Here is a 57380-nt window from a genome sequence, read left to right as displayed (position 1 = left end):
CACGCCCTCGGGCCAGGCGGCGGGGACGATGGTGTCGACCAGGCCGTGCTCGGGGGCCAGCACCATGTAGGTGGCGCCGAACAGGGTGTCGGGGCGGGTGGTGAAGACGGTGATCTTCTCGTCGCCGGGGGCCGCGAAGTCGACCCGGGCGCCCTCGGAGCGCCCGATCCAGTTGCGCTGCTGCAGCTTGATGGCCTCGGGCCAGTCCAGCAGGTCCAGGTCCTCGATCAGCCGGTCCGAGTACGCGGTGATGCGCATCATCCACTGGCGCAGGTTGGACTTGAACACCGGGAAGTTGCCGCGCTCGGAGCGGCCGTCCGCGGTGACCTCCTCGTTGGCCAGCACGGTTCCCAGGCCGGGGCACCAGTTGACGGGCACCTCCTTGGCGTAGGCCAGCCGGTACTCGCCCAGGACCTCGTCGCGCTCGGCGGCGGTCAGCCCGGCCCAGTCGCGCCCGCCGGGCAGCTCGCGCGCACCGGACTCGAACTCGGCGACCAGCTCGGCGATCGGACGGGCCTTGCGGGCGTCCGCGTCGTACCAGGAGTCGAAGATCTGCAGGAAGATCCACTGGGTCCAGCGGTAGTACTCCGGGTCGATCGTGGAGATCGAGCGGCGCGGGTCGTGGCCCAGGCCCAGCCGGCGCAGCTGCTGGCGCATGTTGGCGATGTTGGCCTCGGTGGAGACCCGCGGGTGGGTGCCGGTCTGCACCGCGTACTGCTCGGCGGGCAGGCCGAAGGCGTCGTAGCCCAGCGTGTGCAGCACGTTGTGGCCGGTCATCCGCTGGTAGCGGGCGAAGACGTCGGTGGCGATGTAGCCCAGCGGGTGGCCGACGTGCAGGCCCGCGCCCGAGGGGTAGGGGAACATGTCCATGATGAAGCTGTGCGGCTTCGCGGCGACGTCGCCGGCCGCCGGGTCGGCCAGCGCGCCGGTGGGGTTGGGGGCCTGGAAGGTGCCCTCCTTCTCCCAGATGTCCTGCCAGCGGGACTCGATCTCGGCCGCCAGCGCAGCGCTGTACCGGAACGGCTCGGTCGCGGTCTCGGCCGCGCCGGACGCAGGGGTCGTCTCGCTCATGGTCCTTCAAGCTCCATCGATGTCGGTTGGCGAACCGCACAGGCGGCCGGACCGTGGACCCGGCCCGGGACGGGGGCGGGGGGCGGAAAACAAAAAATCCCCTCGCAGGAGGGGACGCCACGCCGACTCCGGCACCGCCCGAGGGCTCAGCCGGTCCTGGTCAGCGCGGCCGGCTAAGGAGCAGGCGCACGGTTCGCATGGGCTCAGGGTACCGCAAGCGGCTCGACGGGCCACGGGGTACACCGCGGGGCGGGGGCCGGGGCCGCCCGACACCCGCCCGGGGCGCCCCCACCCGCCCGGCACCAGTCCCGCAGCCCCGGGCCGCGGCCCGCCCGGCACCAGCCCCGGGCCCGGCCCGCACCGCAGCCCCGCCCGCCCTACCGCGCCGCCCCCGCCCGCCCCGCCGCGTCGAACTCCCGCAGCGCCTTCGCCAGCCGCTCCGACTGCATCCCGGCCGCGAGCGAGCGCGCCAGCGAGGCGGTGCGGGCCGCCTCCCGCTGGTCGCCGAGCCTGCGGTGGGCCTCGGCGAGGCGCACCATCAGCAGCGCCTTGGTCCGCGCCCGTCCCGGCCCGAGCCCGGCCACGGCCTCGGCGAGCAGCACCTTGGCCAACCGGTGCTGGCCGAGCGCCAGCCGCCCCTCCCCCACCATCCCGGAGAGCGAGGCCCGGGCCTCCTCGGCGCCCGGCAGGCCGTCCAGCTCGGCGAAGGCGCGGGCGGCGGCGGCCTCGGCCCGTTCGGCCTCGCCCCGGCGGCCGTACGCGCGGGCGAGCCTGCCGTACTGGCGGGCCCGGGCGGTGGGGCCGAGCGCGGCGGCGTGGGTGTCCAGGGCGGTCGCGAGCGCGGAGACGGCGTCCAGCCCGCGTCCACCGGCGCCCTGGGTGGCGAGCACGGCCAGCGCGCCGAGCACCGCGACCCCGAGCCGGGGGTCGCCGCTGACGTGGGCGGCGCGCAGGGCGGCGACGAAGGCGCGCTGGGCGGCCGCGTCGTGGCCGAGGTCGTACGCGGCCCAGCCGGCCAGCCGGGCGAGCCTGCTGGCGGTGCCGTAGAGCTCGCGGCCGAGCCGTTCGTCGTACGCGCCCAGCTCCAGCAGCTTGGCCAGCATGGCGAGTTCGGCACGGACGGGGCCGAGGACGAGGCCGCCGCCGCAGGCCCGTTCGAGCTTCTGCTTGCTGCGGTACGACAGGCCGAGCTCGCCGGCCAGCCCGGGCTCGACGCGCAGTGCGCCCTCCCCGCCGCCGACCGGCGGAGGCGGGGAGTCGAGGCGGGCGGCGGCCTGGTCGAGGTCGGCGCTGCGGAACAGGTCGGTCAGGCGCACCGGGCCGGCGTCGGTGGCGGCCTCGCGCAGCGCGGTCTGGGCGGTGTCGGCCGTCCACGGATCGGTGAGCAGCCGGGGCGAGAGGATCTTGGCGCCGCGGTGGCCGCCCATCCGGCCCCAGAGCTGCTCGTAGGTGACGGCGATGCCGAGGGTGCGGCTGAGCACCTCGCAGACCGCCTGGTCGTGCGGGCTACGCGGCACCATGCCGCGGTCGCGCCACTTGTACGGGGCGGTGGAGCTGATGGCGAGGCCCGGCGGCAGGGCGAGGCTCACCTCGCGGGCGAGCCGTTCCGGACTCCAGCCGAGCTGGTGGAGTATCCGGGCCAGTTCCTCGTTCCGCCTTCGCTCCAGATCGGCCATGGCACGACGGTAGCGGGATTCCGGGCGGTGCGACCCGGCGGCGCGGGCAGAACGGCCAAGAGCCGCCTCCCGTTTCCGGAAGGCGGCTCTCGACTGCTGTGGAGCTATGGGGAATTGAACCCCAGACCTCTTGCATGCCATGCAAGCGCTCTACCAACTGAGCTATAGCCCCTTGACCTGCGATGTCACCGTGGTTCCCGGCTTGTTTCCGGCCGTTTCCCTCGGCGACATCGACTACTTTACACGGTCCGGGGCGTGCTCCTGAAATCCGTTCCCCGGGGCCCGCGCCGCACGCCCGGGCGCGCACCTTCCCCCGGGGCGCGCGGCGGTCGGCACACACCGGCCCCACGCCCCTCGACCACCGCCCCGCCACCGACCCACGGCCACCCGCCTCCACCCCGCCGCCCACCGACCCGCCGCGCACCGACCCGCCCCCACCGCCGCCACCGGCCGACCCCCGCAGGCCCCGCAGGCCCCGCAGCCCCCGCAGCCCGGCCGAATCGCCGAAGGACTGCCGCCGAAACGCCGGAAGGCCGCCACCCCTTGGGTGACGGCCTTCCGAACTGCTGTGGAGCTATGGGGAATTGAACCCCAGACCTCTTGCATGCCATGCAAGCGCTCTACCAACTGAGCTATAGCCCCGCGACACTGACGACCCTGGCTTGCCCACGACCGCCGATGCGGAGTGGAGCTATGGGGAATTGAACCCCAGACCTCTTGCATGCCATGCAAGCGCTCTACCAACTGAGCTATAGCCCCGCACTCACCGGATCTCCCGCTTCCCTTCCGGGCCGCGTTCCTTCCCTGCGAACGAGGAAGACTCTAGCTGGTCAGGGCCGGAACTGCGAAATCCGCCCCGGCCGGCCCCCGGCGACGGCCCGCGGGCCACCTCCCCGGGCCGGCTCGCCGAGCCGCCTCCGAGCCGCTCGCCGGCCCCGGCCGAGGGCCCTGAGGGCCCCCGGCGCCGCCGCCCGAGCCGTGCGGCGGCGGACCAGGCGGATCAAGCGGTTCAGGTGGATCGAGCGGTTCAGTCGGTCAGGCGGTCAGCCTGTCAGCCGGATCAGGTGTCGTCGCCGATGACCGGCTGCGGGAGCGTGCCCGCGTTGTGCTCCAGCAGGCGCCAGCCGCGCGCGCCCAGACCGAGCACCGACCAGCAGCAGTTGGACAGCCCGCCGAAGCGCTCCCACTGGGCCGGCTCCAGGTCGAGCAGCCGCCCGAGCATGGTGCGGATCGTCCCGCCGTGGCTGACCACCACCAGCGTGCCGTTCTCCGGCAGCTTGCCGACGGCCTCCAGGACCACCGGCACCGAGCGGTCGGCGACCTCGGTGGCCAGCTCGCCGTCGCCGCCGCGCCGCACCGGCTCGCCGGCCGCCCAGGCCTCGTACTCCGCCGGGAAGCGCTCGCGGATCTCGGCGTTGGTCAGCCCCTGCCAGGAGCCCGCGAAGGTCTCCCGCAGGCCCTCGTGGTGCTGCACGTCGAGCCCGGTGACCTCGGCCAGCTCCGCGGCGGTGCGCCGGGCGCGCCGGAGGTCCGAGGAGATCAGCAGGTCGGGACGGAGCCCGGAGAGCAGCCGGGCCGCCCGCTGGGCCTGGAGGACGCCCTGGCCGGTCAGCTCGATGTCCGTACTGCCCTGGAAGCGCGATTCGAGGTTCCAGGAGGTCTGGCCGTGCCGCCAGAAGACGATGCGCGGGCCGCGCGCACCCCGGCTCAGTGCAGCTCCTCGGGCTTGCCGAAGTCGTCGGCGGGGGCGACGGCGTTGCCGGCCTCGTCGGTGTGCGCGTCCGGGCGGTTGCGCGACTCGAGGGCGTCGGCGGGCAGCGGCAGCTCGGGGCAGTCCTTCCAGAGGCGGTCCAGCGAGTAGAAGGAGCGCTCCTCGGAGTGCTGGACGTGCACGACGATGTCCAGGTAGTCGAGCAGGATCCAGCGGCCCTCGCGCTCGCCCTCGCGGCGGACCGGCTTGATGTCGAGCTGCTCGCGCAGCCGGTCCTCGATCTCCTCGGCGATCGAGCGGACCTGGCGGTCGTTGTTCGCGGAGGCGATCAGGAAGGCGTCGGTGATCGACAGCACCTCGCTGACGTCGAACGCGATGATGTTGTGCGCGAGCTTGTCGGCCGCCGCCTGCGCGGCGACGGTGATGAGCTGCTGGCTGTGGTCGGTGACGGTCACGGTGTTCTTCCGGCTCGGCGGCTTGGGGCGCCCCGGCGCGCGGCCGGGGTCGCCTTCCAGGATCTCACGCCGCCCGGGCGGGCCCGGAACCGGTTTTTCCGGGCGCGCGCCGGGCCGCACGGGGTCGCCGCACCACCGTTCCCGCACCGCCCCCGGGCCCGCCGCACCGCCGCCCCCGGGCCCGCCGCACCGCCGTTCCCGGCCAGCGCGGGCCGGGAACGGCGTGCCTACGGGTTCTTCGGCAGCTGGTAGTCCTTGCCGAGCACGACCAGCAGGTCCGCGTTCTGGGTGTCGCCGGTCACCTTCTTCACCGCCGTGTCCGGGAGGCCGAGGCTGGTCGCCAGCGACTTCGCCGCGCCCTGCCGGGCGTCGTCGGTGTAGCGGATCTCACTGGTGGCCTGCGGGGCGCCCTTGGCTCCGCCCGGGATGAAGGTCAGGCCGGCGTTGACGATCTGGACCTGCGCGGCGGCGGCCGACGCGTCGTTGCCGCTGGCGTCCTGGAGCGCGACCCTGGCCGGGGCGTCGCCGGCGGCCGCGGCCTTCACGGTGCCGCCCAGCACGTCCTTGACCTGCTTGCCCGCCGTCGCCTCGTCCAGGCCGCCGTCCGGCTTGACGGTCAGCGCGGTGGTGCCGAAGTGGCCGTCCTTCGCCTGCTGGGCGAGCTGGGCGAGCACCCCGGCGAGGGCGTCCTCGGGCAGCGAGGGGTCGAGCACCGCGTTCATCCGGTGCACGTCGTCCTTGGCCTCCTTGAAGTCGGTCGGCATGGTGCGCACCACCGCGTCCATGACCTGGCCGAACCGGGCCAGCTGGGCGTCCCGGTTCTCACCCGGCGCCTGCCAGGTGGCGTACGCGACCGCCGCCTTCCCGCTGAGCAGGGTGTTCTTCCCGGCCGCGGACAGCAGCTTGCCGTCCGGCTTGTTGCCCTCGTGGGTCTCGGCGTTGGTGTCCACCCGGACGCCGCCGAGCTGGGAGACGAGCAGTTCCAGGTACGGGGTGTCCAGCCGCCAGGTGCCGGCCACCGGGGCGCCGAGCACGGTGGACAGGCCATCGCGGGTCGCCGAGGCGCCGATGCCGTCCATGGACTGGCCGACCGTGGTGACCGGCGGGTCGCCCGGGCCGGGCAGCCGCAGGTTGTCGGGCAGCAGCAGGACCGTGCCCTTCTTCCCGGAGGCGTCGTTGACCAGCAGCGCGCTGGTCACCTTGCCCTGGAGGTCGCGCAGGTGGACGACGTTGACCTGGCGCCCGCCGGCGGCGGCGGCCGCGCTGGGCTTGTCCCCGCTGAGGAAGAGGTACCCGCCGGCGCCGGCGGCCGCGAGCGCCACCACCGCGCCGAGGCCGATCAGCCGGTTGCGCAGCTTGCGGCGGCGCTCGGCGCGCACCTCGCTGCGCGACTCGGCGAACTTCAGCCAGTCGATGACGTCCTCGGTCTCCTCCGCCGCCTCGTCGACGAAGGTGAACTCGCCCGTGGGGTAGGAGTCCTTGGGGGCCTTGCCGCCGGCCTTCCCGGCCTTCCCGGTGCGCGCCCCGGCGACCTGCTCCGACGGCGGCCCGGCCTTGGCCGGTGCGGGCTCCGCGGCGGGCCGGGGCACCCGCGGACGGGCCGGCGCGGCGGCCTCGGCGGCGGCCGGTGCCTGCGCCGCCGCCTGCGGCTCGGCGACGACCGGCTCCGCGACGCCCGGCTCGGCGACGGCCGGGGCGGCGGCCTGGTACGGCTGCTGCTGGTACCCCTGGTAGCCCTGCTGCTGGTAGCCGTACGGGTCCTGCCCGTACACCGGCTGCCCGTACTGGTCGTACTGCTGGTCGTACGGCTGGTCGTACGGCTGCTGCCCGTACGACTGCTGCTGCGGGAACTGCCCGCCCTGCTGGTACCCGTCGTACCCCGGCCGGCCCTGCGGCTGGTGGCCGTACGAGCCCTGCCCGTACACCGACGGCCCGGGCTGGTCGTACGGACCGGGCTGCTCGTACTGCTCGTACTGCTCGTACTGACGGTCGTACTGCTGCTGCCCGTACGGCTGCTGCTGCGGCTCGGGCTGCTGCGCCTGCGGCTGCTGGTAGTCCTGGTACGGCTGCTGGTACTGCCCGGTGGACCAGTCCTCCGGCCGCCGGCCGTCACTGCGATCAGTCATGCACCGCTCCCGGATCAGTCCCCGCGGGGCGCGTACAGCGCCCGCTTGTCGATGTAGCGGACCACGCCGTCCGGGACGAGGTACCAGACCGGCTCGCCCTGGGCGACCCGGTTGCGGCAGTCCGTGGAGGAGATGGCCAGCGCCGGGACCTCCACCAGGGAGACCCCGCCCACCGGGAGCCCGGCGTCCGACAGGGTGTGCCCCGGGCGGGTGCACCCGATGAAGTGGGCCAGCGAGAAGAGCTCGTCGGAGTCGCGCCAGGACAGGATCTGGGCGAGCGCGTCGGCGCCGGTGATGAAGAAGAGGTCGGCGTCCGGGTGCAGGGCGTGCAGGTCGCGCAGGGTGTCGACGGTGTACGTCGGGCCCTCGCGGTCGATGTCGATCCGGCTGACCGAGAACTGCGGGTTCTCGGCGGTGGCGATGACCGTCATCAGGTAGCGGTCCTCGGCCGGGGTGACGTGCCGGTCGCTCTTCTGCCACGGCTGCCCGGTCGGCACGAAGATCACTTCGTCCAGGTGGAACGCGCTCGCGACCTCACTGGCGGCGACGAGGTGGCCGTGGTGGATCGGGTCGAAGGTGCCGCCCATCACGCCGAGGCGCTTCTTCACCGGTTCCGGTCCGCCGGGAATCCCGGCCTGCTCTCCCATGCCGCCACACCTTACGCGACGCCCGTTACGGTGCGGGAACGGCCGGGTGGGGGTTCCCCGCAGATGCGTGAGGGAGCGGCCGGCCGGCGGCCGGACGCTCCCCGAGCGGCCCCAGGACCGGGCTCAGCGGTCCCGGTTGAAGCGGGTGGTGATGAAGAGCAGGACCAGCAGGATGACCAGCGCGGCGCCACCGGTCAGGGCCGGGTTCAGACTGTCGTGGTTGCCCCCCTCGCCCTCGGCGAGGAGGTTCAGAACGGGGAGTGCGGCAGCAGTGCTCATGGTCGGCGGGACCTTCTCGGCTCGGTGAACGGACCTGGGGGGTTGTTCGGGCCGGTGAGGGCCCACCCGTCATCGTACGGGGGGTTACAGCGCAACCGCTCGGCGGCCCACCGCCGCTGACCGGGCGTGAGCACGGGCCGGGGAGCGGGCCCGGGAACCGGCCGTGACCGGCCGCCGCCCGTCGGCGGGTCCTAGTTGTTCTTGAAGGCGCGGGCCATGATCCAGACCAGCAGGCCGATGCCCACGAAGGACGCGACCACGATGATCCGCAGGAACAGGCCCGGGCCGGACTCGTCGGAGATGGGCGCGGCCAGGCTGACAAGCGTGTCGGTGGACATCTGCGGGTGCTCCTCGTACTGCTCGGTACCGCGGCCGGGTCCGGTCTCGGTCGTCCTCGCCTCAGGGTAGACCGGCTTCACACCGGCGCCGCCCACCGGCCCCGCCGACGCTCCGCCCCGTCCGGCCCGGGCCCGCGGCACGCACCGGCCGACGGCCCGGCCGACGCCCCCGCCCGCCGGGGCTGACCGCGCGTACGCTGGCCCCGGGGACGAGTACGCAACCACGCGCGTTGCACAGACAGTCGTTGCAGGCGAAGACCAGCGGGGGGCGGGCCAGCGGGCCGCAGCCGCCGTCGACCAGGAGGTACTCAGACCATGACCGTCACCACCGAGAAGGCCCCGAGCCGTCGCCGCGAGCGCTTCCCCGGGATCTCCACCCGGGCCTGGGAGCACCCGGCGGACCGCTCGGCCCTGGTCGCCCTGCGCAGGCTGACCGGCTTCGACGACATCCTGAAGAAGCTCGCCGGCCTGGTCTCCGAGCGGGCGGTCCGGCTGATGTTCCTGGCCACCGCCGTGAAGACCTCCGAGCGGCAGTTCCCGGAGCTGCACGGCATGGTGCGCGACGCCGCCTACGTGCTCGACCTGGAGCAGGTCCCCGACCTGTACGTCTCCCAGGACCCGGCGGTCAACGCCTTCTGCATCGGCATCGACACCCCGATCATCGTGGTCACCAGCGGCCTGGTCGAGCTGCTGGACGAGGAGGAGCTGCGCTCGGTCATCGGCCACGAGGTCGGCCACGCGATGTCCGGCCACGCCGTCTACCGGACGATGCTGATGATCCTCACCAACATCGCCACCCGGATCGCCTGGGTGCCGCTCGGCAACCTGGCGATCACCGCGATCATCACCGCGCTCAAGGAGTGGTTCCGCAAGGCGGAGCTGTCCAGCGACCGGGCCGGCCTGCTCGCCGGGCAGGACCTCCAGGCGTCCATGCGGGCCCTGATGAAGCTGGCCGGCGGCCACAACCTGGCCGAGATGAACGTCGACGCCTTCCTGGAGCAGGCCGAGGAGTACGAGAAGGCCGGCGACCTGCGCGACGGCGTGCTCAAGGTGCTCCAGCTGCTGCCCCAGACCCACCCCTTCGCGGTGGTCCGGGTCGCCCAGCTGAAGAAGTGGGCGGAGAGCGACGACTACCGCTCGATCATGGCCGGTGCCTACCCGCGCCGCTCGGACGACCCGGACACCTCGGTCACCGAGCAGTGGAAGGCCGCCGCCGAGCACTACACGACCTCGGTCAAGGAGAGCAAGGACCCGCTGATGGGCCTGCTCCGGGACGTCGCCGGCGGCGCCGCGACCGTCGGCGGCAAGCTCCGCGACACCTTCACCGGTGGCGGCGGCAACCGCAACGGCTCCTCCCCGGGCGGCGGCACCGCGGACCGCGGCGACAGCTGACCCGGCTCGTCCGCCGCGGCGGCCGGTGCCCCGCCCGGGGCGCCGGCCGCCGCGCCGCTCCCCGGCCCGGCGCGACGGACGAACGCGACGGACGAACGCGACGGGCGAAGCGGCCCCGGGCGAAGCGGCCCCGGACGGAGCGGCCACGGACGGAGCAGCCCCGGGCGAAGCGGCCACGGGCGAAGCGGCCCCGGAGGCCACGGCGAGGATCGCGGGCACGCGCCTCAGCCGCCCGCCATCACCTCGCACACCTGCCAGCCCGGCCGGGCGTGGTTGCCCGGGTCGACCGGCGCCGGCGGCGCGACGGCCGTGCCCTGCGCGGTGGCCAGCACCGGCTGGAGGAAGCCCGCCATCGGGGCGCCGCACGGCTCCGGCCCCGCCTGCACCACCGAGTCCACCAGCCGCAGCTGCCCCGCGGCCAGGTCGACCCGGTCGAACTCGAAGGTCAGCTGGCGCCGCACGGTCTCCAGGGTGACCGGCGCTCCGGCCGGGGCCCCGGCCGGCTTGAGCGCGTAGACGAAGGTGTGGTCGGTGGTGATCTGCAGCGTCCCGTCGTCCGCCTCGTCGATCCGCATCGCCCCGACCACCTTCACGGTGTCCGAGGCCAGCGCGACGTGCGCCGGGTCGAACCGGACCATCCAGCCGGTCACCGCGTGGTGCCGGTCGTCCACCGGCTGCGCCACGCTCGCGTCGAACCCGGCCTGCTCACCGGGAGTGACGAAAGCCCGTACGTCGGCGGTGCCGCCCCGGACCAGCGTGACCGGGGACAGCGAGGAGGCGACCAGGTACCGCTGGACGGTGTCGAGCGCCTTGGCCACCTCGGCCCGGTTGAAGTTTCCGGTGGCGGCCCCGGTCGGGGTGTTCAGCCCGAGCGTGCCGTCCCCGTACCCCGGCGCCAGCGCGGCGAACGGGTCGGCCGGGTCGGCGACCGGGCGGACGACCGAAGCCGGGCTCAACGCGACCAGGCTGACGGTCAGTTGGCTGCCCTCGGGCCGTACCGCCGTCCCCTTCGGCGAGCTCACCCCGAAGTACACCGCCGTCCCGAAGGCGAGCAGGACGAGCAGCAGCAGGAGCAGCGCCTGGCGCGGGACGGTGCCCAGCGGGCCGAGCCGCACCCGCGGCCGGGTGGCCCTGCCGGCGGAGCCCGCCAGCCGCTCCCGGGCGGACAGCTCCTGGATCCGGGCAGCCCGCACGAACGATTCGTCGAACACGACGGACCGGAATTCGTCCTCGTTGCCGGCACCGCCCTCGGGCGCACCCTCAGGAGGCTCTCGCGGGTCACCCACACCACCAGGGTAGGCGGACACCGGCGCCGCCACGAGGGTCCGGACGCACATTCCCGGGAACGCTCCGTGACCACCGCCCCGGGGCGCGCGCCCGCGCCCGGGCAGCGCCTCAGCCCGCCGGTGCCGTGGCCACCAGCGGGGGCTCCGCCGGTGCCTGCCCCGGCCCGACCCCGGCGCTGCTGCTGCCCGACTCGGGGCGCCGCGGCGTGCCCGAAGGGCCGCCCACGCCCTGGGAGAGCGCCGCGACCGCGACCGCCACCAGGCTCACCCCCATGATCACGGCGAGCACCCAGGCGACCGGCCGGTGCCAGCGCTGCTGGGCCACGTACCGCCCGCGGGCGCGCACCGGGTCGTCCTCGCGCCGCCACCGCCGCCGGACCCGGCGGTCGGCCGCCCGGCCCGGCCCCGACCAGGGGTCGGGGTAGAGGTGGTCCTCGTCGAGTCCGCTCGGGTACGGGCGCAGCTCCAGCGGCAGCCCGTCCCCGGCCGGGACGTCACGCCCCCAGCCCGGCCCCACGGCCTCCGGCTCGAACCGGGCCTCGGCGGCGGCGAGTTGCCGCTCCTTGGCGCTCGGCTCGTGCACGGCGGCGGACCGGACGAAGGCCTCATCGAAGACCACGGTGGCGAACTCGTCGTCCGCACCACCGTGGTCGGCGCCGTCGGGGTACGGGAAGCCCCCCACATCCTCAGCCACGGATTCAGCGTATTACCGGCCGGACGATTTGTCTGTGGCTCCCGGCAGTTGGTCCGTCACCCGTGTGACGGACGCCGTGCGCCCCGCGCTCAGCGGTCGGCCGCGCCCCCGCCCACGGTCTGCGCCGCCTCGCCCCGCACGTGCCCGTCACCAGTGACGATGTACTTGGTGCTGGTCAGCTCGGGCAGGCCCATCGGGCCGCGGGCGTGCAGCTTCTGGGTGGAGATGCCGATCTCCGCGCCGAAGCCGAACTCACCGCCGTCGGTGAAGCGGGTCGACGCGTTGACGGCCACCGTGGTGGAGTCCACCAACCGGGTGAAACGGCGGGCCGCGGCCTGCGAGGTGGTGACGATCGCCTCGGTGTGGCCCGAGGACCAGCGGCGGATGTGCGCGACGGCGGCGTCCAGCGAGGGCACCACGGCGGCGGCCAGGTCCAGCGAGAGGTACTCGGCGCCCCAGTCCTCCTCGGTGGCCGGCACCACGGTGGCCGGGCCGCCCTCGGCGGCCTTCAGCACCGCCTCGTCGCCGTGCACCGTCACCCCGGCCTCGGCGAGCGCCGCCAGCGCGAGCGGCAGGAAGGCGTCCGCGACGTCCCGGTGGACCAGCAGCGTCTCGGCGGCGTTGCAGACGCTGACCCGCTGCGCCTTGGAGTTCAGCAGGATCCCGACGGCCATCGCCAGGTCGGTCTCGGCGTCCACGTAGACGTGGCAGTTGCCGGTGCCGGTCTCGATCACCGGGACGGTCGAGCCCTCGACCACCGTGCGGATCAGCGAGGCGCCGCCGCGCGGGATCAGCACGTCCACGTAGCCGCGGGCGCGCATCAGCTCCTGCACCGAGTCCCGGCTCTCCCCCGGTACCAGCTGGACGGCGTCGGCGGGCAGCCCGGCCGCGGCGACGGCGTCGCGCACCACCGCGACCAGCGCGGTGTTGGAGCGGTAGGCCGAGGCGGAGCCGCGCAGCAGCACCGCGTTGCCGGACTTGAGGCAGAGCGCGGCGGCGTCCGCGGTGACGTTCGGGCGGGCCTCGTAAATGATGCCGACGACACCGAGCGGCACCCGGACCTGCCGCACGTCCAGGCCGTTGGGCAGGGTGTAGCCGCGCACCACCTCGCCGACCGGGTCGGGCAGGCCGGCCACGTCGCGCACGTCGGAGGCGATCGCGGCGATCCGCTCGTCGGTCAGGGTCAGCCGGTCGATCACCGACTCGGCCGTACCGGCCTCCCGGGCCCGCGCCACGTCCTCGGCGTTGGCCGCGACGATCTCCGCGCTGCGGGCCACCAGCGCGTCGGCGACCGCCAGCAGCGCGGCGTCCTTCGCGCCGCGCGGCAGCGGGGCGAGCACGGCGGCGGCCTCCCGGGCTCGGCGCGCTACGGCGAGGACGGGGCTGTCGGCGGGGGCGAGATCGCTGGTCATGCCGCCAAGGGTAGCGACTGCCCCTGCCCCGGCCGGCGGCGTTTCGCCCGGTGAGACGCCGCCGCGACGGGCGCTCGGCCGCACGGGGCGTACGGGGCGTACGCGCCCGCGCGGGCCGCGAAGGGGCTCCGCGACCGCCCGGCGCCGGGGCTCAGTACGGGTGCACGCCGCCCAGGTGCGGTGGCGGATCGCCGAAGCCCTCCGCCACCCGCTTGTGGTACGTCGCCCGGTCGACGACCTCCAGCCCGACGATCTCCCACGGCGGCAGGTTCGCGGTGACCTTGTGCTCGCCCCACAGCCGCAGCGCGATCGCCGCCGCGTCGTGCAGGTCCCGGGCCTGCTCCCAGTAGCGGATCTCGGCGTGGTCGGCCGCGTAGCGGGCGGTCAGGAAGAACGAGTGGTCGTGCGCCAGCTGCTCCAGGGAGGCGCGCAGCGAGGACAGCGGGGTGACCTGCCCGGCCACGCTCAGCACCACGTGCCACAGCCGCGCCTGCTCGGGCACGGTGGGCGGCTGCCCCGCCCGGTCGCGTTCGGGCCGCAGCCTGCGCACCCCGCCGGGCCCCTGCGGCGGCGGACCGGACGGCTCGGCGGGGCCGTCCCCGCGTCCGCCGTCGATGCTGGTCAGCCGCCGGCCCGCCGTCCCTGCGGTCAGCGCTGCCTCGCGCCTGCGTTCCACCGGCGGCCTCCTGTTCGGCGATGTCCTGTCGTCCCCACCGGCCCCGCCGGCCCTCGGCCGACCGGTACGGCTGCGTCCCTCCCCGCCCGTGGCCGGGCCGCTCCCGGTAGGGAGCGGCCCGCCGTCCGCGCTGCGCCGATCGGCTGGGCGGCCGGTGCCGGCCCGCCGAGCCGGCACCGGGCCGGGCGGGCGGGCCGGTCAGCCGTGCAGAACGACCAGGTCGTCGCGGTGGACGACCTCGCGCTCGTACGCGGCGCCGAACTCCTGGGCCAGGTCGCGGGTGGACCGGCCGAGCAGGCGGGGCAACTCCCTCGCATCAAAGTTGACCAGTCCGCGAGCCACGATGTGGCCGTTTTCGGCAAGAAGGTCCACCGGATCACCCGCGGCGAAGTCGCCGTCGACCCTGGTGACCCCGGCCGGCAGCAGCGAGGCGCCGCCGGAGACGACCGCCCGGACGGCGCCCTCGTCCAGGTGCAGCGTGCCGCGCGGGCTGCTCGCGTGGGCCAGCCAGAGCAAGCGGTCGGAGGTCCGGCTGCCGGTGCGCAGGAAGAGCGTGCCGGTGGGCCGGCCGGCGAGCGCGTCGGCGGCCTGGCTGGCGGCGGTGAGCACCACGGGGATGCCCGCGCCGGTGGCGATCCGGGCCGCCTCGACCTTGGTGACCATGCCGCCGGTGCCGACCCCGGCCTTGCCGGCGCTGCCGATCTCGATGCCGTCGAGGTCCTGCGGGCCGCGCACTTCGGCGATCCGGCTGGTGCCGGGGCGGGACGGGTCGCCGTCGTACAGGCCGTCCACGTCGGAGAGCAGCACCAGCAGGTCGGCCCGGACCAGGTGGGCCACCAGGGCGGCGAGCCGGTCGTTGTCGCCGAACTTGATTTCGGCGGTGGCGACGGTGTCGTTCTCGTTGACGATCGGCATCGCGCCCATCGCCAGCAGCTGGTCCAGGGTGCGGTAGGCGTTGCGGTAGTGGGCGCGCCGGCTGGCGTCCTCGGCGGTGAGCAGCACCTGGCCGACCCGGATGCCGTACCGGGCGAAGGAGGCGGTGTAGCGGGCGACCAGCAGGCCCTGGCCGACGCTGGCGGCGGCCTGCTGGCGGGCCAGGTCCTTGGGCCGCCGGTCCAGGCCGAGCGGGGCGAGCCCGGCGGCGATGGCGCCGGAGGAGACGAGCACGACCTCCGGTGCCTCGGGGCGGGCGCGCAGCTTGGCGAGCGCGTCCACCAGGGCGTCGACGCGGTCGGCGTCCAGGCCGCCGGCCGCCGTGGTCAGGGAGGAGGAGCCGACCTTGACGACGATCCGCCGCGCGGTCAGCACCTCCTCCCGCAGGGAGTCCTCGCTCATCTCGCTGTACGCCCTTCCGGTGTGGTGCGGGTGCGACGGGCCCTGCCCGGCCGCCGTCACCCCCGAAATCTACGCGATCCGCGCAGGTCACCCGCCGGGTGTTCCACCCGCTGGACCGCGGTCCGCCGCGCGCACCGCCACGGCGGGCCGCGGTGGCGCCCCGCCGGCTCCGGACACGCGGACGGCCCCGCCACCTCGGCGGGTGGCGGGGCCGTCGGGGCGGGGGCGGTCAGTGGTCCTCGTCGTCGCCCTCGATGGCGGCCGGGCGGCCGCTGGAGAGCGCCTCGAAGGCGAGGAACTCGGCCTCGGCCGCGTCCCGGCCCTTCTGCTTCTCGCGGCGGCGGTCGACGGCCGGACGCGGGGTCTCGAGGCGGTGGTCCTCACCACGGCGGCCGAGCATCTCGGCACCGGCGGCCATGGTCGGCTCCCAGTCGAAGACGACGGCGTTCTCGTCCGGGCCGATGATGACGGTGTCGCCCTCGTGCGCCCCGACCTTCCAGAGCTCCTGCTCGACGCCCAGCCGGGCCAGCCGGTCGGCGAGGTAGCCGACGGCCTCGTCGTTCGCGAAGTCGGTCTGGCGGACCCAGCGCTCCGGCTTGACGCCGCGGATGCGGTAGGCGCCGTCCTCCTCGGTGAGGGTGAAGCCCGCGTCGTCGACGGCCTTGGGCCGCAGCACGATCCGGGTGGACTCCTCGGCCGGCTTGGCGGCGCGCGCCTCGGCGACGATCCCGGCCATCGCGAAGCTCAGCTCGCGCAGGCCCTTGCGGGAGGCGGCGGAGACCTCGAACACCCGGTAGCCGCGCTCCTCCAGGGAGGCGCGGGTCAGGTCGGCGATGTCCTGGCCGTCCGGGACGTCCACCTTGTTGAGCGCGACCAGGCGCGGGCGGTCGTCCAGGCCGCCGTACTCGGCGAGTTCGGCCTCGATGGTCTCCAGGTCGGTCAGCGGGTCGCGGCCGGGCTCCAGGGTGGCGCAGTCCAGCACGTGCACCAGCACCGAACAGCGCTCCACGTGGCGCAGGAACTCCAGGCCCAGGCCGCGGCCCTGGCTGGCGCCCGGGATCAGGCCGGGCACGTCGGCGATGGTGTAGACGGTGTCGCCCGCGGTGACCACGCCGAGGTTGGGGATCAGGGTGGTGAACGGGTAGTCCGCGATCTTGGGCTTGGCGGCGGAGAGCACCGAGATCAGCGAGGACTTGCCGGCGCTCGGGTAGCCGACCAGGGCCACGTCGGCGACGGACTTGAGCTCCATGACGATGTCACGGGCCTCGCCGGGCTCGCCGAGCAGCGCGAAGCCGGGCGCCTTGCGGCGGGCCGAGGCCAGCGCGGCGTTGCCGAGGCCGCCGCGGCCGCCCTGGGCGGCGACGAAGCTGGTGCCGTGCCCGACGAGGTCGGCCAGCACGTTGCCCTTGCGGTCCAGCACCACGGTGCCGTCCGGCACCAGCAGGACGAGGTCCTCGCCGTCCGCGCCGGTGCGGTGGCCGCCCGCGCCCGGCTTGCCGTTGGTGGCCTTGCGCTTGGGCGAGTGGTGGTACTCGAGCAGGGTGGTGACCTGCGAGTCCACGGTGAGGATGACGCTGCCGCCCTCACCGCCGTTGCCGCCGTCCGGGCCGCCGAGCGGCTTGAACTTCTCGCGGTGCACGGAGGCGCAGCCGTGGCCCCCGTTACCCGCGGCGACATGAAGTTCGACGCGGTCCACGAAGGTGGTCATGGGTGTGCCTCCAGTGCGAGAGTCTGCTTGCTACCTGCGTAAAGCGCGAAGGGTGGACCGGAGAATTCCGGCCCACCCTTCACTGTGAGTCCTCTGACGACCCGGCGGGTCGGCTCAGACTCGGGAGTCCTCGCGGACTCAGGCCTCGACGGCCACGATGTTGACGACCTTGCGGCCGCGACGGTTGCCGAACTGCACCGCACCGGCGGTCAGCGCGAACAGGGTGTCGTCGCCACCGCGGCCGACACCGGCACCCGGGTGGAAGTGGGTGCCGCGCTGGCGGACGAGGATCTCGCCGGCGGAGACGACCTGGCCACCGAAGCGCTTCACGCCGAGGCGCTGGGCGTTCGAGTCACGGCCGTTACGAGTAGAGCTTGCGCCCTTCTTGTGTGCCATTTTTCGCTATCCCCTTACTTGCTGACCGAGTCGATGCTCGTGATGCGCACCGCGGTGTGCTGCTGACGGTGACCCTGGCGACGGCGGTAGCCGGTCTTGTTCTTGTAACGCAGGATGACGATCTTGTCACCCTTGGTCTGGTCGACCACCTCGGCGTGAGCCTTCACGCCGGCCAGGACCCACGGGTCGGAGGTGACGGCGTCACCGTCGACGACCAGGATGGTCGAGAGCTCGACCGAGTCACCCGGCTTGGCCTCGATGCGGTCGATCTCCAGCACGTCGCCCACGGCGACCTTGTGCTGGCGGCCGCCTGCGCGAACGATCGCGTACATGCGGTACCTGCTTTCCTTGCTCGGTCGGAACCCCCGACGCCAGCCACCTGGGTACGGACACAGGAGCCTCTTCCCGGCCCTCCGCGCGAACGCGGCGACCCCGGGAAGGTGATGTGCTCGGGAGCATGGCGTAGACACGCCGATGGTCAAGAATACGGACCGGCCGCCCGGGGGGCAAACCGGCCCGTACGGCCCGGGGCGGAAACGCTCCCGCCCCGGGCGTGGGCACTACTCGGACGCCGTATCACCCTCGGCGGCCGCGGCCTTCTTGGCCGCCGCGCTCGTCCGCTTGGTCGCGGTCTTGCGGGCGGTGGTCTTCTTCGCCGCCGTGGCGGTGGTCTTCTTCGCGGCGGTCTTCTTCGCGGCCGTCTTGGTGGCCGTCTTCTTGGCGGCCGTCTTGCGGGCGGCCCGCTTCTTCGGCGCCGGCGCCTCCTCGGCCTCGGCCGCGGACTCGGCCTCGGCGGCCTCCGGAGCCTCGGGGGTCCCGGCGGCGGCCTCCGGAGCCTCGGCGGCCTCAGCGGCTTCGACGGCTTCGACGGCTTCGGCAGCTTCGACGGCCTCCGGGGCCTCGGCTCCGACCGCGGCCCGGGCCGCCGCCACCGGCTCGCCCGGCGCCTCGGCGACCGCCTCCGCGGCGGCCTCGGCGACCGCGGGGGCGGCGGCCTCCAGGGCCGCCTCCAGCGCCGCCTCGGCCTTGGCCTGGAGCACCACGATCTCGGCGCTGTCCGGGGAGCCGGCCGGAGCCGTCGCCTTGCGCACCGCGCGGCGGCGCGGACGGCCCGCCGGAGCGGCGGCCGGGGCCTCGGCCGCGGGGGCGGCCTCGACCACCGGGGCCGCCTCGGCCCGTACGGCCTCCTCGGCCTGCGCCTCGACGCCCGGGACCTCCAGGGCCAGCTGGCCCTCGATCTCCTCGCGCACCGTCTCGGCCGCTTCGGCCGCCTCGGCGAGGGCCTCCGCCTGCTCGGACAGGACGGTCACCGCGGCCTCGACGGCCTGCGGCTCCTCGTGGCCCGCGCCGCCCTTGCCGCGGCGCCGGCGCTTGCCGCCGCCCGCGCCGGCCTCGCCCGCCGCCACGGGGGCGTGGACGTGGGCGCTCGGCTGCTCCATGTGGACGATCACGCCGCGGCCGTTGCAGTGCACGCACGGCTCGGAGAAGGACTCCAGCAGGCCCTGGCCGACCCGCTTGCGGGTCATCTGGACCAGGCCCAGCGAGGTGACCTCGGCCACCTGGTGCTTGGTGCGGTCCCGGCCCAGGCACTCCAGCAGACGGCGCAGCACCAGGTCGCGGTTGGACTCCAGCACCATGTCGATGAAGTCGATCACGATGATGCCGCCGAGGTCGCGCAGCCGCAGCTGGCGCACGATCTCCTCGGCCGCCTCGATGTTGTTCCGGGTGACCGTCTCCTCCAGGTTGCCGCCCTGGCCGACGAACTTCCCGGTGTTGACGTCGATGACGACCATCGCCTCGGTGCGGTCGATCACCAGCGAGCCGCCGCTGGGCAGCCAGACCTTGCGGTCCAGCGCCTTCATCAGCTGCTCGTCGATCCGGTAGGTGGCGAAGACGTCCACCTCGGAGGTCCACCGCTGGAGCCGCTCGGCGAGGTCCGGGGCCACGTTGGAGACGTACTCGTGGATGGTCTTCCACGCCTCGTCGCCGGAGACGATGACCTTGCTGAAGTCCTCGTTGAAGATGTCGCGGACGACCCGGACGGTCATGTCCGGCTCGCCGTACAGCAGCGCCGGGGCGTTGCCGCTCGCGGCCTTCTTCTGGATGTCCTCCCACTGCTGCTGGAGGCGCTGGACGTCGCGGGTCAGCTCCTCCTCGGAGGCGCCCTCGGCCGCGGTGCGCACGATGACGCCCGCGTCGTCCGGGACGATCTTCTTGAGGATCTGCTTCAGGCGGGCGCGCTCGTTCTCGGGCAGCTTGCGCGAGATGCCGGTCATCGAGCCCTCGGGCACGTACACCAGGTAGCGGCCGGGCAGCGAGATCTGGCTGGTCAGGCGGGCGCCCTTGTGGCCGATCGGGTCCTTGGAGACCTGCACCAGCACGGACTGGCCGGACTTCAGCACCGACTCGATCCGGCGCGGGCCGCCGTGGCCGCCCAGCGCGCCGAAGTTGACCTCGCCGGCGTACAGCACCGCGTTGCGGCCCTTGCCGATGTCGACGAAGGCGGCCTCCATCGACGGCAGCACGTTCTGGACCTTGCCCAGGTAGACGTTGCCGACGTACGAGGTGGCCTGCTCCTTGTTGACGTAGTGCTCGACCAGCACGCCGTCCTCGAGGACGCCGATCTGGGTCCGCTGGCCGCTCTGGCGCACCACCATGACGCGCTCGACCGACTCGCGGCGGGCCAGGAACTCGGCCTCGGTGATGATCGGCACCCGGCGGCGGCCCAGCTCGCGGCCCTCGCGGCGGCGCTGCTTCTTGGCCTCCAGACGGGTCGAGCCCTTGATGGACTGCACCTCGTCCGGGTCGAAGGACGGCTCGGTGGAGCGGCGGCGCGGCTCGCGCACCTTCACCACCGTGCGGACGCCGTCCTCGGTGGTCTCGGAGGTCTCGACGGCACCGGTCTCACCGCTGCGGCGGCGACGGCGACGGCGGCGGCGCGACGAGGACAGGCCGGCGGCCAGGTCGTCGTCCTCGTCGTCCTCCTCCTCGGCGGCGGCCTCGACCGGCGCCTCGGCGGCGGGCTGCTCGGTCTCGACGGCCTCGGCGGCCTCGAACTCCTCGGCCTCGCCACGGCGCCGGCGGCGGCCGCCCCGGCGGCGACGGCGCGACGGACGGCCGTCCTCCCACTCGTCCTCGGCCTCCGGGCCGGCGGCGGGGGCGGCCACGGCGGGCGCCTCGACGACCGGGGCCTCGACGACGGGCGCGGCGGCCTGCGCCTTGGCCGGCGCCTTCGCCGGCGCCTGGGCGGCCGGCTTGCGGCGGTTCGGCTCGACCCGGGTGCGGACCCGGCGGCGACGGCCGACACCGCTGTACTCGAACTCGTCGTCCTCGGCCGGCTCGGCCGCGGCCGGGGCCTCGGCCTGCACCGCGGCGGCGGGCTGCTGGGGGGCGGCGGCCTGCTGCGCGGCCGGCGCGACGAAGGCGGCCGGCTCCTGGAACACCGGGGCCTGGAAGACGGCGGTGGCCGGGCGGACGGCGCGGCGGCGCACCCGGTGCGGCGGCTCGGCCTCGGCGGCGGGCTTCTCGGCGGGCCGCTGCGCGGCGGCGGGCTGCTCGGCCTGCGGCTCCTGCGCCTGCGGCTGCTCGTCCTGCGCCTGCTCGTCCTGCGGCTCCTCGGCGGCGGGCTCCTCCACCGGGGCCTCGACGACCGGGGCGGCCTCGACCACCCGACGGCGGCGGGGACGGCGGGCCGGAGCCTCGGGGGCCTCCTCGGCCACCGGCTCGGCGACGGGGGCGGCCACGGCGGGGGCCTCGGCGGCGGGGGTCTCGGCCTCGGTCGCGGGGGTGCCGACGGGCGCCTCGGCGCGCTTGCGGGTCCGGCGGGCGCGGGCCGGCTTCTCGGCCGTCTCGGCCGTCTCGGCCGTGTCCGCCTTCTCGGCCTTCTCGGCCTTCGGGGCCTTCTCGGCCTTCGCGGCGGCCTCGGCCGCCGGGGCCTCGACGCCCTCCGGCGCGGTCACCACGATCGCGGTGGCCTCCGGCGCCCCGGCCGGGGCCTCGGCGCGCTTGCGGGTCCGGCGGGCCCGGACCGGCTTCTCCTCGGCCGGCTCGGCCGCCGGCGCCTCGGCCGGCGCCGGGGCGGTCACGGTCGCCGGCGCCTCGGCCGGCAGGACCGTCTCGGCCGCGTCGGCGGCCGCGCCCTGCGGGGCGCCCGCCGGGCGGGACACCGCGCGGCGACGGCGGCGCGGCGGCGCGGCGGACGCGCCCTCACCACCGGTCGCGGCGGTTTCGTTCTGTTCCGTGGCCGCAGTCTGCTGCGGATCGGTGTTATCGAGCATGCGGGTGGATCTCCCGTCAGGCCCCCGGGCTCCGCATCCGGGCACGGCACGGCACCGCTGGGCGGTCGGCATCGCGACGATGCCGGGACCGGACCCTTGGACGGTGCCGCCGCGCGGACGCGAGGCCGCACAGGGGCTCGTAGTCTCGCTCGGCGCCCCGCACACGGCGGGGTGTCGAAAGTCTTCTGGTCTGACCAGTCTTCTGAGGTTTTCCCAAGCTGAGCCGTCCCCCAACCCCGGGTGGCTCCCGGACGGGGTCCCGGACCGGCCGACCTTCCTGGTCGGCAGGCCCCGGTGACAGGCCTGCGCTGCGACGACGCTCGCTCCCCTGGGGAGCCGCGGGAACCCTGGAGGACCGTCGGGTCCAGTGAGTCACTGGACCCGGCCTCCCCCCGCTAGGCGGACGCGGTAGCGTGCGGCCCTGCGGCCGGCTCCGAGCCGGCCGGGGCCGCGGCGCGGTCGAGCGCCAGCGGGTCGGTCACCGTGCCGGCCTCCTCGTCGAGCGGCCCCTGCGCCAGCCTGGTCACCTCTGCGGGGACCGGCGGCGCCAGGTCGGCCGTCGCACGGAGACCGGACAATACGTCGTCGGGTCGTACGGCGGGTGTGGCGTGTCGTACTACCAGGCGCAGTATCGCACAGGGACGGCCGGTCCGAACATCGCGGTCGGTCCCGACACCGGCATCCGCACCCGTCTCGACCTGGGCCGGGAGGGATTCCAGCGCCGCCACCGCGCTCCGCGCGTCGAAGACCCGCAGGCCGTTCTTGGTGCGGCGCTCGACCTCGACCCGCTCGGCGGCGAGGAAGCGCGCGACCGCCTCGGCGGCCTCGTCGGGCTCGACGCCGTCCAGCCGGACCAGCCACTCGGAGGCCTCCAGGCGCTCCACGAAGTTCGGCGTCCGCACCTCGACCGCGTCGATCACGTCCAGGCCCGTCGGCAGCGACTCGTCCAGCTGCGCCCGCAGCTGCTCGGGGTCGCGGACGGCGGCCAGGCCGATCTCCAGGTACTCCGCCTCGCTCGCCACCCCGGTCGGGGCCGCGTTGGCGTAGGAGACCTTCGGGTGCGGGGTGAAGCCGGCCGAGTAGGCCATCGGAACGGCGGACCGGCGCAGGGCGCGCTCGAAGGCGCGCTGGAAGTCGCGGTGGCTGGTGAAGCGGAGCCGGCCGCGCTTGGTGTAGCGGAGACGAATCCGCTGCACCGTCGGCGCGGGCGGCGGACCGTCGGGCGTACGGCGTGCCAGGGTCGCTCAGTCCTTAGTCAGTTGTCCCCGTCCGGCGCGGCGTCTTCCCGCCACTGTCCGGACTCTGTCACCTCAAAGGGTACGCGCCCCGCCACCCCCCTCGCTCCGCCCCTGGTCAGAGCCGCCCCTCAGTCCAGCGAACCGGGCTCGGCCAGCCACCTGGCCTTCAGGTCGGTGTGCTTGGCGATGGCCTCGAAGTCCCGGTCGTAGTGCAGCACGGTCAGCCCGTGGTGCATCGCCGTCACGGCGACGAGCAGGTCGACCACACCGGCGGACCGGTGGCTGCCCGTCTCGGCGAGCCGCAGTTGCAGGGCCGGGAGGTCACGCCAGGCCTCGTCGGGCACGGCGCACCACGTGTACAGCCGCTCGAACTGCGCGCGCATCGCCCGCATTTCGGCTGCCGACCGGGCCGAGTACAGCAGCTCGCCCTCGGTCGGAGCGCACATGCCGATCTTCCCCGCCGCCAGGGCCTCGCCCCAGAGCGACAACGCCGCCGGCCTCGTGACCAGCCGCGCCGCCGCCGAGGTGTCGATCAGGAAGCCTTCCCGAGCTCCCATTGAGCCCCACCCTGCTTTCCGCGCCGGACCTCGCCCTTGAACCCGGTCTCCAGCGCCTTGTCGAACGCGCCGTCCTCAGCGAGCCGCAGCAGCTCCTGCAGCGCGAGCTCCCTGCGGCGCCGCGCCCCCACCTCCGCGAGCGCCGCGTTGACGGTGTCCTTCTTCGTCGTGGTCCCGAGCACCTCGGCAGCCAGCGCCAGCGCCTCTTCGTCGAGGTCGATCATCGTCTTGGCCATACTCTGCACCTCCACTCGGGTACATCAGAAACTAGCTCACGACAATACCCAGGGCACCCTGGAGAAAACAGCGGACCCCATGCCGATCCATCCGGCCTGGGGTCCGCTGTCTATATGACTACTTGTTGACCACCGTCAGGGGGAGCAGCTTCTTGCCGGTGGGGCCGATCTGGATCTGGGTGTCCATCTGCGGGCACACGCCGCAGTCGAAGCACGGGGTCCAGCGGCAGTCGTCGACCTCGACCTCCTCCAGGGCGTCCTGCCAGTCCTCCCAGAGCCAGTCCTTGTCGAGGCCGCTGTCCAGGTGGTCCCAGGGCAGCACCTCCTCGTAGGTGCGCTCGCGGGTGGTGTACCAGTCGACGTCGACGCCGGTGCCGGCCAGGCCCTTGTCGGCGCAGGCCATCCAGCGGTCGTAGGAGAAGTACTCGCGCCAGCCGTCGAAGCGGCCGCCGTCCTCGTAGACCGCGCGGATGACCGCGCCGACCCGGCGGTCCCCGCGGGAGAGCAGGCCCTCGACGATGCCCGGCTTGCCGTCGTGGTAGCGGTAGCCGATGTTCTTGCCGTACTTGCGGTCGCCGCGGATGGAGTCGCGCAGCTTGGCGAGGCGGGCGTCGGTGGCCTCGGCGGACAGCTGCGGGGCCCACTGGAACGGGGTGTGCGGCTTGGGCACGAACCCGCCGATGGAGACGGTGCAGCGGATGTCGTTCTGGCCGGTGACCTCGCGGCCCTTCTGGATGACGTTCTTCGCCATCTCGCCGATCTGGAGCACGTCCTCGTCGGTCTCGGTGGGCAGGCCGCACATGAAGTACAGCTTCACCTGGCGCCAGCCGTTGCCGTACGCGGTGGCGACGGTGCGGATCAGGTCCTCCTCCGACACCATCTTGTTGATCACCTTGCGCATGCGCTCGCTGCCGCCCTCGGGGGCGAAGGTGAGGCCCGAGCGGCGCCCGTTGCGGGACAGCTCGTTGGCGAGGTCGATGTTGAAGGCGTCGACGCGGGTCGACGGCAGCGACAGGCCGATCTTGTCGTCGGTGTAGCGGTCCGCGAGGCCCTTGGCGATGTCGCCGATCTCGGTGTGGTCGGCGCTGGACAGCGACAGCAGGCCGACCTCCTCGAAGCCGGTCGCCTTCAGCCCGCGCTCCACCATCTCGCCGATGCCGGTGATGCTTCGCTCCCGCACGGGGCGCGTGATCATGCCGGCCTGGCAGAAGCGGCAGCCGCGGGTGCAGCCGCGGAAGATCTCCACGGACATCCGCTCGTGCACCGTCTCGGCGAGCGGCACGAGCGGCTGCTTCGGGTACGGCCACTCGTCCAGGTCCATCACGGTGTGCTTGGACACCCGCCACGGCACACCCGGGGCGTTCGGTACGACGCGGCCGATCCGGCCGTCGGCCAGGTACTCCACGTCGTAGAACTTCGGGACGTACACCCCGCCGGTACGGGCCAGGCGCAGCAGCAGCTCGTCCCGGCCGCCCGGGCGGCCCTCGGCCTTCCAGGCGCGGATGATCTCCGTGATGTCGAGGACGGCCTGCTCGCCGTCGCCGACCACCGCGCAGTCGATGAAGTCCGCGATCGGCTCCGGGTTGAAGGCCGCGTGGCCGCCGGCCAGGACGATCGGGTCCTCGTCGGTGCGGTCCCGGGCCTCCAGCGGGATACCGGCCAGGTCGAGGGCGGCCAGCATGTTGGTGTAGCCGAGCTCGGTGGAGAACGACAGCCCGAAGACGTCGAAGGCCTTCACCGGGCGGTGGGCGTCGACGGTGAACTGAGGGACGCCGTGCTCGCGCATCAGCGCTTCGAGGTCCGGCCAGACGCTGTAGGTGCGCTCGGCGAGCACGCCCTCGCGCTCGTTCAGCACCTCGTACAGGATCATGACGCCCTGGTTGGGCAGGCCGACCTCGTAGGCGTCGGGGTACATCAACGCCCAGCGGACGTCGCAGGCGTCCCAGTCCTTGACGGTCGAGTTCAGCTCGCCGCCGACGTACTGGATCGGCTTCTGGACGTGCGGGAGGAGGGCCTCCAGGCGTGGGAAGACCGATTCGACAGTCATGTACTAGGAACCCTTACGACGTGATTCGGTGCCGCGAGTCGGCACGGGAGGGGTGACCCTCAAGGGTAGCCCAATCCGGGGAACGGGCCGTCTGCCCCGGATCGCGGGCTGTCCGCACTCCGGCGCGACCCCCGGGGCTCCGTCCGCCGTTGACACGCCCGGAGGGGGCGTGCGGTACTGACAGGGCTCCGCCAAAGAGATCTGCACCCCTTCCGGACAAGGAAGTTGAGTCGTACGCTCGGCCCTCGTCGGTTTTCCGGCCGGCGTACCCCTCCCTCCCCACGGGCCGCCCCGCCACGGCCCCGTCCGTACCCGCACGGCCGCCGCTGCCGGCCCGCCGTGCCCCGTCCCCTCCCCCCGTCCCCCCGCCCGCACGCCGTGCCCGGCGGCGCACCCGCACGCCCGCGCCCCGGCGGCCGTACGACCGGCGCAAGGAGAACCATGACGACCGACACCGGTCGGCGGATCCGCCCGCTCCGGACCCTCGACACCCGGCCGGCCCGCTACCCCACCCCTGCCCAGGCCGAGTCCGCCGCCCGGCGGCTCGCCCTGCGCCACCCCGACCGCTGCCGGCTGCGCGAGGTGGGCCGCTCCCGGGCCGGGCGCCCGCTGGTGCTGCTCTCCGTGGACCGCGGGCCGCGCGCCGCGCTGGTGGTCGGCGGCCCGCACCCCAACGAGCCGATCGGCACCGCCGGGACCGTCCGGCTCGCCGAGGTGCTGCTGGACCGCCCCGCCCGCCCCGGGCTCTCCTGGCACCTGCTGCTCTGCCTCGACCCGGACGGTGCCGCGCTCAACGCGGGCTGGCTGGACGGCCCGCTCACCATGCGGCGCCACTACGAGCACTTCTTCCGCCCCTCCTTCGAGGAGCAGCCCGAGCTGCTGCCCGCCCCCGGCTCGGGCCGCCCGCCGATGCCGGAGAGCGCGGCGCTCACCGGGCTGATCGACGAACTGCGCCCCTTCCTCCAGTGCTCGCTGCACGGGGTGGACTTCGGCGGCGCGTTCGTCCAGCTCACCCGCCCCGTCGGGGGCCTGGCCGGGCGGTTCGCCCGCTCTGCGGAACGGGCCGGCCTCCCGCTCGACGTGGACCCCTACGACGCGATCGGCTGGGCCAGCCCGGACCCCGGCACCTACCTGATGCCCGCCCCGGGCGGCGGGGGCTCCCGGGCCCTGCCGGACGAGCCCGAGCTGTCCACCTGGGCGTACGCGGGCCGGTACGGCGCGGTCTCCGCGGTGCTGGAGGTCCCGATGTGGGCCGTCGACGCGGTGGCCGACGCCCGGCCCCACCCGACCGGCGCGCAGGCCCTCGCGGCCGCCGCCCGGGACCTCACCGCGCGCGCCGCGGAGCTCACCGCCCTGCTCCCGGCCGTGCCCGCGGACCGGCACGGCGGGTACGGCCCCGAGGCGTACGGCCGGCTGCTGCGCACTGCCGAGTCCAGCCTGGCGGTCGCCCCGCGGGTGGCCGAGGAGTGGCTGGAGCGGTGGGGTGCCGAGCCGCTCACCGTGTCCCGGGTGACCACCGTCGGGCTGGTCGCGGCCCGGGTGCCGCTGCGGGTCGCGTCGGTCCTGCTGCGGCTGCTCGCCGACGTCCGCGGCCCCGCCGCCGAGGCCGCCCGCGACCGCGCCCGCGCCGTCGTCACCGACAGCCTCGACCGGCTGCGCCTGCGCTTCGGCGCCCGCTGGGTGCCCGTCCAGGAGCAGCTCGCCCACCAGACCCGCGCCGTCCTCACCACCGCCGACTGCCTGCTCTGACCCGGCCCCGGGGGCACCAGGGGCACGGGGGCGCGCGCTACCCGGCACCCGCACTGCGCCGCGCCCGCCGACCCGTACCGGGCGCGCCCCGGGCCACGGCGGGCTCCGACCACCGGCGTCGCGCCGGCCCGGGGGCGCACGCAGCGGCCACCGCCGCTGCCGGGCCCGGCGCCTGCTGCCGGAGGCCGAGCACCCCGCCCGACGGACCCACTCCCCCGCCGACCGCCCGCACCGGCTCCCCCGCGCAACCGTCGCAGCTGCCGCGGTGTCGTCGCGGGCCGTCACCCGGCGACCGGCCCGCCGGGGCCGCCGCAGCGGCGGCGCGTCCCGGTGCCGGGCCGCGGTGCCGGGGCAGCGGACGGCACGTGGCCGCCCAGGGCGAGGCGGCTCACGCCGGGTGCCGCCGCAGGACGGCGGCACCCGGCAGCACGGCGCGGACGGCCCGCCGCCCCCGCGCCGGAATCCCGGTGCCCGGTCCCGGTGTTGGGACGGCGGACGGGACGGACGAAACCCGGCCCGGACACGGCGGCGGGGCCGGCCCGGGACGTCCCCCGGCCGGCCCCGCCGCCCGCGATCGGGCCCGCGCCGCTCAGGCCGCTATCGGCCGCTGGCTGCGCACCGCCTGGAGCAGCCCGACGGCCAGCCAGTTCGCGAACATCGACGAGCCGCCGTACGACACGAACGGCAGCGGGATGCCCGCCACCGGCATGATGCCCAGGCACATCCCTATGTTCTCGAAGGCCTGGAAGGACAGCCAGGCGACGATCCCGGCCGCCACGATCGTCCCGTACAGGTCGGTCGCCTGCCGGGCGATCCGGCAGGCCCGCCAGAGGACCACGCCGACCAGCGCGATGATCGCCAGGGCCCCGACGAAGCCCAGCTCCTCGCCGGCCACCGTGAACACGAAGTCGGTCTGCTGCTCCGGCACGAACTGCCCGACGGTCTGGGTGCCGTGGAACAGCCCCTTGCCGGTCAGCCCGCCCGAGCCGATCGCGATCCGGGCCTGCGCGGTGTTGTAGCCGACGCCGTTCGGGTCCAGCTGGGGGTTGGCGAACGCCGCGAAGCGGTCGATCTGGTACTGGCTCAGCAGCCCGAACTTCCAGATCGCCACGCACCCGGCGGTGCCCGCCACCAGCAGGCCGAGCACCCAGCGGTTCGCCGCACCGGAGCCGAGCAGGATGCCCAGCACGATCGCGGCCATCACCATCACCGAGCCGGCGTCCGGCATCAGCAGCACTATGCACATCGGCAGCCCGGCCCAGACCAGCCCCCGGAACACCGCCCGGTGCGAGGGGAACTCCCGCTCCCCCGCGTCCACCTGGTCCGCCAGCACGACGGCCATCGCCAGCACGATCGCGAGCTTCGCGAACTCGGCGGGCTGGATCGAGAAGCCGCCGCCGAGCTGGATCCACGAGTGGGCGCCGTTGATGGTCGAGCCCAGCGGGCTGAGCGTCGCCAGCAGCATCGCGATCACGCCGACGTACAGGAACGGCACGATCGTGCGGAAGCGCCGGCTCCCTATCCCTATGACCACGGCGCACAGCACCAGCCCGACCACGAAGTTGGTCAGGTGCCGGTACAGGAAGTACTGCGGGTCCCCGTGGGTCAGCGAGTCGCGCCCGCGGGTGGCCGACCAGACCAGCAGCGAGCTGCCCGCCGACAGGGCCAGCGCGGCCACCAGCAGTATCCAGTCCAGCCGCCACAGCGGGGAGTCCTTGGCCAGCGCCTTGGAGACGCCGCTGCGCTGGGGGGCCAGCCGCAGCTGCCGGTACGAGCCGTAGGAGGTCATGCCCGGCCCCTTCCCGTTGCGCGCGTGGGTTCGAGCGCGGCGTCGGCCGCGGTGTACGACGCCGGGCGGTCGACCGGCGGCGCCTGGTCGAGGAAGGCCGCCGCCGGGGCGGGCTGCGCCGCGGCCGGGGCGAGCAGCGCCGGGGCGGCGGCCGGGGCCGGGGTGCCCGCCGCGTCCGCGCCGTAGGAGGCCTGCTTGATGATCGCGGTGCCGTCCGGGTTGAACTTGGGCAGCTCGGCCTGCGGCGCGGGCAGCAGGGCCTTGGCGTTGTCGATGGCGCCCTTGTCGTCCACGCCGTACAGCGCCTGGTAGATCCGCCGGATGGCGTCACCGGAACCGCCGGAGCCGGTGCCGCCCTGGCTGATCGTCATGACGACGGCGTAGTCCTTGCTGTACGTGGTCAGCCAGGAGGTGGTCTGCTTGCCCTCGACCTCGGCGGTGCCGGTCTTGGCGTGCAGCGCGATCTTGTCCTGCGGCCAGCCGTTGAACTTCCAGGCGGCGGTACCCGTCTTGATGACGCTCTCGGTGGCCTGGTTGATGTAGCTGAGCAGCTTCTCGTCGCCGGGGAACCTGGCGTCCTCGTGCGGGGCGATCTCGCGGACGAGGTCCCCGCCCGGGCTTATCACGGCCTTGGCGATGGTCGGCCGGTAGAAGGTGCCGCCGTTGGCCAGCGCCGAGTAGATCCGGGCCATCTGGACGGGGGTGACGAGGGTGTCGCCCTGGCCGATCGCGAAGTTGACGGCGTCACCGGCGCGCATCTGGTAGCCGTCGACGCAGTTCTCCCGGGCGATCTGGTCGGAGTAGCTGTTGCCGCCCTTCTGCCCCTGGGCGCACCAGGCGTCCTTGTTGTTGTCGTAGAAGGACTGCTTCCACTGCCGGTCCGGCACCCGCCCGGAGACCTCGGACGGCAGGTCGATGCCGGTCTTGGCGCCGAGGCCGAACTGGTGGGCGGTCTTGAAGAACCAGTCGCCCGGGTCCTTCTTGGGCTTGATGCCGCCGTCCTTCAGCCACTGGTCGTACGCCAGGCCGTAGAAGACGGTGTCGCAGGAGACCTCCAGCGCCTTCTCCAGGGAGATCTGGCCGAAGTTCTCGCTCTCGAAGTTCTTGAACTCGCGGCCGCCGATGGTCATGCTCTTCGGGCAGTCGTAGCGGCCGTCCAGCGAGTAGCCGGCCTGCACGGCGGCGGTGGTGGAGATGACCTTGAAGGTCGAGCCGGGGGCGGACTGGCCCTGTATGGCCCGGTTCAGCAGCGGGAAGTTGGACTCCTTGCTGGTCAGCGACTGGTAGTCCTTGCCGCTGATGCCGCCCACCCAGAGGTTCGGGTCGTAGGTCGGGGCGCTGGCCATCGCGACGATCCGCCCGGTGTGCACGTCCATCACCACGGCGGCGCCGGAGTCGGCCTCGTAGTTGCGGTTGGTGACCTTGTCGAAGGTGTTCCGGGCGTCGTTCATGGCCTGCGCCAGGTTGTCCTCGACGACCTTCTGCACCCGGGCGTCGATGCTGGTGACCAGGTTGTCGCCGGTCTGCGGGGCGACGGTGCCGGCGTTGCCGATCACCCGGCCGAGGTTGTCCACCTCCAGCTTGGTGACGCCCGCGGTGCCGCGCAGGTCGCGGTCGTACACCGACTCCAGGCCGGCCCGGCCGATCTGGTCGGCCGGCAGGTAGCGGTCCTGGCCGCTCTTGCCGGCGGTCTTGCTGACCTCCTCGTCGGTGACCGGCGAGAGGTAGCCGAGCACCTGGGCCATGTTGGCGCCCTCGGCGCCGGTGTAGCGGCGCACGGCGGTGGGCTGCGCGGTGACCCCGGGGAAGTCCTCGCGGCGCTCCATTATCTGCATCGCCTGCTGGGTGGTCGCCTCCTTGGTGACCGGGATCGGCTGGTACGGCGAACCGTTCCAGCAGGGCTGCGCGGTCTTGGCGTCGCAGAGCCGGACCTTCTCCTGCACGTCCTTGGCCGGCATCCCCAGCACCTCGGCCAGGCGGGACAGCACCGCCTTGCCGCCGTCCTTCTGCTGGAGCAGCGAGGTGCGGCTGACCGACACCACCAGGCGGGTCTCGTTGCCGGCCAGCACCCGCCCGGAGGCGTCCAGGATCTCGCCGCGGACGGCCGGCTCGACCACCTCGCGGATGTGGTTGCCGGTCGCCTTCGCGGTGTACTCCTTGGCGTTGCGGATCTGCAGGTACCACAGCCGCCCGCCCAGGGTGGCGAGCAGCGACAGCACCAGGATCTGCAGCACCACCAGACGGATCGTCACCCGCCGGGTGCGGCCGGTCTCGGGGATGTTGCTCACGTCTCGTGCGCTCCAGGATGCGGGGAGGTCGGGTGGTCGGGGCCGGGCCGGTCAGGGGCGGCGGGCGAAGCCGGGCACGCGCCGCTTCCGGTACGACGGGCCGGCCGAGGCCTCGCGGGTGGTCCGGTAGCGGGCCAGCGTGCCCAGGCCGGAGCCGCTCTCGTCGTCGTCCGCGGCGGCCACCGGGTCGCGCCCGAAGCGGCGGCCGAGGTACATCACCAGCGGCACCACGAAGGGCGCCAGCAGCAGGTCGTAGAGCAGGGCGCTGATCACCAGTCCGCCGAGGCCGACGTGCCGGGCGGCGGTGTCGCCGACCAGGGCGCCGACCATCGCGTAGAGCAGGGTGGAGGCGACCGCCGCGGCGCCGACCACCACCAGCGAGCCGCCCACCGAGCGCTGGCGGCCGTGGTCCGGGCGCAGCAGCCCGGCGGCGTAGCCCATCAGGCAGAGCACCAGCGCGTAGCGGCCGATCGCGTGGTCGGAGGGCGGCGCGAGGTCGGCCAGCAGGCCGCCGGCGAAGCCGACCAGGCAGCCGCCGGTGGGCCCGTAGACCATGGCCAGGCCGACCACGACGAGCAGCAGTATGTCCGGGGTGGCTCCCGGGAGCTGGAGCCGGCCGAACACGCTGACCTGGAGGATCAGGCCGAGCAGGACGAGGCCGGCGGAGACGGGGATGCGGGCGAGGCGCATGGCTCAGTTCCCCCCAGTGGGCTTGGCGGGCGGGGCGGCGGGCGCGGAGGCCGGAGCCTGGCCGGGCGCGGGCGCGGCCGGCTGGCCGGCGGCGGGCGCCGGCGGCAGGACGGCGTCGCGCGGGTCGGCGCGCGGCGGGACGACCACCACGCCGACCAGGTCCAGCCGGGTGAACTGGACGAAGGGCTCGACCAGGACGGTCTTTGTCAGCTGGCCGGCGTTGGCCTGGACCTCGACGACCTTGCCGACCGGGACGCCGGGCACGAAGGGCCGGCCGCTCTGCGAGCCGAAGGTGACCAGCCGGTCGCCCGCCTTGACCTGGGCCTTGCCGTTGAGCAGGGAGACCTTCATCGGGCTGTCGCCGCCGCCGGCGGCGAAGCCGATCTCGCCGGTGCCCTCCAGCCGGGTGCCGGCCGAGAAGCCCGGGTCGGAGGCGAGCAGCACGGTGGAGGTGGTCGGGGCGACGGTGGTGATCCGGCCGACCAGGCCCTGGCCGTTGATCACCGTCATGTCTCGGGTGAGGCCGTCGTCGCTGCCGGCGTCGATGGTGATGGTCCAGGAGAAGCCCTGGGCCGGGCCGATCGCGATGACCTGGGCGGCCTTGACGGTGTAGCCGCCGGATCCGGCGGTGCGCAGCAGGTCGTCCAGCTGCTTGGTCCGGCCGGTGGCCATGTCGGAGGAGGCGAGCTTCTGCCGCAGTTCGGTGTTCTCGCGGGCGAGCTGGTCGGTGCGGCCGCTGTCGGTGGCCGCGTCGCGGAAGGCGCGGACGGTGTCGGCGACCGGGTCCACGACGGTGGCGGCGCCGCGCTCGACCGGTCCGAGGACGCCGGCGGCGGCGCGCCGGGCCGGGCCGAGCGGGGAGTCCTCACCGCCCTTGATGTCCACGGTGATCAGCGCGAAGGCGACCGCCACCAGCAGGATCAGCAGCAGCCGGCTCTCTCGTGTGTCCCTCACGGTGCTGGTACTGCCCCTTCGTACCCGGCCGCCGCCCGGGTCTGTGGGGCCCGGGCGGCGGCCCGTTCGGTCGAGTGTCGGATGTGGCGTGTGGTGCCGGTGGTGCGGCGACCTGTCAACGACGCGGCGAGGCGTCGAGTACCTGCTGGAGGGCCTCGAACTCCTCGACGCACTTGCCGGAGCCGAGCGCGACGGAGTCGAGCGGGTTCTCCGCGATGTGGATCGGCATGCCGGTCTCGCGGCGCAGCCGCTCGTCCAGGCCGCGCAGCAGGGCGCCGCCGCCGGTGAGCACGATGCCCCGGTCCATGACGTCGCCGGCCAGTTCGGGCGGGCACTGGTCGAGGGTGGTCTTGACGGCGTCGATGATCGCGTTGACCGGCTCGTCGATGGCCTCGCGGACCTCGGCGGCGGAGATCACCACGGTCTTGGGCAGGCCGCTGACGAGGTCGCGGCCGCGGATCTCGGCGTGCTCGTCCTTCTCGCCCTCCAGGCCGAAGGCGCTGCCGATGCTCATCTTGATCTGCTCGGCGCTGCGCTCGCCGAGGAGCAGCGAGTACTCCTTCTTGATGTGCTGGACGATCGCGTTGTCCAGCTCGTCGCCGGCCACCCGGATCGACTGGGCGGTGACGATGCCGCCGAGGGAGATCACCGCGACCTCGGTGGTGCCGCCGCCGATGTCGACGACCATGTTGCCGGTGGCCTCGTGGACGGGCAGCCCGGCGCCGATCGCGGCGGCCATCGGCTCCTCGATGATGTGCACCTGGCGCGCGCCGGCCTGCGAGGAGGCCTCGATGACGGCGCGGCGCTCGACGCCGGTGATGCCGGAGGGCACGCAGACCACGACGCGGGGGCGGGCCAGGTAGCGGCGGCGGTGGATCTTGAGGATGAAGTACCGCAGCATCCGCTCGGTGATCTCGAAGTCGGCGATCACGCCGTCCTTGAGCGGGCGGATGGCGACGATGTTGCCCGGGGTGCGGCCGATCATCTTCTTGGCCTCGGCGCCGACCGCGAGGATCCCGCCGGTGTTGGTGTTCACCGCGACGACGGACGGCTCGTTCAGGACGATGCCCTTGCCCCTGACGTACACCAGCGTGTTGGCTGTTCCGAGGTCGATCGCCAAGTCGCGGCCGATGAACGACAGGTTGCTCGCCATGGGGTGTGGGTGCCTTCCCGGGCTCGGAGTTCATGGGGGGTGGACGGATGCGCGCCCACGCTTGGGCGGAGACCAGCTGAGCTGCCTTACCGGGCCCTTGAGTCGCGTCCATCGTAGTCACGCTGTGCGGTACGGACGTCGACGTGGGGCATACCGTCCATTGTCCGGGGCGTGATCGCATCTCCGAGGATTGGGACGCCGTGTCGGCGCCGCCAGTTCCCTATTTCACGATAAGAATGCCCCGGCCGGGCCAATGGTCCCGACCGGGGCGGACGAACGTCCCGGGTGCGCGGCACCCGAGATCTCCCGGGCGTGTCGCGCCCGGTGCCGCCGGGCGTGTCAGCCGGCCCGGATCAGGCGTGCGCGGGGAAGAAGATCTTGATCTCGCGCTCGGCGGACTCCGGGGAGTCGGAGGCGTGGATCAGGTTCTCGCGGGTGATCGTCGCGTAGTCGCCGCGGATGGTGCCGGCGCCGGCCTCCAGCGGGTTGGTGGCCCCCGCCAGCATGCGGATGCCCTTGACGACCTCCTCGCCCTCGACGATCAGCGCGATCGACGGGCCGGAGGTCATGAACTCCAGCAGCGGCTCGTAGAACGGGCGGCCCACGTGCTCCGCGTAGTGCTGCTCCAGCGTCGCCCGGTCGAAGGTGCGCAGCTCGACGGCGGCGAGGCGCCAGCCGGCCTTGCGCTCGATGCGGCTGATGATCTCGCCGGCCAGGCCGCGGCGGACGGCGTCGGGCTTGAGCAGGACGAGAGTGCGCTGGGACACGGTGCGTCTCCTGGGGATTCGGTTCGGCAGACAGTCGGGTCGACAAGCGGTGCCGACAGGGCAGAGATTACCTTGCGTACACGGCGTGTCGGTCCGCCGGTCCGGGCCTCAGGCCTGTACCGCGGCGGCCTCGGCGGCGGCCCGGGCGGCCTTGAACTCGTCCACCTTGCGGCCGTAGTGCACCGAGCACCACCACAGGCCGGCGAAGACCGCGCCGAGGGCGTACATGGTCGGCAGGACGAGGCCGCTGGCGATCAGTCCGATCTGCAGGGCCCAGCCGATCTGCACCGCGCCGGGGCGGTTGATCATGCCGCAGAGCAGGACGCACAGCGCCATCGCGATGCCGCTGACCGTCCAGATCTCCGCGGTGGAGACGTCCGTGAGCCGCATCGCGACCAGCGCCGCGAACATCACCAGCAGGGCCTCGCCGATCAGCGTCGAGGAGCAGAGCGTCCTCATGTCACTTCCTCCCGAGCAGCAGGCGGGCCTCGCCCACGGTGATGACCGAACCGGTGACCAGCACCCCGGCTCCGCCGAGGTCGCCCTCCTCCTCGGCGAGGGCGACGGCGGCGGCGATGGCGTCGTCGAGGCGGGGCTCGACCTGGACGCGGTCCTCGCCGAAGATTTCGACGGCCAGGGCGGCGAGCGCGTCCACGTCCATCGCGCGGTGGGTGGAGTTCCGGGTGACGACGACCTCGGCCAGGATCGGCTCGAAGGCCTCCAGCACGCCGGCCACGTCCTTGTCCCCGGAGGTGCCGATCACGCCGACGAGCCGGGTGAAGCCGAAGGACTCGGTGAGCGCTGCCACGGTGGCGCGGGCGCCGTGCGGGTTGTGGGCGGCGTCCAGGACGATCGTGGGGCTGCGGCGGACGACCTCCAGGCGGCCCGGCGAGGAGACGCCGGAGAAGGCCTGGCGGACCTTGTCGACGTCCAGCTGCCCGCCGCGCGCGCCGCCGACGCCGAAGAAGGCCTCGACCGCGGCCAGGGCGAGGGACGCGTTGTGCGCCTGGTACTCGCCGTGCAGCGGGATGAAGACGTCCTCGTACTCCTCGCCGCCGAGGCCGCGCAGCGTCACCAGCTGGCCGCCGACGGCGAGTTCCCGGCGGATGACGCCGAACTCCATGCCCTCGCGGGCGACCGTGGCGTCCACCTCGACGGCGCGGCGCAGGATGGTCTGCGCGGCGTCCAGCTGCTGCTGGGCGACGACCGCCACGGCGCCGGGCTTGATGATCCCGGACTTCTCGACGGCGATCTCGCCGACCGTCTCGCCGAGCTTGTCGGTGTGGTCCAGCCCGATCGGGGTGATCACCGCGACGGCGGCGTCGATGACGTTGGTGGCGTCCCAGGAGCCGCCCATGCCGACCTCGACCACGGCGACGTCCACCGGGGCGTCGGCGAAGGCCGCGTAGGCCATGCCGGTCAGCACCTCGAAGAAGGACATCGGCACCGGCTGCGCCGCGTCGACCATCCGCACGTAGGGCTCGATGTCGCGGTAGACCTCGACGAAGCGCTCGGGGGTGATGGGGGCGCCGTCCAGGCTGATCCGCTCGGTGACGGACTCCACGTGCGGGCTGGTGTAGCGGCCGGTGCGCAGTTCGAAGGTGTTGAGCAGCTGCTCGACCATCCGGGCGGTGGAGGTCTTGCCGTTGGTGCCGGTGATGTGGATGGAGGGGAAGGACCGCTGGGGCTGGCCCAGGATGTCCATCAGCGCCTCGATCCGGTCGAGCGAGGGCTCCAGCTTGTTCTCCGGCCAGCGCTTGGAGAGCTCCACCTCGACGTCGCGCAGGGCGTCGCCGGTGCCGCCGTCGGCGGGGCGGATGGTGTACGGGTTCGGGTCGGCCTTGTCGCTCACGACCACAGTCTACGGAGCCCCGGCGGGTCCTCCTCACGGGGTGAGAACGACCACTTTGCCCGTTCTTTCCCATGATCATCTAGTTTCGCCCCTTTACTATTGATTTTAGCGATCTGAACCGCAATGAAGCATCGATTCGCAGCCGACAGGAGCCTTCCGCCTTTGATCATGAGGAGAGCCGCGCCATGCCCGACGCCCTGCACGAGTGGATCGTGCTCCGCCAGGACGCCGTCCTCTGGGTCGCCGGACTGATCTCCCTGGCCCTGGTCGGCTACATGGCCCTCGTCTTCGGACGCTTCCTCGTGTACTGGGCGGGCTCCCGCCACGCCTTCCGGCACAACCGCCCCACCGAACCCGGCGACCCGGCCGCCCTCGACTGGCACCTGGTGATCCCCTGCCGCGACGAGGAGGCCGTCGTCACCCAGACCCTGGACGGCCTGCGCGCCGCCGCGCCGCAGGCCCACCTGTGGGTGATCGACGACGACAGCGAGGACGCCACCCGCGACCTGGTGCTCGCCGCCGCCGCTCGCGACCCGCTGGTCCACCTGGTCCAGCGCCGCCGCCCGCACGCCCGGATCGGCAAGGGCGCCGCCCTCAACGCCGCCTACCGGGAGATCTCCGCCTGGCTGCCCGAGGGCACCGACCGCTCCCGGGTGGTGATCGGCGTGGTCGACGCCGACGGGCAGCTCGACCCCGGCACCCTCGCCCAGGTCTGCAACGCCAGGGCGCTCGGCCGGCCCGACACCGGCGCCGTCCAGATCGGCGTCCGGATGCGCAACGCCGACGACGAGCGCCCGCTGCCCGGCCGCGGCCGGGCCGCCAACGCCCTGGCCCGCGCCCTGGTGCGGATGCAGGACATCGAGTTCCAGGCCACCAACACCGGTATGCAGCTGCTGCGCCGCCGCACCGGCAGCGTCGGCCTCGGCGGCAACGGCCAGTTCGTCCGGCTCACCGCCCTCGACTCGCTCACCGCCGAGGAGGGCCGCTCCGGCCGCCCCTGGCCGGAGCGCGCCCTGCTGGAGGACTACGAGTCCGGCCTGGACCTGCGGCTGGCCGGCTGGCGGCTCACCCACGTCACCGAGGCCCAGGTCTCCCAGGAGGGCCTGATCTCGCTGCGCCGCTTCCTCACCCAGCGCACCCGCTGGGCCCAGGGCAACATGCAGTGCCTGCGCTACACCGGCCGGGTGCTGCGCTCCACCCACTACACCGCGGCCGGCAAGGCCGAGGTGCTGTACACCTTCCTCCAGCCGGTGGTCTGCGTGCTGCTGGTGCTGCTCTTCCCGCTCTCGCTCGGGATCACCGGCGCCGGGCTGGTGCTCTTCCCGCAGGAGACGGCCGACTTCCAGCTCAGGTTCGGCCCGTGGATGCTGCTCACCTTCGTGCTCGCCGCGCTGCCGATGGTGTTCTGGGGCTTCGCCTACCGCCGGACCGTCCACCCCGACCGCGGCCGGCTCACCGCGCTGCTCTGGGGCGTCCTGGTCTGGCTCTACGCCTACCACCTGTTCGTGGTCGCCACCCGGGCCGCCGTCCGGATGCTGCTCGGCCGCAACGGCTGGGCCAAGACCCGCCGCAACGCCGAGAAGGTCGCCGTCGGCGCCCCCACCGCCCTCGAGTCCTGAGCCGGCCGCACCCCTCCCCCACGCCTCACCTCCCCCACGCCCCCGGAGCCCCCGCATGAGCACCTGCCTGCCCCCGTCCAGCGTCGCCGTCGTCCTCGGCACCCGCCCCGAGCTGGTCAAGCTCGCCCCGCTGATCCACGAGCTCGGCGACGCCACCCGGCTGGTGCACACCGGCCAGCACTGGGACGAGGCGATGTCCGGCCGCTTCCTGCGCGACCTCGACCTGCCCCGGCCCGAGCTGCTGACCGGGGTCGGCGGCCGCCCCCGGGCCGGCCAGATCGCCCAGTCCCTGGGCCAGCTGGACGCCGCCTTCGCCGAGGACCGCCCGGTCGCCGTGGTCGTCCAGGGCGACACCAACGCCACCCTGGCCGGGGCGCTGGCCGCCAACGCCCGGGAGATCCCGCTGGTCCACGTCGAGGCCGGGCTGCGCAGCTTCGACCGGGCGATGCCCGAGGAGCACAACCGGGTGATGGTCGACCACGTCTCCGACCTCCTCTGCGCCGCCACCGGGGAGAACGTCGCCAACCTGCGCGCCGAGTCGCTGGCCGAGGAGCGGATCGAGCTCACCGGCAACACCGTCGTCGAGGTGGTCCGCCGTCAGCTGCCGGACGCGGCCGCCCGCGCCGCGCTGCTCGCCGGGCACGGACTGCGCGCGGACGGGTACGTGCTGGCCACCGTGCACCGCCCGGAGAACACCGACACGGCCGAGGCGCTCGGCGCGGTCCTCGCCGAGCTGGACCGGATCGCCCGGGCCGGCACCCCGGTGCTGTTCCCGATGCACCCGCGCACCCGCGCCGCCGTCCAGCGCTTCGGCCTGGACGGCCTGCTGGAGCGCCTCGCCGTCACCGGCCCGGTCGGCTACGGCGACTTCCTCGGCCTGGCGAGCCACGCCGCCCTGCTGGTCTCCGACTCCGGCGGCGTGCAGGAGGAGTGCACGGTGCTCGGCCGCCCGCTGCTGGTGGTGCGCCGCTCCACCGAGCGCCCGGAGGCGGTGGCGGCCGGCTTCGCGGCGCTGGTGCGGCCCGGCGAGGAGCTGGGCGCCCTGGCCCGCGACTGGCTCTCCGACACCCCCGAGCGGCTCGCCCGGCTGGCGGCCGCCCCGAGCCCCTACGGCGACGGCCTGGCCTCGGCCCGGATCGCCGCGCTGACCGCGGCGATCGCCGGCTCCACCGGCTCCCACGAAGCCCTGGCAGCCGCGTAGGCGCTCTTGACAGCAGAATTGGTCTACTCCACCTTGTGAGGCAGGTCTCCGTTCCCGACCGGGACTCGAGTTGTCGGTAGCTCCCCCGCGCACCATCGACACCCCGGACGGCGCTCCTCCCCCACGAGGCGCCGCCGGGCCTCCCCCACTGGAGATGGAGTCATGCCACCTGCCCGACACCGGCGCCCGCGCGCCGTCCGCTCCCTGCTCGCCGGCGCGAGCGCCCTGGTCATCGGCCTGGGCGGGCTCGTCCTGGCCGGCGGCACCGGCGCCCACGCGGCCGACACCGACCTGATCACCAACGGCGGCTTCGAGACCGGGACGCTGTCCGGCTGGACCTGTTCGAACGGCACGGTCCAGAGCGCCACCACCCACTCCGGCGGCTACGCCCTGCAGTCCACCCCCGCCGGGTCCGACACCGGCGAGTGCACCCAGACCGTGTCGGTGAAGCCCTCCTCCGCGTACACCCTGAGCGCCTGGGTCCAGGGCTCGTACGTCTACCTGGGCGCCCGCGGCACCGGCGGCACCGACCCGAGCACCTGGACGCCCGGCGGCGGGTGGAGCCGGCTGAGCACGAATTTCACCACCGGGCCGGACACCACCAGCGTCACCGTCTACCTGCACGGCTGGTACGGGCAGCCGGCCTTCGTCGCCGACGACGTCTCGCTGCTCGGCCCCGGCGGACCGCAGCCGTCCCCCAGCCCGACCGCGACGGCCACCGCCACCGCCTCGCCGAGCCCGACGGCCACCGCCACCGGCAGCCCCACCCCGACCGGCACCTCGACCCCGAGGCCGCCGGGCCTGCCCAAGCACATCCTCACCGGCTACTGGCAGAACTTCGACAACGGCGCCACCGTCCAGCGGATCAGCGACGTCCCGGCCGCCTACGACATCATCGCGGTCTCCTTCGCGGACGCCACCGCCACCCGCGGCGGCCTGGGCTTCACCCTCGACCCCGCCCTCTCCTCCCGCCTCGGCGGCTACACCGACGCGCAGTTCAAGGCCGACATCGCGGCCAAGCGGGCGGCGGGCAAGCGGGTGGTGCTCTCCGTGGGCGGGCAGAACGGCACGGTCTGGGTGGGAGACTCCGCCTCCGCCGCGACCTTCACCAGCACCGCCTGGGCACTGATGCAGGGTTACGGCTTCGACGGGATCGACATCGACCTGGAGAACGGCATCAGTTCCACGTACATGGGCCAGGCCCTGCACGCCCTGGCGGCGAAGGCCGGGAGCGGCTTCGTCCTCACCATGGCTCCGCAGACGATCGACATGCAGTCGACCGGCATGGAGTACTTCAAGCTGGCGCTGAACGTGAAGGACATCCTCACCATCGTCAACATGCAGTACTACAACTCCGGTGCGATGAACGGCTGCGACGGGAACGTCTACGCGCAGGGCACCGAGAACTTCCTCACCGCGCTGGCCTGCATCCAGCTCAAGGGCGGACTGCGGCCCGACCAGGTGGGTCTCGGGGTACCGGCCTCCACCAGCGCCGCGGGCGGCGGGTACCTCGCCGCCGGCACCGTCAACAACGCGCTGGACTGCCTGGCCTCCGGCACCAACTGCGGCAGCTACCGGCCCGACACCACCTGGCCCGGCATCGGCGGCGCGATGACCTGGTCGACCAACTGGGACGCCACGGCGGGCAACCCGGTCGCCGGCACCATCGGCTCGCACCTGCACGCCATGCCGTAGCGCGCGCCCGCCTGCCGGGGGCCCGGGCTCAGACCCCGGCCCGGGCCTCCGGCACGTGCGCGGCGCCGCCGTGCCGACGGCGCAACTCGGCTGTGATCTCGGCCAGTTCGCCGTCGGGCAGCAGCGGCAGCATCATCGCGACGCCCTGCAGCAGCCCGCCGAGCAGGAAGGTGGTGTCGGGCGTCGCGGCCACCAGTGCGCGCACCTCGGCCACCTCGCCGGCCGCCACCGCCTCGATCAGCTGGGCAGCGTTGGCGGTCTCCTCGTCCACGTCGACCGCGCCGGTGTCGTGCGGGGCGCGCCGGGCCATCGCCCGCAGCACCCGGTCGCCGACCTCGGGGGCGTACGCCTTGCGGACGGCCTCGGCGGCGATCCAGGCGAGCAGGGTGGTCACCTCGCGCTCGGCGTGCTCGGCGAACAGCCGGTCCAGCTCGTGGTCGAACGCGATCTGGTTGCCGTGCCGGAACGCGAGCAGCAGGGTCGCCGCCCTGGCCTTGGCCTCCTCGACCGCCTCCGCAGGCAGTTCGTCGGCCAACTCCTCGGTCACCACCACGCCATGCCCTCCCGTCCGTCGCTCTGCAGGAACGCTCAGCAGAAACGCCCATTCGGAAACTCCGTGCACACGGTACACAGCGGACCTGAAAACTTCCGCGAACCCGCGCGGGCAAGACCGGAATCAATTCGCTCGGAATAGGACCTCACCCGGTCGCAGGATGATAATTCGCCGGAAGGGAGCAATGTTCCTGGGCTATTTGGTGTAGTGAAAGCACCGGGAAGCCGGGTTCCGGAAGCCGCCCCGGAAAACGCCCGAGGGGCCGCACCCGCGTGTCGCGGTGTGCGGCCCCTCGGGGACGGGCCGGGCTCAGCCCTGCGGCAGCGCCGCGAGCTGGGCGGTGATCCGGGCGATGTCGGCCTCGGCGGCCTCCTGGCGGCCCCGGATCTTGGCGACCACCTCGTCCGGCGCCTTGGCGAGGAACGCCTCGTTGCCGAGCTTGGCGGTGGTCTGGGCCTTCTCCTTCTCGGCGGCCGCGAGGTCCTTGGCCAGGCGCTTGCGCTCGGCGGCGACGTCGATGGTGCCGGAGAGGTCCAGCGCGACGGTGGCCCCGGCGACCGGCAGCGACGCGGTGGCCGCGAAGCCCTCCGCCGGGACGGTCAGCCGCAGCAGCGAGCGGATCGCGTCCTCGTGGACGGCCAGCACGGTGCCGGCCAGCTCCAGCCGGGCCGGGACGCGCTGCGCGGGCTGCAGGCCCTGGTCCGAACGGAACCGGCGGACCTCGGTGACCACCTGCTGGAGCGTGGCGACCTCGGCCTCGGCGGCCGCGTCACGGTAGCCGCTGTCCGTCGGCCACGCGGAGACGACCAGCGACTCGGCACCGGTGAGCGTGGTCCACAGCGCCTCGGTGACGAACGGCACGACCGGGTGCAGCAGCCGCAGGGTGACGTCCAGGACCTCGCCGAGCACCCGGCGCGAGGCGTCCGCCTGCGGGCCGCCCTTGGCCAGGGTGGTCTTGGAGAGCTCGACGTACCAGTCGAAGACCTCGTCCCAGGCGAAGTGGTACAGGGCGTCGGTGGCCTTGGCGAACTGGAAGTCGTCGTACAGCCCGTCCACCTCGGCGACGGTGGAGTTCAGCCGCGACAGGATCCAGCGGTCGACGGCGGTCAGCTCCTCCGGCGCGGGCAGCGGGCCCTCGACGGTGGCGCCGTTCATCAGCGCGAAGCGGGTGGCGTTCCAGATCTTGTTGCAGAAGTTGCGCGAGCCCTTGACCCAGTCCTCCCCGATCGGCACGTCGGCGCCCGGGTTGGCGCCGCGGGCCAGGGTGAAGCGGACGGCGTCGGCACCGTAGGCGTCCATCCAGTCCAGCGGGTCGACGGCGGTGCCGGAGGACTTCGACATCTTCTTGCCGAACTCGTCGCGCACCAGACCGGTCAGCGCGACGGTCCTGAACGGCGCCTCGCCGTCCATCGCGTACAGGCCGAACATCATCATCCGGGCGACCCAGAAGAAGATGATGTCGTGGCCGGTCACCAGGACGTCGGTCGGGTAGAACTTCTCCAGGTCGGCGGTCTTCTCCGGCCAGCCCAGCGTGGAGAACGGCCACAGGCCGGAGGAGAACCAGGTGTCCAGGACGTCCGGGTCCTGCACCCAGCCCTCGCCGGACGGCGGCTGCTCGTCGGGGCCGACGCAGACGACCTCGCCGTTCGGGCCGTACCAGACCGGGATCCGGTGGCCCCACCAGAGCTGGCGCGAGATGCACCAGTCGTACATGTTGTCGACCCAGTCGAAGTAGCGGCGCTCCAGCTCCTTCGGGTGGATCTCCACCTTGCCGTCGCGGACGGCGTCGCCGGCGGCCTTGGCCAGCGGCTCGACCTTGACCCACCACTGCAGCGACAGCCGCGGCTCGACCACCGTGTGGCAGCGCGAGCAGTGGCCGACGGCGTGCATGTACGGGCGCTTCTCGGCGACGATCCGGCCCTGCTCGCGCAGCGCGCCGACGACGGCCGAGCGGGCCTCCATCCGGTCCAGGCCGAGGAACGGGCCGTGCACGGTGATCGCACCGCGCTCGTCCATGATCGTCAGGTTCGGCAGGTCGTGGCGCTGGCCGATGGCGAAGTCGTTCGGGTCGTGCGCCGGCGTCACCTTGACGGCGCCGGTGCCGAACTCGGGGTCGACGTGCTCGTCCGCGACGACCGGGATCTCCCGGTCGGTCAGCGGCAGCTTGATGGTCCGGCCGACCAGGTGCCGGTACCGCTCGTCGTCCGGGTGGACGGCCACGGCCGTGTCGCCCAGCATCGTCTCGGCCCGGGTGGTGGCGACGACGATCGAGTCCTCGCCGTCCCCGTAGCGGATCGAGACCAGCTCGCCCGGCGTCTCCTCGTGCTCCACCTCGATGTCGGACAGCGCGGTGAGGCAGCGCGGGCACCAGTTGATGATGCGCTCGGCGCGGTAGATCAGGCCGTCGTCGAACAGCCGCTTGAAGATGGTCTGGACGGCCTGCGACAGGCCCTCGTCCATGGTGAAGCGCTCGCGCGACCAGTCCACGCCGTCGCCGAGGCGGCGCATCTGGCCGAGGATGCGGCCGCCGTAGTTCCGCTTCCACTCCCAGACCTTCTCGACGAAGGCCTCGCGGCCGAGGTCGTGCCGGGACAGGCCGGACTCGGCGAGCTGCTGCTCGACCTTGTTCTGGGTGGCGATGCCGGCGTGGTCCATGCCCGGCAGCCAGAGCGTCTCGAAGCCCTGCATCCGCTTGCGGCGGGTCAGCGCGTCCATCAGCGTGTGCTGGAAGGCGTGGCCCAGGTGCAGCGCGCCGGTGACGTTCGGCGGGGGGATGACGATGGTGTACGCGGGCTTGTCGCTCTTCGCGTCCGCGGTGAAGTACCCACGCTCTACCCAGCGCTCGTACAGCTCGCCCTCTACGTCCGCGGGGGTGTAGGTCGTCGGGAGGGTTGCTGCTTCGTCCCCGGCGGAGGTGCTCACGGGGCGCTGGTTCGTCGTGTCGGTCACGACGCACAGTTTACGTAACCGGGGCGGGGGTCACGAACCGCTTTCGGTCCGGCCGGCGGGCGCGCCCTGGCGGCCCCGGTGTCGGCTCCGTGCGGTAGCGTGCCGGGCACTCGTCCGGTGGAACGAACGACTTTCACACCATCGGACCGTCCAACGCCATGAAGGTAGCCACGTGACCGACCAGACCCCCTACGGTGCCCCGGCACCCGCCTCCCCCCAGCCCTACGGCGCGCCCGTGCCGCCGCAGGCGCCGTACGGGCAGCCCGGCCAGCCCGGACCCGACCAGGCCGGCTACCCCGGGTACGCCGCCTACGCGCCGGCGCCGCCGCCGCGCAAGTCCCGCAGGACGCTGTGGATCGTGCTCGGCACCATCGGCGCCGTGCTGCTCCTCGGCGGCGGCACGCTGGCGTACTTCGCCTGGAACGTGGCCAGCAACGCGGGCACCCAGAAGGTCGTCCTGCCGGCCACCTTCAAGGACCTCAGCATCAGCAGCGACAACGCCGTCACCGCCGCCATGGAGAAGGCGATGACGGACAGCCTCGGCAAGGGCGACGGCAACTGGAAGCCCGTCGGCGTGGCCGGCCTGTACGAGAACGCCCAGAAGGAGCCGCAGCTCATCGCGGTCGGGGCGTACGGGAAGATCCTCCTGCCGAAGGAGGAGCTGGACCAGGCCTTCAAGGGCGCGTCCGGCGGCGGTACGAAGATCACCGACCGGCACGCCGTGGACGCCGGACCCAAGGGCGGCACCATGGAGTGCGGCGTGATGGACGAGGCGGACGGCAAGGTCGGCCTGTGCGCCTGGGCCGACAGCAGCAGCCTGGTCGTCGTGATGCGGGTGCCGGACGAGGGCGCCCAGCCCGACCTGGACAAGCTCGCGGCCGAGGCCCGCGACCTGCGCGCGGTGGCCGAGGTCGCCAAGTAGCCCGAGCGGCGAGCAGGACGAAGGGGCCCCGCACCGGATCCGGTGCGGGGCCCCTTCGCGGTCCGGAGGCCTCGGGTCAGGCGCTCTTGTCCCGGCGCTCGCGCTTGATCATGTCGCGCGGCACCAGGGTGGGGATGGCGTGCTTGGAGACCACGTCGCCGGTGACCACCACGCGGGCGACGTCCTGACGCGAGGGGACCTCGTACATCACGGACATCAGCACCTCCTCCATGATGGCCCGCAGCCCGCGCGCGCCGGTGCCGCGCAGGATCGCCTGGTCGGCGATCGCCTCCAGCGCGTCCCGGGAGAACTCCAGCTCCACGCCGTCCAGTTCGAACAGCTTGCGGTACTGCTTGACCAGCGCGTTGCGCGGCTCGGTGAGGATCTGGAGCAGCGCCTCGCGGTCCAGGTTGTGCACGCTGGTGATCACCGGCAGCCGGCCGATGAACTCGGGGATCATGCCGAACTTCACCAGGTCCTCGGGCATCACCTGACGGAAGTGGTCGCTGGCGTCCGACTCCCGCTTGGAGCGGATGTTGGCGCCGAAGCCGATGCCCTTGGCGCCCGCGCGGCCCTCGATGATCCGCTCCAGGCCCGCGAACGCCCCGCCGACGATGAACAGCACGTTGGTGGTGTCGATCTGGATGAACTCCTGGTGCGGGTGCTTGCGCCCGCCCTGCGGCGGCACCGAGGCGGTGGTGCCCTCCAGGATCTTCAGCAGGGCCTGCTGCACGCCCTCGCCGGAGACGTCCCGGGTGATCGACGGGTTCTCGCTCTTGCGCGCGACCTTGTCGATCTCGTCGATGTAGATGATCCCGGTCTCGGCCTTCTTGACGTCGTAGTCGGCCGCCTGGATCAGCTTGAGCAGGATGTTCTCGACGTCCTCGCCGACGTAGCCGGCCTCGGTCAGCGCGGTGGCGTCCGCGATCGCGAACGGCACGTTGAGCATCCGGGCGAGGGTCTGCGCCAGCAGCGTCTTGCCGGAGCCGGTGGGGCCCAGCAGCAGGATGTTGGACTTGGCCAGCTCGATGGCGTCCTCGCGGCCGTTGCCGCCGCTGCGGCCCGCCTCGCCGGCCTGGACGCGCTTGTAGTGGTTGTAGACCGCCACCGACAGCGCCTTCTTGGCGAGGTCCTGGCCGACCACGTACTGGTCCAGGAACTCGTAGATCTCGCGCGGCTTCGGGAGCTCCTCGAAGCGCACCTCGGAGGTCTCGGCGAGCTCCTCCTCGATGATCTCGTTGCACAGGTCGATGCACTCGTCGCAGATGTACACGCCTGGGCCGGCGATCAGCTTCTTCACCTGCTTCTGCGACTTGCCGCAGAACGAGCACTTGAGCAGGTCGCCACCGTCTCCGATGCGTGCCACGAGGTGCTTCCCCTTCGCCAGGGGCCCCGCGGGGGTTCCGGGGCCTGGTGCTGTGGACCGTCAACGCCGACGGCGCTCGGTCTCGCTATCCGACGGTACTCTGCCGGGCCCGTGATTCCGGCCTCTTCGCCAGGTCTGCCCTACGCCCTGGGCGAATTGATACCGAACAGATGCCGTCGCACGGGCCCGCCGATGGGCCGGGGCGGGGTGCGCAACCGCGTGCGCACCCCGCCCCGGCGGACCCCTCCGGCTCCGTCACCGGGCGGAGGGAGCCGACCTCAGGAGGTCAGCGAGGTCTTGCGGGTGGTGATGATCTGGTCGACCAGACCGTACTCGACGGCCTCCTCGGCGGTGAGGATCTTGTCGCGCTCGATGTCGTCGCGCACCTGCTCGGCCGTCCGGTTGGAGTGCTTGGAGAGCATCTCCTCCAGCTGCTCGCGCATCCGGAAGATCTCCTTGGCCTGGATCTCCAGGTCCGACACCTGGCCGCGGCCGGTCTCGGTGTACGGCTGGTGGATCAGGATGCGGGCGTTCGGCAGCGCCATCCGCTTGCCGGGGGTGCCGGCCGCGAGCAGCACGGCGGCGGCGGAGGCCGCCTGGCCCATGCAGACCGTGGTGATGTCCGGCTTGACGTACTGCATGGTGTCGTAGATGGCCGTGAGGGCCGTGAACGAGCCGCCGGGCGAGTTGATGTACATCTGGATCTCGCGGTCCGGGTCCATCGACTCCAGGCACAGCAGCTGCGCCATGATGTCGTTCGCCGAGACGTCGTCGACCTGCGAGCCGAGGAAGATGATGCGCTCCTCGAACAGCTTGGCGTACGGGTCGTACTCGCGGATGCCCTGCGTGGTGCGCTCGACGAAGCGCGGGACGATGTAGCGGCCCTCGGCGCGCATGTCCTCGACACGGGCCTGGGCGGCCGACAGGCTGGGGATGTTCATGGGGTCCTTGTCCTCCGGGGCGTTGGGGCTGTGGTGTCGCGGGCCGGGCCCGGGCTCAGGCAGCGCCCGTGCCGCCGCCGCCGGGGACGTCCGCGGCGCTGTGCATGATCGCGTCGATGAGGCCGTACTCCAGGGCCTCCTCCGGGGTGAACCAGCGGTCGCGGTCGGAGTCCGCGGTGATCTGGTCGAAGGTCTGGCCGCTGTGGTGGGCGATCAGCTCGGACATCCGCTTCTTGGTGCGGAGCAGCTGCTCGGCCTGGATCCGGATGTCGGTGGCCGAGCCGCCGAGGCCCGCGGAGGGCTGGTGCATCAGGATGGTGGAGTTCGGCAGCGAGAAGCGCTTGCCCGGGGCGCCCGCGGTCAGCAGGAACTGGCCCATCGAGGCCGCCATGCCCATCGCGATGGTGACGACGTCGTTCTTGATGTACTGCATGGTGTCGTAGATCGCCATGCCGGCCGAGATCGAGCCGCCCGGGGAGTTGATGTAGAGGAAGATGTCCTTGTCCGGGTCCGCGGCCAGCAGCAGCAGCTGCGCGGTGATCTTGTTGGCGATGTCGTCGTCGACCGCCTGGCCGAGGAAGATGATCCGCTCGTTGAGCAGCCGGTTGTAGACCTGGTCGCCAAGACCGCCGAGCACGTCACCAGCGGCGGCGTGCGGCGCCATCGGGCCAGGCATCTGCATCTGCGGGAACGTCACTTAGCCACCTGCTCAGTCGATTTGGACGGTCGCTCCACGGCCGTCACGGTGTCGCACAGCTTCCGGGTATCACGTCGTGATTGTTGCTGTCCAAGGACCCTAACGCGCAGGCCGGGCCGCAGAATCCCTCACGCAGAACTGTTCGCTGTGAGCGCAGGGTCGAGGCGGCCGCGGCCCGGACGCGCAGCGGGCCCGGACACCGTACGGCGTCCGGGCCCGCTGCGGCCGGAAGGGCTACCGGGGCGCTCAGGCCTCGGTCTTCTCCTCGGCGGCGGCCTCGTTCTCCGGGGCAGCGGTCTCGGCGGCGGCCTCGTCGGTCTCGGCCGACTCGTCCTCGTCGTCGAAGTTGATCTCGTTGCCCTCGGTGTCGACGACCTTGGCGGCCTCGACCACGGTGGCCAGGGCCTTGCCGCGGGCGACCTCGCCGACCAGCAGCGGGACCTGGCCGCCCTGGACGACCTGCTGCGCGAACTGGTCCGGGGTGAGGCCCGAGCCGGCGGCGCGGCGGATGAGGTGCTCGGTCAGCTCCTCCTGGTTAACACCCAGCTCCTCGTTGGCGACGATCTGGTCCAGGACGAACTGGGTCTTGATGCCCTTCTTCGCCTGCTCCTCGATCTCCGCGTCCCACTCCTCGCGGGTCTTGCCCTGGGTCTCCAGGTAGGTGTCGAGGTTCAGACCCATGGGCTCCAGCTGGTGGTGCTCCACGTTGTGCTTGCGGGTCTCGACCTCGTCCTTGAGGAGCTTCTCGGGGTACTCGATCTCAACCAGCGCGAGCAGCGCGTCCAGGACCTTCTCCTGCGCCTGGGTGGCCTGGTCGTACTCCTTCATGCGCTCCAGGCGCTTGCGGGAGTCGGCGCGCAGGTCCTCCAGGGTGTCGAACTCGCTGGCCAGCTGGGCGAACTCGTCGTCCAGCTCGGGCAGCTCCTTCTCCTGGACGGCGGTGACGGTGACGGTGACCTCGGAGGTCTTGCCCGCCTGGGTGCCACCCTTGAGCTCGGTCTCGAAGGTCTTCTCCTCGCCGGCCGACAGGCCGACGACGGCCTCGTCGATGCCGTCGATCAGGCGGCCCGAGCCGATCTCGTAGCTGACGCCGGTGGCGGTGCCGTCCTCCGGCACCTCGCCGTCGACCTTGGCGACCAGGTCCACGACCACGATGTCACCGGCGGCGGCGGCGCGCTCGACGTCCTTGACCGAGGAGAAGCGCTCGCGCAGCTGCTCCAGCGACTTCTCGACGTCCTCGTCGGCGACGACGATCGGGTCGACGGTCACCTCGATGGAGGAGAACTCCGGGAGGGTGATCTCGGGGCGGACGTCCACCTCGGCGGTGAACTTCAGGTCACCGCCGTCGGCGATCTTCTCGACACCCTCGATGTTGGTGATGTCGGGCTGGCCGAGGACCTCGATCTTGCCCTCGTCGACGGCCTGCGTGTAGAAGCGCGGCAGGGCGTCGTTGACGGCCTCCTCCAGCACGGCACCACGGCCGAAGCGCTGGTCGATGACCCGGTTCGGGATCTTGCCCTTGCGGAAGCCCGGGACCGAGACCTGCTGGTTGATCTTCTTGTACGCCGCGTCGAGGCTGGGCTTGAGCTCCTCGAAGGGCACCTCGACGGTGAGTCGAACCCGGGTCGGGTTCAGAGTCTCGACGGCGCTCTTCACGGTTTGGTCTCCTATGGGCTTGCGGTCGGGTTGTCTCCGCCCGTCCCCGTCGCCCGGCCGGAGCCGGAAGGGGGGTCGGACGAGACGGGCGATGGGCGGTTGGAGCTGCATCTCCCGTGGGGTGGACGGTGAGCTTGACTCCTCGCCCTCGTGCGGTTGACCTGGGTGGACGCCACAGGGACTACCGCCAGCGCCCCATCCTACCGGTACCACGAAAGGCGGACGCCAGACGCCACCGTACCGCCGCCCCGGCGCTCCGACACAGAACAGGGCCCCGCCCCGGTGGGCGAGACCCTGCCGCACTGTCGGGGTGACCGGATTCGAACCGACGGCCTTCCGCTCCCAAAGCGGACGCGCTACCAAACTGCGCCACACCCCGTGGTGCCGAGAGGAAGCGTACACGCCGGGCCCGCAGGGCTCGGCGACCAATTCCGCGCGGGCGCCGCGCGACGATACACCGCGCGGGCGCGCGGGGTGCGCGTGCGGTCCGGTGTGCACGCGGGCGCCCGGACCAGGTAGGCTGTCCCCCGAACTTCCGGCCGGTGACGGCTCGGAGGGTCGTGCGGGCGTAGCTCAATGGTAGAGCCCTAGTCTTCCAAACTAGTCACGCGAGTTCGATTCTCGTCGCCCGCTCTCCGGCCCGGCCCCGGTGCGCCCAGCGCACCGGGGCCGTCGGCGTTCCCGGGGCCGGGAGCCGCGGAGGAGCCGCTAGAGGCCGAGCCGGGCGGCCCGGGCGGCGGCCCGGTCCAGCAGCCGGTGGACGTCGCCCTCCCGGGTGGTGGGGCGGTCGTTGTACTCGTCCGGGGAGCGCGCCGGGCGGCCGGTGGCGTGCAGCACCTCCATCAGCTGGGCCCGGGCGGTGCGCACGGTGGCCGGGGTGCCGTAGCCGTGCGCCAGGACGGCGGCCTGGGCGCCGAGCAGGCAGACCCGGCCGGCCTCGTCCCACATCGCGCCCTGGAGCCAGCCGTGCGCCCCGATGTACCGGGAGGCGAGCCGCAGGTGGTCGGCCGCGCTGACCGGGACGGGCCGGGCGGGCCGGCCCAGCGCCCGGTCGAGCAGGGTGGCCCGGGGCTCGGGGTGGCCGGCCTGCCAGGGCCGCGGGGTGCTGCCGTACGGGCAGACGTACGGCACCGGGGTGCGCGCGGGCACGGGCAGCGAGGCGAGGTAGGCCTCGACCTCGGCGGCCAGCCCGGAGTCGGCGGGGCCGAACGGCGGCGGCCCGGGGGCGAGGAGGACGGGCGGGGGCGGGGCGGTGGTGCGGGGCATGCGGGTCCTCCGGGCGGACGGCCTTCAGGTTCCGCTGCCCAAAATGGGGCATAAGGGGCATTTGCGCGACCGGAGGACCGCACCGTCCGCATGGTTTCCCGGGGAGCTGTCGGGCCGATAGCCTCGGCGGCGTTCGAGCGCAGTTCGAGCGCGAGCGCAGCCGCCGCGCTCCCGAGGTGGAGGAGGCCCGGTGCGTCCGCAGGAGCGACTGGCCGTCATACAGCGCCGCGTGGTCGTGGAGATGGCGCGACTGGGCCAGGTGTTCCGCCCGGACGGCGAGGTGGTCCGCGGCCCCGGCACCACGGCGGTGGCGGTCCGCGAGCACCCCGGGGACGACGGCGCGGGGCACGTGGACCTCGGCTTCGTGCTGCACCTGGGCCGGGCGGACGCCCCGGTGGTGTGGGACTGCGCGGCCGGCCTCGGCAAGACCGAGGAGGAGAAGCTCGCCAACGCGGTGAAGATGTGGGCGACCACCACCGCCCCGGTGCTGGTCGAGCTCGCGGAGGGCCGCGGGGTGCACGCCGACCGCCCGGCGCTGCCCGAACTCCCGGGCTGGCGCGCGGTGCAGGGGCCGGCCGCGGTGTTCGGCTTCGGCAACGAGCGGCTGGCGGGCTGGCTGGCCGAGCACCGGGTGCTGCCGGCCCTGGCACCGGCGCTGCGCGCGGAGTTGACCGGGCCGGGGCCGGTGGGCGTCAAGCTCTTCCTGGGCGGGAAGGCGGGGGACGACGTCGCCGAGGTCCGGGTGGGCGGCGAGGTCTCGGAGGCGGCGTCGGCGGCGCTGCGCGCGCTGGACTGGCCGCGGGGTGAACGGTTGTGCTGGGCGCGGCTGTTCGTGCTGCTGACGGCGGAGCCGGCGGTGGCGGGGCAGCATGCGACGGCGGGTGCCGAGGCACCCGCACCGATGCGTGCCCCGGCCCCGGCGGCCACGCGCCCCCGGGGACTGTTCGCTCGCTGGCGGGAGGCCAGACGGGCCGGCCGGTGACCCCTCGACGGGGCCTCGGACGGCCCGGCCGGATCAGCCTCCGGTGATGCCCGAGATGCTGTGGGCCAGGTTGGCCAGCAGGGAGTTGATGGAGCCCGCGACCGTGGTCTCGTGCAGCATGAAGCCGAACAGGGCGGCGACGATCGCGTGCGGGATCTTCATCTGCTTGTTGCGGATGAAGATGATGCACAGGATCGCGAACAGGACCAGCGCGGAGACGGAGAGTGCCACCCGGACTCACTTCCTCGTTTTCATAGCGGGGTGCCACCGCCCGGCGGCACCTGCGACAGCGGACCCCGGCCTGTCCGACGGTCCCGAGGCGGAATCGCGGACCGTCCGGCACACCAGCCGGTGAGGGAGCCCACGGTCGACCGCTGTCTGTCGTGCCGCACGTGACGCCCCCTATCCCCCGAATCCTGAACAGTCCCGCCCGGACTCAGTGTGGTCGACCGTGCCGATTGCGTAAAGGTCTGAAAGTCAGCCCAACGCCGATATCCTGCGATGCGAGACGAGTTTCCGCCGACCGGGACGATAGCGGAGCCGCCCTGACGGATCGTCGGCGGGGCCGTGCTGAGCGGCCGGGAAACGGTCGGAGGCGGGGAACGGAAGCCGCTGGTCCGGTCAGCCCACGGGGCGTCCGATTTGGCTGAAGATCAGCTGCCAGGCTTGACAGCCGCGCCTGCCCGCGGCATGTGCCCGCGGCCGGGGCCGCACGCGGTCAGTCGCGCCAGAGCAGCAGGACGGCGCGGTCGTCGTTGATGTCCCGGGCGACGGTCTCGATCAGCGCGCCCGCGGCCCCCGTGCCGGTGCCCGGTCCCCCGCCGGGCACCAGCCGATCCGCCTCCCCCATCAGCCGGTCCATGCCCTCCGCGAGGTCCCGGCCCGGCGCCTCGACCATCCCGTCGGTGCACAGCATCAGCACGTCGCCCCGGTTCAGCCGGCCGCGCACGCCCTCGAACTTGGCGCCGTCGTAGATCCCCAGCAGCGGGCCCTCGGCCTGCTTGACCTCCCAGCGCCCCTCCCCCGCCAGGCGCTGCATGCCCGGCAGGTGCCCGGCCGAGAGCAGCTCGTACTCGCCGGTGTCCAGGTCCAGCACCAGGTGCACGGCGGTGGCGAAGCCCTCCTCCCAGGACTGGCGCAGCAGGTAGCCGTTGGCGGCGGGCAGGAAGTCGTGTGCGGGCAGCGAGCCGACCAGGCCGCCGAAGGCGCCGGAGAGCAGCAGCGCGCGGGAGCCCGCGTCCATGCCCTTGCCGGAGACGTCCGCGAGGACCACCTCCAGCAGCCGCTGGCCGGGGCCGGTGCGCGCGGCGACCACGAAGTCCCCGGAGAAGGACTGGCCGCCGGCCGGGCGCAGCGCCATGTCCGCGTGCCAGCCGTCCGGCAGCTCGGGCACCCGGCTCTGCACCCGCAGCCGCTCGCGCAGGTCGAACAGCATCGTGGAGCCGCCCCACCAGGGCACGCCGACCCGGGCCCGGAACTGGGCGAGCAGCAGGCCGCCCACCCCGGCGGCGCCGACCACCAGGGCCGCGCCCGGGGTCACGCCGTAGATGTAGGCCTCGGGGTTCTCGCTGGCGACCCGCTGGCCGGTGTGGATCACGGACTCGGAGGAGAGGCCGAGGGCGGCCAGCGCGTAGAGCACCACCAGGCTGCCGGGGCGCAGCAGCAGGGCGCCGGCCAGGATCGGCAGCACCAGGGAGGTGGGCGGGGCCCAGTCGGGCATCCAGATGTTGAGCAGGATCAGCAGCGGGACGAGCAGGGCGAGCGCGCAGAGCACCGGCCAGTCGGCGGCGCCGCCGCGGAAGTAGTCCACCCCGGCCGTGCGCAGCCTTCGGCGGACCCGGCGGACCCTCTTGCGCAACCGGGCCGTCACGGACTCGGACGCCGGAGCGGCGCCGGGCCTCGTCGCAGTCGTCTGGGGCGGTGTGCCCGGCGCTCTGCCAGCCATGGGGTCCGACCCTATCCACGGGCACCGCCCGGCGTCGACGGGCCGGGGGCGGGCGGGGGCGCCGGAGCGCCGGGCGTCCAGCGGGTTTCGGCCGATCGGGGCGGGTGCGGGCGTGCCGTCAGGAGGCCTGTGCGGGTTGGGCGTACGAACCGTGCGGGCGGCGCGTGCGCCCCGCGTGCGGGGGGCGGGGGCACGCGCCGGCCTGTGGCCGATCCCACAGGCGTCGCCGGGGCCGGGAACGGCGGCGGCCGGTCGCACGGTGGGTGCGGCCGGCCGTCGGGAGGGTGGACGGGGGGATCAGCCCTGGGGGTGGTGGGCCGGGATCGGCGGGAGCTCGCCGGTGGTCTCGTACTCGCTCAGCATCTCGATCCGGCGGGTGTGCCGGGGCTCGCCGCTGTACGGGGTGGCGAGGAAGACCTCGACGAACTCGGTGGCCTCCTCCAGCGTGTGCATGCGGCCGCCGATGGAGATCACGTTGGCGTTGTTGTGCTGGCGGCCGAGCTCGGCGGTCTGGGTGCTCCAGGCGAGTGCGGCCCGCACGCCCTTGACCTTGTTGGCGGCGATCGCCTCGCCGTTGCCCGAGCCGCCGATCACGATGCCGAGCGCGTCGGCGTCGGCGGCCGTGCGCTCGGCGGCGCGCAGGCAGAACGGCGGGTAGTCGTCCTCGGCGTCGTAGATGTGCGGCCCGCAGTCGACCGGCTCGTGGCCGGCCCCCTTGAGCCACTCCACGAGGTGGTTCTTCAGTTCGTATCCGGCATGGTCGGAGCCCAGGTACACGCGCATGCCACGAGTGTGGCATGCGCGTGTACCCGGGCCCGACAACGGGGCGCCGCGGGGGCGGTCAGCGGCGGCCGAGCAGCTTCCAGGCCAGCGGGAGGGCGCCCGCGGCGAGGGCGGCCTTGAGGGCGTCGCCGACCAGGTACGGGTAGAGGCCGAGCTCGGCGGCGCGGGCCAGCGGCACGTGCAGCGACAGGGCGAGGTAGGGGACGCCGACCGCGTAGATGGCGAGGCTGCCGAGGACCATGGTGACGGCGGTGCGCACCGGGCTGCGGTCGGCGCCGCGGCGGGCCAGCGCGCCGGTCAGGCCGGCGGCGAGGACGAAGCCGAGCACGTAGCCGAAGGAGGCCGTCGCCCAGCCGGAGGTGCCCTCGGCGAACCAGGGCAGGCCCGCCATGCCGGCCAGCAGGTACAGCACGAGCGAGGCGATGCCGCGGCGCGCGCCGAGCGCGGTGCCGACCAGCAGGGCGGCGAAGGTCTGGCCGGTCACCGGCACCGGGGAGCCGGGGACGTTGACCGAGAGCTGGGCGGCCACGCCGGTCAGCGCGGCGCCGCCGGCCACCAGGGCCAGGTCGCGGACCTGGGCGCCGAGGCGGGTGGAGGCGGCGGGCAGCAGGTCGGCGAGGACGGCGCGGCGCGGTATCGGGGTGGTGGCAGTGGCCATCGGGGCTCCTCCGTGAGAGTCCAGGTGAGTGAACACCTGTGAACCTACGTGGTGATCCACGGGGCGAACGGCACGGTTTCGGACAAACCCCTGCCCGTGGGTGTTGTCGGAACCGGCCGGGCGGCACCCCTGGTCACGACATGGTCACGGAAGGTTTCGGCATGGTCCGCATGGTGGGCCTGAATCGAACATTCTTGGCATGGACAGGGGTGCCGCCGGATATTGGACAGCTCATGTCGCATACCGCACAGTCTGGAACCACCCCTATGGCCCCCACTTCCACCCCAGCGGCGACCGGGACCCCCGACGGCACCCGACCGGCCGTAGGCCCGGCGTCGGGCGGCCAGCAGCTCTCCCACGGGCTGAAGCAGCGCCACCTGTCGATGATCGCCCTCGGCGGCGTGATCGGCGCCGGCCTCTTCGTCGGCTCCGGCGCCGGCATCGCGGCCGCCGGCCCGGCGATCATCCTGGCGTTCGCGCTCTCCGGCCTCCTGGTCATGCTGATCATGCGGATGCTCGGCGAGATGTCCGCGGCCCGCCCCGCCTCCGGCTCGTTCTCGGTGCACGCCGAGAAGGAGCTCGGCCCCTGGGCCGGGATCACGGCCGGCTGGATGTACTGGGTGATGCTCTGCTGCGGCGTCGCCGCCGAGGCCACCGCCGCCGGGAAGATCGTCAACGGCTGGATCCCCGGCGTCTCCGCCTGGGTCTGGGTCGGCCTGTTCATGGCCTTCTTCTGCGCGAGCAACCTCACCGCGGTCAAGAACTTCGGCGAGTTCGAGTTCTGGTTCGCCGCGATCAAGATCGCCGCCATCGTCGCCTTCCTGGTCCTCGGCGGGCTCGGCATCGCCGGCGTGATCGGCCCCGGCGCCCCCGGTGCGGCGAACCTGACCGGCCAGGGCGGGTTCCTGCCCAACGGCACGCAGGGGCTGATCGTCGGCCTGCTCGCCTCGGTCTTCGCGTACGGCGGCCTGGAGACGGTGACCATCGCCGCCGCCGAGTCCGACGACCCCCAGAAGAACGTGGCCAACGCCGTGCGCACCGCGGTCTGGCGGATCGCGATCTTCTACATCGGCTCGATGGCCCTGGTCGTCACGCTGGTCTCCTGGAAGGACCCGAAGGTCGTCGCCGATGGCCCGTACGTCACCGTGCTGAGCCACCTCGGGGTGCCCGCCGCCGGGACGATCATGCAGGCGGTGGTGCTGGTCGCGCTGCTGTCCGCGATGAACGCCAACATCTACGGCTCCTCCCGGATGGCGTACTCGCTGGTCGGCCGCGGCCAGGGCCCCCGGGCGCTGGCCAAGGTCAGCGGCGGGGTGCCGCGCAGAGCCGTGCTGGCCTCCTGCCTGTT

Annotated in this window: 48 protein-coding genes and 5 tRNA genes (2 of these 53 cut by a window edge); 9 read left to right on the top strand and 44 right to left on the bottom strand. The window is 73.4% G+C overall.

What is annotated here, in order from left to right; all coding sequences use genetic code 11:
• From leuS to ACH5AR_RS11345, 11 genes are all read right to left on the bottom strand, one after another.
• On the bottom strand, positions 1 to 1071 hold the beginning of the coding sequence (leuS, locus tag ACH5AR_RS11395) for a leucine--tRNA ligase (protein WP_396301131.1). Its footprint begins 1818 nt before the window's first position; 1071 of the gene's 2889 nt are visible here — the first part of the coding sequence; the start codon lies at positions 1069 to 1071; the stop codon falls past the left edge of the window.
• Positions 1072 to 1448: 377 nt separating this feature from the next.
• Positions 1449 to 2747 (bottom strand): hypothetical protein, encoded by a 1299-nt coding sequence (locus tag ACH5AR_RS11390; protein ID WP_396301130.1) that lies wholly within the window; start codon positions 2745 to 2747, stop codon positions 1449 to 1451.
• 99 nt (positions 2748 to 2846) lie between these two features.
• Positions 2847 to 2919, bottom strand: a tRNA-Ala gene (locus ACH5AR_RS11385).
• Between the two features lie 397 nt (positions 2920 to 3316).
• Positions 3317 to 3389: transfer RNA gene (locus tag ACH5AR_RS11380), tRNA-Ala, on the bottom strand.
• A 44-nt stretch (positions 3390 to 3433) separates the two neighbouring features.
• A tRNA-Ala gene (locus ACH5AR_RS11375) sits at positions 3434 to 3506 on the bottom strand.
• Positions 3507 to 3807: 301 nt separating this feature from the next.
• Entirely contained in the window at positions 3808 to 4458 is a 651-nt protein-coding gene (locus ACH5AR_RS11370; protein ID WP_396301362.1) for a histidine phosphatase family protein, read from the bottom strand.
• Positions 4455 to 4913: a ribosome silencing factor gene (gene rsfS, locus ACH5AR_RS11365; protein WP_396301129.1), complete on the bottom strand. Its 459-nt coding sequence runs from the start codon at positions 4911 to 4913 to the stop codon at positions 4455 to 4457. The genes ACH5AR_RS11370 and rsfS overlap by 4 nt, the downstream gene beginning before the upstream one ends.
• 227 nt (positions 4914 to 5140) lie before the next feature.
• The gene (locus tag ACH5AR_RS11360) at positions 5141 to 7039 is read right to left on the bottom strand and encodes an LCP family protein (RefSeq protein ID WP_396301128.1); all 1899 of its coding nucleotides are present in this window, start codon (positions 7037 to 7039) and stop codon (positions 5141 to 5143) included.
• 14 nt (positions 7040 to 7053) lie between these two features.
• Positions 7054 to 7686 carry a nicotinate-nucleotide adenylyltransferase gene (gene nadD / locus ACH5AR_RS11355; protein ID WP_396301127.1) on the bottom strand — a complete coding sequence of 211 codons (633 nt, stop codon included), beginning with the start codon at positions 7684 to 7686 and terminating at the stop codon, positions 7054 to 7056.
• Positions 7687 to 7809: 123 nt separating this feature from the next.
• A complete protein-coding gene (locus ACH5AR_RS11350) occupies positions 7810 to 7965 on the bottom strand; it encodes a hypothetical protein (protein WP_181970583.1) in 156 nt (51 codons plus the stop codon).
• Between the two features lie 191 nt (positions 7966 to 8156).
• The gene (locus ACH5AR_RS11345; RefSeq protein ID WP_188295498.1) at positions 8157 to 8303 is read right to left on the bottom strand and encodes a hypothetical protein; all 147 of its coding nucleotides are present in this window, start codon (positions 8301 to 8303) and stop codon (positions 8157 to 8159) included.
• Positions 8304 to 8618: 315 nt separating this feature from the next.
• On the opposite strand from ACH5AR_RS11345, the gene ACH5AR_RS11340 reads away from it, so the two are divergent.
• Positions 8619 to 9695 (top strand): M48 family metallopeptidase, encoded by a 1077-nt coding sequence (locus ACH5AR_RS11340; protein WP_396301126.1) that lies wholly within the window; start codon positions 8619 to 8621, stop codon positions 9693 to 9695.
• A 224-nt stretch (positions 9696 to 9919) separates the two neighbouring features.
• Here ACH5AR_RS11340 and ACH5AR_RS11335 read toward each other — a convergent pair whose 3' ends face one another.
• The 13 genes from ACH5AR_RS11335 to ACH5AR_RS11275 form a co-directional block, all read right to left on the bottom strand.
• Positions 9920 to 10981 carry a hypothetical protein gene (locus tag ACH5AR_RS11335; RefSeq protein ID WP_396301125.1) on the bottom strand — a complete coding sequence of 354 codons (1062 nt, stop codon included), beginning with the start codon at positions 10979 to 10981 and terminating at the stop codon, positions 9920 to 9922.
• Positions 10982 to 11090: 109 nt separating this feature from the next.
• Complete coding sequence (locus ACH5AR_RS11330) at positions 11091 to 11675, bottom strand: hypothetical protein (RefSeq protein WP_396301124.1); 585 nt, start codon at positions 11673 to 11675, stop codon at positions 11091 to 11093.
• An 89-nt stretch (positions 11676 to 11764) separates the two neighbouring features.
• Positions 11765 to 13087, bottom strand: a complete 1323-nt coding sequence (locus tag ACH5AR_RS11325; RefSeq protein ID WP_396301123.1) for a glutamate-5-semialdehyde dehydrogenase — start codon at positions 13085 to 13087, stop codon at positions 11765 to 11767.
• A 151-nt stretch (positions 13088 to 13238) separates the two neighbouring features.
• Positions 13239 to 13763 carry a hypothetical protein gene (locus ACH5AR_RS11320; protein WP_396301122.1) on the bottom strand — a complete coding sequence of 175 codons (525 nt, stop codon included), beginning with the start codon at positions 13761 to 13763 and terminating at the stop codon, positions 13239 to 13241.
• Between the two features lie 198 nt (positions 13764 to 13961).
• Positions 13962 to 15098 (bottom strand): glutamate 5-kinase, encoded by a 1137-nt coding sequence (proB, locus tag ACH5AR_RS11315; RefSeq protein ID WP_396301121.1) that lies wholly within the window; start codon positions 15096 to 15098, stop codon positions 13962 to 13964.
• Between the two features lie 229 nt (positions 15099 to 15327).
• Positions 15328 to 16806: a GTPase ObgE gene (gene obgE, locus ACH5AR_RS11310; RefSeq protein WP_396301120.1), complete on the bottom strand. Its 1479-nt coding sequence runs from the start codon at positions 16804 to 16806 to the stop codon at positions 15328 to 15330.
• Between the two features lie 138 nt (positions 16807 to 16944).
• On the bottom strand, positions 16945 to 17202 hold the full coding sequence (rpmA, locus tag ACH5AR_RS11305) for a 50S ribosomal protein L27 (protein WP_030058248.1): 258 nt from the start codon (positions 17200 to 17202) through the stop codon (positions 16945 to 16947).
• A 14-nt stretch (positions 17203 to 17216) separates the two neighbouring features.
• A complete protein-coding gene (gene rplU / locus ACH5AR_RS11300; RefSeq protein ID WP_045696828.1) occupies positions 17217 to 17534 on the bottom strand; it encodes a 50S ribosomal protein L21 in 318 nt (105 codons plus the stop codon).
• A gap of 228 nt (positions 17535 to 17762) precedes the next feature.
• Positions 17763 to 21479: a ribonuclease E/G gene (locus ACH5AR_RS11295; RefSeq protein WP_396301119.1), complete on the bottom strand. Its 3717-nt coding sequence runs from the start codon at positions 21477 to 21479 to the stop codon at positions 17763 to 17765.
• Between the two features lie 395 nt (positions 21480 to 21874).
• On the bottom strand, positions 21875 to 22675 hold the full coding sequence (locus ACH5AR_RS11290) for a TIGR03936 family radical SAM-associated protein (protein WP_396301118.1): 801 nt from the start codon (positions 22673 to 22675) through the stop codon (positions 21875 to 21877).
• Between the two features lie 170 nt (positions 22676 to 22845).
• The gene (locus ACH5AR_RS11285; RefSeq protein WP_396301117.1) at positions 22846 to 23274 is read right to left on the bottom strand and encodes a PIN domain nuclease; all 429 of its coding nucleotides are present in this window, start codon (positions 23272 to 23274) and stop codon (positions 22846 to 22848) included.
• Entirely contained in the window at positions 23250 to 23510 is a 261-nt protein-coding gene (locus ACH5AR_RS11280; protein WP_396301116.1) for a type II toxin-antitoxin system VapB family antitoxin, read from the bottom strand. Before ACH5AR_RS11280 ends, ACH5AR_RS11285 begins: the two co-directional genes overlap by 25 nt.
• A 118-nt stretch (positions 23511 to 23628) precedes the next feature.
• Positions 23629 to 25557: a TIGR03960 family B12-binding radical SAM protein gene (locus tag ACH5AR_RS11275; protein ID WP_396301115.1), complete on the bottom strand. Its 1929-nt coding sequence runs from the start codon at positions 25555 to 25557 to the stop codon at positions 23629 to 23631.
• 441 nt (positions 25558 to 25998) lie between these two features.
• On the opposite strand from ACH5AR_RS11275, the gene ACH5AR_RS11270 reads away from it, so the two are divergent.
• Positions 25999 to 27306, top strand: a complete 1308-nt coding sequence (locus tag ACH5AR_RS11270; protein ID WP_396301114.1) for a M14 family zinc carboxypeptidase — start codon at positions 25999 to 26001, stop codon at positions 27304 to 27306.
• Between the two features lie 589 nt (positions 27307 to 27895).
• Here the strand turns inward: ACH5AR_RS11270 and rodA are convergent.
• From rodA to ACH5AR_RS11230, 8 genes are all read right to left on the bottom strand, one after another.
• Positions 27896 to 29095 (bottom strand): rod shape-determining protein RodA, encoded by a 1200-nt coding sequence (rodA, locus tag ACH5AR_RS11265; protein WP_396301113.1) that lies wholly within the window; start codon positions 29093 to 29095, stop codon positions 27896 to 27898.
• The gene (mrdA, locus tag ACH5AR_RS11260) at positions 29092 to 31383 is read right to left on the bottom strand and encodes a penicillin-binding protein 2 (protein ID WP_396301112.1); all 2292 of its coding nucleotides are present in this window, start codon (positions 31381 to 31383) and stop codon (positions 29092 to 29094) included. Before mrdA ends, rodA begins: the two co-directional genes overlap by 4 nt.
• A gap of 51 nt (positions 31384 to 31434) precedes the next feature.
• Positions 31435 to 32073 carry a rod shape-determining protein MreD gene (gene mreD, locus ACH5AR_RS11255; RefSeq protein WP_396301111.1) on the bottom strand — a complete coding sequence of 213 codons (639 nt, stop codon included), beginning with the start codon at positions 32071 to 32073 and terminating at the stop codon, positions 31435 to 31437.
• A gap of 3 nt (positions 32074 to 32076) precedes the next feature.
• Complete coding sequence (gene mreC / locus ACH5AR_RS11250) at positions 32077 to 33027, bottom strand: rod shape-determining protein MreC (RefSeq protein ID WP_396301110.1); 951 nt, start codon at positions 33025 to 33027, stop codon at positions 32077 to 32079.
• A 115-nt stretch (positions 33028 to 33142) separates the two neighbouring features.
• Positions 33143 to 34168: a rod shape-determining protein gene (locus tag ACH5AR_RS11245; protein ID WP_049648984.1), complete on the bottom strand. Its 1026-nt coding sequence runs from the start codon at positions 34166 to 34168 to the stop codon at positions 33143 to 33145.
• A gap of 365 nt (positions 34169 to 34533) precedes the next feature.
• Entirely contained in the window at positions 34534 to 34947 is a 414-nt protein-coding gene (gene ndk, locus ACH5AR_RS11240; protein WP_396301109.1) for a nucleoside-diphosphate kinase, read from the bottom strand.
• Between the two features lie 108 nt (positions 34948 to 35055).
• Complete coding sequence (locus tag ACH5AR_RS11235) at positions 35056 to 35406, bottom strand: DUF4233 domain-containing protein (RefSeq protein ID WP_396301108.1); 351 nt, start codon at positions 35404 to 35406, stop codon at positions 35056 to 35058.
• Position 35407: 1 nt separating this feature from the next.
• Positions 35408 to 36799 carry a bifunctional folylpolyglutamate synthase/dihydrofolate synthase gene (locus ACH5AR_RS11230; RefSeq protein ID WP_396301107.1) on the bottom strand — a complete coding sequence of 464 codons (1392 nt, stop codon included), beginning with the start codon at positions 36797 to 36799 and terminating at the stop codon, positions 35408 to 35410.
• 185 nt (positions 36800 to 36984) lie between these two features.
• On the opposite strand from ACH5AR_RS11230, the gene ACH5AR_RS11225 reads away from it, so the two are divergent.
• The 3 genes from ACH5AR_RS11225 (at position 36985) to ACH5AR_RS11215 (ending at position 41314) form a co-directional block, all read left to right on the top strand.
• Positions 36985 to 38418, top strand: coding sequence for a glycosyltransferase family 2 protein (locus tag ACH5AR_RS11225; protein ID WP_396301106.1), 1434 nt, complete (start codon positions 36985 to 36987; stop codon positions 38416 to 38418).
• Positions 38419 to 38473: 55 nt separating this feature from the next.
• On the top strand, positions 38474 to 39619 hold the full coding sequence (gene wecB / locus ACH5AR_RS11220; protein WP_396301105.1) for a non-hydrolyzing UDP-N-acetylglucosamine 2-epimerase: 1146 nt from the start codon (positions 38474 to 38476) through the stop codon (positions 39617 to 39619).
• Between the two features lie 162 nt (positions 39620 to 39781).
• On the top strand, positions 39782 to 41314 hold the full coding sequence (locus ACH5AR_RS11215) for a chitinase (RefSeq protein ID WP_396301104.1): 1533 nt from the start codon (positions 39782 to 39784) through the stop codon (positions 41312 to 41314).
• A 28-nt stretch (positions 41315 to 41342) separates the two neighbouring features.
• Here the strand turns inward: ACH5AR_RS11215 and ACH5AR_RS11210 are convergent, their stop codons facing one another.
• Positions 41343 to 41867: a hypothetical protein gene (locus ACH5AR_RS11210; protein ID WP_396301103.1), complete on the bottom strand. Its 525-nt coding sequence runs from the start codon at positions 41865 to 41867 to the stop codon at positions 41343 to 41345.
• A 309-nt stretch (positions 41868 to 42176) separates the two neighbouring features.
• Positions 42177 to 44816: a valine--tRNA ligase gene (locus tag ACH5AR_RS11205; RefSeq protein WP_396301102.1), complete on the bottom strand. Its 2640-nt coding sequence runs from the start codon at positions 44814 to 44816 to the stop codon at positions 42177 to 42179.
• A 172-nt stretch (positions 44817 to 44988) separates the two neighbouring features.
• Between ACH5AR_RS11205 and ACH5AR_RS11200 the strand changes: the two genes are divergently transcribed.
• Complete coding sequence (locus ACH5AR_RS11200; protein WP_396301101.1) at positions 44989 to 45738, top strand: hypothetical protein; 750 nt, start codon at positions 44989 to 44991, stop codon at positions 45736 to 45738.
• A gap of 76 nt (positions 45739 to 45814) precedes the next feature.
• Here ACH5AR_RS11200 and clpX read toward each other — a convergent pair whose 3' ends face one another.
• The 5 genes from clpX to ACH5AR_RS11175 all read right to left on the bottom strand — a co-directional run bounded on the left by clpX (position 45815) and on the right by ACH5AR_RS11175 (position 50777).
• Positions 45815 to 47104: an ATP-dependent Clp protease ATP-binding subunit ClpX gene (gene clpX, locus ACH5AR_RS11195; RefSeq protein ID WP_030058268.1), complete on the bottom strand. Its 1290-nt coding sequence runs from the start codon at positions 47102 to 47104 to the stop codon at positions 45815 to 45817.
• A 278-nt stretch (positions 47105 to 47382) separates the two neighbouring features.
• The gene (locus ACH5AR_RS11190) at positions 47383 to 48045 is read right to left on the bottom strand and encodes an ATP-dependent Clp protease proteolytic subunit (RefSeq protein ID WP_396301100.1); all 663 of its coding nucleotides are present in this window, start codon (positions 48043 to 48045) and stop codon (positions 47383 to 47385) included.
• A 55-nt stretch (positions 48046 to 48100) separates the two neighbouring features.
• A complete protein-coding gene (locus tag ACH5AR_RS11185) occupies positions 48101 to 48721 on the bottom strand; it encodes an ATP-dependent Clp protease proteolytic subunit (RefSeq protein ID WP_396301361.1) in 621 nt (206 codons plus the stop codon).
• A gap of 267 nt (positions 48722 to 48988) precedes the next feature.
• Positions 48989 to 50398, bottom strand: a complete 1410-nt coding sequence (gene tig / locus ACH5AR_RS11180) for a trigger factor (protein WP_396301099.1) — start codon at positions 50396 to 50398, stop codon at positions 48989 to 48991.
• Positions 50399 to 50703: 305 nt separating this feature from the next.
• A tRNA-Pro gene (locus ACH5AR_RS11175) sits at positions 50704 to 50777 on the bottom strand.
• Positions 50778 to 50960: 183 nt separating this feature from the next.
• On the opposite strand from ACH5AR_RS11175, the gene ACH5AR_RS11170 reads away from it, so the two are divergent.
• Positions 50961 to 51031, top strand: a tRNA-Gly gene (locus ACH5AR_RS11170).
• Positions 51032 to 51106: 75 nt separating this feature from the next.
• Here the strand turns inward: ACH5AR_RS11170 and ACH5AR_RS11165 are convergent.
• On the bottom strand, positions 51107 to 51664 hold the full coding sequence (locus ACH5AR_RS11165; protein ID WP_396301098.1) for a hypothetical protein: 558 nt from the start codon (positions 51662 to 51664) through the stop codon (positions 51107 to 51109).
• Between the two features lie 190 nt (positions 51665 to 51854).
• On the opposite strand from ACH5AR_RS11165, the gene ACH5AR_RS11160 reads away from it, so the two are divergent.
• Entirely contained in the window at positions 51855 to 52646 is a 792-nt protein-coding gene (locus ACH5AR_RS11160) for a DUF6348 family protein (RefSeq protein WP_396301097.1), read from the top strand.
• 33 nt (positions 52647 to 52679) lie between these two features.
• Here ACH5AR_RS11160 and ACH5AR_RS11155 read toward each other — a convergent pair whose 3' ends face one another.
• From ACH5AR_RS11155 to ACH5AR_RS11140, 4 genes are all read right to left on the bottom strand, one after another.
• On the bottom strand, positions 52680 to 52877 hold the full coding sequence (locus tag ACH5AR_RS11155) for a hypothetical protein (RefSeq protein ID WP_359914825.1): 198 nt from the start codon (positions 52875 to 52877) through the stop codon (positions 52680 to 52682).
• A 487-nt stretch (positions 52878 to 53364) separates the two neighbouring features.
• Complete coding sequence (locus ACH5AR_RS11150; protein WP_396301096.1) at positions 53365 to 54504, bottom strand: PP2C family protein-serine/threonine phosphatase; 1140 nt, start codon at positions 54502 to 54504, stop codon at positions 53365 to 53367.
• A 384-nt stretch (positions 54505 to 54888) separates the two neighbouring features.
• Positions 54889 to 55374, bottom strand: a complete 486-nt coding sequence (locus ACH5AR_RS11145; RefSeq protein ID WP_396301095.1) for a ribose-5-phosphate isomerase — start codon at positions 55372 to 55374, stop codon at positions 54889 to 54891.
• Positions 55375 to 55432: 58 nt separating this feature from the next.
• The gene (locus tag ACH5AR_RS11140; RefSeq protein ID WP_396301094.1) at positions 55433 to 56032 is read right to left on the bottom strand and encodes a biotin transporter BioY; all 600 of its coding nucleotides are present in this window, start codon (positions 56030 to 56032) and stop codon (positions 55433 to 55435) included.
• Between the two features lie 266 nt (positions 56033 to 56298).
• Here ACH5AR_RS11140 and ACH5AR_RS11135 point away from each other — a divergent pair, with 266 nt between their 5' ends.
• On the top strand, positions 56299 to 57380 hold the 5' portion of the coding sequence (locus ACH5AR_RS11135; RefSeq protein ID WP_396301093.1) for an amino acid permease. The gene runs 346 nt beyond the window's last position; only the first 1082 of its 1428 coding nucleotides appear in the window; it begins with the start codon at positions 56299 to 56301; the stop codon falls past the right edge of the window.

It is taken from the genome of Kitasatospora sp. NPDC018619, from assembly GCF_044391605.1.
Lineage (GTDB): Bacteria > Actinomycetota > Actinomycetes > Streptomycetales > Streptomycetaceae > Kitasatospora.
The sequence above is the reverse complement of the archived record's forward strand: the minus strand, read 5'-3'. Positions and strand labels throughout refer to the sequence as shown.

Bases quoted from the DNA above. Each gene is read 5' to 3' on its own strand.
- ACH5AR_RS11390 (WP_396301130.1), bottom strand. From the start codon at position 2,747: ATGGCCGATCTGGAGCGAAGGCGGAACGAGGAACTGGCCCGGATACTC.
- ACH5AR_RS11360 (WP_396301128.1), bottom strand. From the start codon at position 7,039: ATGACTGATCGCAGTGACGGCCGGCGGCCGGAGGACTGGTCCACCGGG.
- nadD (WP_396301127.1), bottom strand. From the start codon at position 7,686: ATGGGAGAGCAGGCCGGGATTCCCGGCGGACCGGAACCGGTGAAGAAG.
- ACH5AR_RS11350 (WP_181970583.1), bottom strand. From the start codon at position 7,965: ATGAGCACTGCTGCCGCACTCCCCGTTCTGAACCTCCTCGCCGAGGGC.
- ACH5AR_RS11345 (WP_188295498.1), bottom strand. From the start codon at position 8,303: ATGTCCACCGACACGCTTGTCAGCCTGGCCGCGCCCATCTCCGACGAG.
- ACH5AR_RS11340 (WP_396301126.1), top strand. From the start codon at position 8,619: ATGACCGTCACCACCGAGAAGGCCCCGAGCCGTCGCCGCGAGCGCTTC.
- ACH5AR_RS11325 (WP_396301123.1), bottom strand. From the start codon at position 13,087: ATGACCAGCGATCTCGCCCCCGCCGACAGCCCCGTCCTCGCCGTAGCG.
- proB (WP_396301121.1), bottom strand. From the start codon at position 15,098: ATGAGCGAGGACTCCCTGCGGGAGGAGGTGCTGACCGCGCGGCGGATC.
- obgE (WP_396301120.1), bottom strand. From the start codon at position 16,806: ATGACCACCTTCGTGGACCGCGTCGAACTTCATGTCGCCGCGGGTAAC.
- rpmA (WP_030058248.1), bottom strand. From the start codon at position 17,202: ATGGCACACAAGAAGGGCGCAAGCTCTACTCGTAACGGCCGTGACTCG.
- rplU (WP_045696828.1), bottom strand. From the start codon at position 17,534: ATGTACGCGATCGTTCGCGCAGGCGGCCGCCAGCACAAGGTCGCCGTG.
- ACH5AR_RS11295 (WP_396301119.1), bottom strand. From the start codon at position 21,479: ATGCTCGATAACACCGATCCGCAGCAGACTGCGGCCACGGAACAGAAC.
- ACH5AR_RS11285 (WP_396301117.1), bottom strand. From the start codon at position 23,274: ATGGGAGCTCGGGAAGGCTTCCTGATCGACACCTCGGCGGCGGCGCGG.
- ACH5AR_RS11280 (WP_396301116.1), bottom strand. From the start codon at position 23,510: ATGGCCAAGACGATGATCGACCTCGACGAAGAGGCGCTGGCGCTGGCT.
- ACH5AR_RS11275 (WP_396301115.1), bottom strand. From the start codon at position 25,557: ATGACTGTCGAATCGGTCTTCCCACGCCTGGAGGCCCTCCTCCCGCAC.
- ACH5AR_RS11270 (WP_396301114.1), top strand. From the start codon at position 25,999: ATGACGACCGACACCGGTCGGCGGATCCGCCCGCTCCGGACCCTCGAC.
- rodA (WP_396301113.1), bottom strand. From the start codon at position 29,095: ATGACCTCCTACGGCTCGTACCGGCAGCTGCGGCTGGCCCCCCAGCGC.
- mreD (WP_396301111.1), bottom strand. From the start codon at position 32,073: ATGCGCCTCGCCCGCATCCCCGTCTCCGCCGGCCTCGTCCTGCTCGGC.
- ACH5AR_RS11235 (WP_396301108.1), bottom strand. From the start codon at position 35,406: ATGAGGACGCTCTGCTCCTCGACGCTGATCGGCGAGGCCCTGCTGGTG.
- ACH5AR_RS11225 (WP_396301106.1), top strand. From the start codon at position 36,985: ATGCCCGACGCCCTGCACGAGTGGATCGTGCTCCGCCAGGACGCCGTC.
- wecB (WP_396301105.1), top strand. From the start codon at position 38,474: ATGAGCACCTGCCTGCCCCCGTCCAGCGTCGCCGTCGTCCTCGGCACC.
- ACH5AR_RS11215 (WP_396301104.1), top strand. From the start codon at position 39,782: ATGCCACCTGCCCGACACCGGCGCCCGCGCGCCGTCCGCTCCCTGCTC.
- ACH5AR_RS11190 (WP_396301100.1), bottom strand. From the start codon at position 48,045: ATGAACATCCCCAGCCTGTCGGCCGCCCAGGCCCGTGTCGAGGACATG.
- ACH5AR_RS11185 (WP_396301361.1), bottom strand. From the start codon at position 48,721: ATGCCTGGCCCGATGGCGCCGCACGCCGCCGCTGGTGACGTGCTCGGC.
- ACH5AR_RS11165 (WP_396301098.1), bottom strand. From the start codon at position 51,664: ATGCCCCGCACCACCGCCCCGCCCCCGCCCGTCCTCCTCGCCCCCGGG.
- ACH5AR_RS11145 (WP_396301095.1), bottom strand. From the start codon at position 55,374: ATGCGCGTGTACCTGGGCTCCGACCATGCCGGATACGAACTGAAGAAC.
- ACH5AR_RS11140 (WP_396301094.1), bottom strand. From the start codon at position 56,032: ATGGCCACTGCCACCACCCCGATACCGCGCCGCGCCGTCCTCGCCGAC.